51 protein-coding genes (2 of these 51 cut by a window edge) are annotated in these 56,886 nt (G+C 64.1%); 31 read left to right on the top strand and 20 right to left on the bottom strand.

All coding sequences use genetic code 11. The annotated features are described in order from the left end of the window. The 9 genes from ftsA to LB519_RS23150 form a co-directional block, all read left to right on the top strand. Positions 1-246, top strand: partial view of a cell division protein FtsA gene (gene ftsA, locus LB519_RS23190; RefSeq protein WP_013530962.1) — the end only. The gene continues 1,062 nt to the left of window position 1, outside the view; 246 of the gene's 1,308 nt are visible here — the last part of the coding sequence; its start codon lies off the left edge, out of view; the stop codon is at positions 244-246. Between the two features lie 68 nt (positions 247-314). Continuing rightward, the gene (gene ftsZ / locus LB519_RS23185) at positions 315-1,994 is read left to right on the top strand and encodes a cell division protein FtsZ (RefSeq protein ID WP_063168307.1); all 1,680 of its coding nucleotides are present in this window, start codon (positions 315-317) and stop codon (positions 1,992-1,994) included. A gap of 280 nt (positions 1,995-2,274) precedes the next feature. Then, positions 2,275-3,225 (top strand): UDP-3-O-acyl-N-acetylglucosamine deacetylase, encoded by a 951-nt coding sequence (gene lpxC / locus LB519_RS23180; protein WP_224621296.1) that lies wholly within the window; start codon positions 2,275-2,277, stop codon positions 3,223-3,225. A 263-nt stretch (positions 3,226-3,488) separates the two neighbouring features. Further along, complete coding sequence (locus LB519_RS23175) at positions 3,489-4,358, top strand: outer membrane protein assembly factor BamD (RefSeq protein WP_024501459.1); 870 nt, start codon at positions 3,489-3,491, stop codon at positions 4,356-4,358. 119 nt (positions 4,359-4,477) lie between these two features. Beyond that, positions 4,478-6,151: a DNA repair protein RecN gene (gene recN, locus LB519_RS23170; protein WP_024501458.1), complete on the top strand. Its 1,674-nt coding sequence runs from the start codon at positions 4,478-4,480 to the stop codon at positions 6,149-6,151. A 112-nt stretch (positions 6,152-6,263) separates the two neighbouring features. Beyond that, on the top strand, positions 6,264-8,468 hold the full coding sequence (ligA, locus tag LB519_RS23165) for an NAD-dependent DNA ligase LigA (protein ID WP_224621295.1): 2,205 nt from the start codon (positions 6,264-6,266) through the stop codon (positions 8,466-8,468). After that, positions 8,468-9,160, top strand: a complete 693-nt coding sequence (locus tag LB519_RS23160; RefSeq protein ID WP_013530968.1) for a DUF2461 domain-containing protein — start codon at positions 8,468-8,470, stop codon at positions 9,158-9,160. Before ligA ends, LB519_RS23160 begins: the two co-directional genes overlap by 1 nt. A 157-nt stretch (positions 9,161-9,317) precedes the next feature. After that, the gene (locus tag LB519_RS23155) at positions 9,318-10,046 is read left to right on the top strand and encodes an AzlC family ABC transporter permease (protein ID WP_024501455.1); all 729 of its coding nucleotides are present in this window, start codon (positions 9,318-9,320) and stop codon (positions 10,044-10,046) included. Then, positions 10,043-10,339, top strand: a complete 297-nt coding sequence (locus tag LB519_RS23150; RefSeq protein ID WP_013530970.1) for an AzlD family protein — start codon at positions 10,043-10,045, stop codon at positions 10,337-10,339. Before LB519_RS23155 ends, LB519_RS23150 begins: the two co-directional genes overlap by 4 nt. Before the next feature lie 183 nt (positions 10,340-10,522). Here the strand turns inward: LB519_RS23150 and LB519_RS23145 are convergent, their stop codons facing one another. From LB519_RS23145 to LB519_RS23135, 3 genes are all read right to left on the bottom strand, one after another. Continuing rightward, on the bottom strand, positions 10,523-12,367 hold the full coding sequence (locus LB519_RS23145) for an aminopeptidase P family protein (protein WP_024501454.1): 1,845 nt from the start codon (positions 12,365-12,367) through the stop codon (positions 10,523-10,525). A 138-nt stretch (positions 12,368-12,505) separates the two neighbouring features. Beyond that, on the bottom strand, positions 12,506-13,378 hold the full coding sequence (locus tag LB519_RS23140; protein ID WP_024501453.1) for a 50S ribosomal protein L11 methyltransferase: 873 nt from the start codon (positions 13,376-13,378) through the stop codon (positions 12,506-12,508). A gap of 10 nt (positions 13,379-13,388) precedes the next feature. Beyond that, a complete protein-coding gene (locus LB519_RS23135) occupies positions 13,389-13,967 on the bottom strand; it encodes an SCO family protein (protein ID WP_013530973.1) in 579 nt (192 codons plus the stop codon). A 188-nt stretch (positions 13,968-14,155) separates the two neighbouring features. Between LB519_RS23135 and LB519_RS23130 the strand changes: the two genes are divergently transcribed. The 3 genes from LB519_RS23130 to LB519_RS23120 all read left to right on the top strand — a co-directional run bounded on the left by LB519_RS23130 (position 14,156) and on the right by LB519_RS23120 (position 15,874). Next, positions 14,156-14,674 (top strand): CreA family protein, encoded by a 519-nt coding sequence (locus LB519_RS23130; protein ID WP_024501452.1) that lies wholly within the window; start codon positions 14,156-14,158, stop codon positions 14,672-14,674. A 74-nt stretch (positions 14,675-14,748) separates the two neighbouring features. Continuing rightward, complete coding sequence (locus tag LB519_RS23125; protein WP_224621294.1) at positions 14,749-15,390, top strand: DapH/DapD/GlmU-related protein; 642 nt, start codon at positions 14,749-14,751, stop codon at positions 15,388-15,390. A gap of 190 nt (positions 15,391-15,580) precedes the next feature. Further along, the gene (locus tag LB519_RS23120) at positions 15,581-15,874 is read left to right on the top strand and encodes a hypothetical protein (RefSeq protein WP_224621293.1); all 294 of its coding nucleotides are present in this window, start codon (positions 15,581-15,583) and stop codon (positions 15,872-15,874) included. Positions 15,875-15,979: 105 nt separating this feature from the next. Here LB519_RS23120 and LB519_RS23115 read toward each other — a convergent pair whose 3' ends face one another. Continuing rightward, complete coding sequence (locus LB519_RS23115) at positions 15,980-17,227, bottom strand: hypothetical protein (RefSeq protein ID WP_224621292.1); 1,248 nt, start codon at positions 17,225-17,227, stop codon at positions 15,980-15,982. Positions 17,228-17,489: 262 nt separating this feature from the next. Between LB519_RS23115 and LB519_RS23110 the strand changes: the two genes are divergently transcribed. Next, the gene (locus LB519_RS23110) at positions 17,490-17,915 is read left to right on the top strand and encodes a low affinity iron permease family protein (protein ID WP_013530978.1); all 426 of its coding nucleotides are present in this window, start codon (positions 17,490-17,492) and stop codon (positions 17,913-17,915) included. 3 nt (positions 17,916-17,918) lie between these two features. Here the strand turns inward: LB519_RS23110 and LB519_RS23105 are convergent, their stop codons facing one another. Then, positions 17,919-18,785, bottom strand: a complete 867-nt coding sequence (locus LB519_RS23105; RefSeq protein WP_224621291.1) for an SDR family NAD(P)-dependent oxidoreductase — start codon at positions 18,783-18,785, stop codon at positions 17,919-17,921. A gap of 163 nt (positions 18,786-18,948) precedes the next feature. On the opposite strand from LB519_RS23105, the gene LB519_RS23100 reads away from it, so the two are divergent. Beyond that, positions 18,949-19,230, top strand: coding sequence for a hypothetical protein (locus LB519_RS23100; protein WP_064993811.1), 282 nt, complete (start codon positions 18,949-18,951; stop codon positions 19,228-19,230). 52 nt (positions 19,231-19,282) lie between these two features. On the opposite strand, the gene LB519_RS23095 is transcribed toward LB519_RS23100, so the two are convergent. Further along, a complete protein-coding gene (locus tag LB519_RS23095) occupies positions 19,283-19,858 on the bottom strand; it encodes a TMEM175 family protein (RefSeq protein ID WP_224621290.1) in 576 nt (191 codons plus the stop codon). Positions 19,859-20,099: 241 nt separating this feature from the next. Between LB519_RS23095 and LB519_RS23090 the strand changes: the two genes are divergently transcribed. After that, complete coding sequence (locus LB519_RS23090) at positions 20,100-20,501, top strand: SH3 domain-containing protein (RefSeq protein WP_063168298.1); 402 nt, start codon at positions 20,100-20,102, stop codon at positions 20,499-20,501. A 184-nt stretch (positions 20,502-20,685) separates the two neighbouring features. Then, positions 20,686-21,897, top strand: coding sequence for an MFS transporter (locus tag LB519_RS23085; protein ID WP_224621289.1), 1,212 nt, complete (start codon positions 20,686-20,688; stop codon positions 21,895-21,897). Positions 21,898-21,931: 34 nt separating this feature from the next. Here the strand turns inward: LB519_RS23085 and LB519_RS23080 are convergent, their stop codons facing one another. Both LB519_RS23080 and LB519_RS23075 read right to left on the bottom strand, forming a co-directional pair. Continuing rightward, positions 21,932-23,404 (bottom strand): MATE family efflux transporter, encoded by a 1,473-nt coding sequence (locus LB519_RS23080; protein ID WP_024501445.1) that lies wholly within the window; start codon positions 23,402-23,404, stop codon positions 21,932-21,934. A 166-nt stretch (positions 23,405-23,570) separates the two neighbouring features. Continuing rightward, complete coding sequence (locus tag LB519_RS23075; RefSeq protein WP_024501444.1) at positions 23,571-25,049, bottom strand: esterase-like activity of phytase family protein; 1,479 nt, start codon at positions 25,047-25,049, stop codon at positions 23,571-23,573. A 243-nt stretch (positions 25,050-25,292) separates the two neighbouring features. Between LB519_RS23075 and LB519_RS23070 the strand changes: the two genes are divergently transcribed. From LB519_RS23070 to LB519_RS23060, 3 genes are all read left to right on the top strand, one after another. Further along, positions 25,293-27,701, top strand: a complete 2,409-nt coding sequence (locus tag LB519_RS23070) for an FAD-dependent oxidoreductase (RefSeq protein WP_224621287.1) — start codon at positions 25,293-25,295, stop codon at positions 27,699-27,701. 12 nt (positions 27,702-27,713) lie between these two features. After that, positions 27,714-29,267 carry a trimethylamine methyltransferase family protein gene (locus LB519_RS23065; protein WP_224621286.1) on the top strand — a complete coding sequence of 518 codons (1,554 nt, stop codon included), beginning with the start codon at positions 27,714-27,716 and terminating at the stop codon, positions 29,265-29,267. 119 nt (positions 29,268-29,386) lie between these two features. Continuing rightward, positions 29,387-29,701, top strand: a complete 315-nt coding sequence (locus tag LB519_RS23060; protein WP_013530988.1) for a hypothetical protein — start codon at positions 29,387-29,389, stop codon at positions 29,699-29,701. A 184-nt stretch (positions 29,702-29,885) separates the two neighbouring features. Here the strand turns inward: LB519_RS23060 and LB519_RS23055 are convergent, their stop codons facing one another. Next, positions 29,886-30,911: a LacI family DNA-binding transcriptional regulator gene (locus LB519_RS23055; protein WP_224621285.1), complete on the bottom strand. Its 1,026-nt coding sequence runs from the start codon at positions 30,909-30,911 to the stop codon at positions 29,886-29,888. A gap of 196 nt (positions 30,912-31,107) precedes the next feature. Here LB519_RS23055 and LB519_RS23050 point away from each other — a divergent pair, with 196 nt between their 5' ends. The 5 genes from LB519_RS23050 (at position 31,108) to LB519_RS23030 (ending at position 36,094) form a co-directional block, all read left to right on the top strand. Further along, complete coding sequence (locus LB519_RS23050) at positions 31,108-32,139, top strand: Gfo/Idh/MocA family protein (protein WP_127366918.1); 1,032 nt, start codon at positions 31,108-31,110, stop codon at positions 32,137-32,139. Further along, complete coding sequence (locus LB519_RS23045; protein ID WP_013530991.1) at positions 32,136-33,044, top strand: sugar phosphate isomerase/epimerase family protein; 909 nt, start codon at positions 32,136-32,138, stop codon at positions 33,042-33,044. Before LB519_RS23050 ends, LB519_RS23045 begins: the two co-directional genes overlap by 4 nt. Before the next feature lie 103 nt (positions 33,045-33,147). Then, a complete protein-coding gene (locus LB519_RS23040; RefSeq protein WP_013530992.1) occupies positions 33,148-34,161 on the top strand; it encodes a substrate-binding domain-containing protein in 1,014 nt (337 codons plus the stop codon). 89 nt (positions 34,162-34,250) lie between these two features. Beyond that, complete coding sequence (locus LB519_RS23035; RefSeq protein WP_013530993.1) at positions 34,251-35,048, top strand: ATP-binding cassette domain-containing protein; 798 nt, start codon at positions 34,251-34,253, stop codon at positions 35,046-35,048. Beyond that, entirely contained in the window at positions 35,045-36,094 is a 1,050-nt protein-coding gene (locus LB519_RS23030; RefSeq protein WP_027160618.1) for an ABC transporter permease, read from the top strand. The genes LB519_RS23035 and LB519_RS23030 overlap by 4 nt, the downstream gene beginning before the upstream one ends. A gap of 147 nt (positions 36,095-36,241) precedes the next feature. Here the strand turns inward: LB519_RS23030 and LB519_RS23025 are convergent, their stop codons facing one another. Both LB519_RS23025 and LB519_RS23020 read right to left on the bottom strand, forming a co-directional pair. Continuing rightward, the gene (locus LB519_RS23025) at positions 36,242-38,842 is read right to left on the bottom strand and encodes an ATP-dependent helicase (RefSeq protein ID WP_024501437.1); all 2,601 of its coding nucleotides are present in this window, start codon (positions 38,840-38,842) and stop codon (positions 36,242-36,244) included. 91 nt (positions 38,843-38,933) lie between these two features. Continuing rightward, positions 38,934-39,764 carry a DUF2059 domain-containing protein gene (locus tag LB519_RS23020; protein WP_063172472.1) on the bottom strand — a complete coding sequence of 277 codons (831 nt, stop codon included), beginning with the start codon at positions 39,762-39,764 and terminating at the stop codon, positions 38,934-38,936. 194 nt (positions 39,765-39,958) lie between these two features. Between LB519_RS23020 and LB519_RS23015 the strand changes: the two genes are divergently transcribed. After that, positions 39,959-42,274: a glucose/quinate/shikimate family membrane-bound PQQ-dependent dehydrogenase gene (locus LB519_RS23015; protein WP_224621284.1), complete on the top strand. Its 2,316-nt coding sequence runs from the start codon at positions 39,959-39,961 to the stop codon at positions 42,272-42,274. Positions 42,275-42,411: 137 nt separating this feature from the next. Here LB519_RS23015 and LB519_RS23010 read toward each other — a convergent pair whose 3' ends face one another. Together LB519_RS23010 and LB519_RS23005 are read right to left on the bottom strand one after the other, a co-directional pair. Continuing rightward, positions 42,412-42,846 (bottom strand): hypothetical protein, encoded by a 435-nt coding sequence (locus LB519_RS23010; RefSeq protein ID WP_127368749.1) that lies wholly within the window; start codon positions 42,844-42,846, stop codon positions 42,412-42,414. A gap of 9 nt (positions 42,847-42,855) precedes the next feature. After that, positions 42,856-43,005 (bottom strand): hypothetical protein, encoded by a 150-nt coding sequence (locus LB519_RS23005; RefSeq protein ID WP_084652542.1) that lies wholly within the window; start codon positions 43,003-43,005, stop codon positions 42,856-42,858. Positions 43,006-43,270: 265 nt separating this feature from the next. Here LB519_RS23005 and LB519_RS23000 point away from each other — a divergent pair, with 265 nt between their 5' ends. Next, on the top strand, positions 43,271-44,158 hold the full coding sequence (locus LB519_RS23000) for a dienelactone hydrolase family protein (protein WP_224621283.1): 888 nt from the start codon (positions 43,271-43,273) through the stop codon (positions 44,156-44,158). 9 nt (positions 44,159-44,167) lie between these two features. Here the strand turns inward: LB519_RS23000 and LB519_RS22995 are convergent, their stop codons facing one another. The 3 genes from LB519_RS22995 to LB519_RS22985 all read right to left on the bottom strand — a co-directional run bounded on the left by LB519_RS22995 (position 44,168) and on the right by LB519_RS22985 (position 46,774). Then, positions 44,168-44,614: a response regulator gene (locus tag LB519_RS22995; RefSeq protein ID WP_024501433.1), complete on the bottom strand. Its 447-nt coding sequence runs from the start codon at positions 44,612-44,614 to the stop codon at positions 44,168-44,170. Continuing rightward, a complete protein-coding gene (locus tag LB519_RS22990; RefSeq protein ID WP_024501432.1) occupies positions 44,611-45,759 on the bottom strand; it encodes a histidine kinase dimerization/phosphoacceptor domain -containing protein in 1,149 nt (382 codons plus the stop codon). Before LB519_RS22990 ends, LB519_RS22995 begins: the two co-directional genes overlap by 4 nt. A 106-nt stretch (positions 45,760-45,865) precedes the next feature. Further along, complete coding sequence (locus LB519_RS22985; RefSeq protein ID WP_024501431.1) at positions 45,866-46,774, bottom strand: EamA family transporter; 909 nt, start codon at positions 46,772-46,774, stop codon at positions 45,866-45,868. Positions 46,775-46,863: 89 nt separating this feature from the next. Between LB519_RS22985 and LB519_RS22980 the strand changes: the two genes are divergently transcribed. Continuing rightward, positions 46,864-47,343, top strand: coding sequence for an Lrp/AsnC family transcriptional regulator (locus LB519_RS22980; RefSeq protein ID WP_013531005.1), 480 nt, complete (start codon positions 46,864-46,866; stop codon positions 47,341-47,343). Between the two features lie 28 nt (positions 47,344-47,371). On the opposite strand, the gene LB519_RS22975 is transcribed toward LB519_RS22980, so the two are convergent. After that, on the bottom strand, positions 47,372-47,569 hold the full coding sequence (locus tag LB519_RS22975) for a hypothetical protein (RefSeq protein WP_013531006.1): 198 nt from the start codon (positions 47,567-47,569) through the stop codon (positions 47,372-47,374). Positions 47,570-47,804: 235 nt separating this feature from the next. Continuing rightward, the gene (locus LB519_RS22970) at positions 47,805-48,284 is read right to left on the bottom strand and encodes a thioesterase family protein (protein WP_013531007.1); all 480 of its coding nucleotides are present in this window, start codon (positions 48,282-48,284) and stop codon (positions 47,805-47,807) included. A gap of 189 nt (positions 48,285-48,473) precedes the next feature. On the opposite strand from LB519_RS22970, the gene LB519_RS22965 reads away from it, so the two are divergent. Together LB519_RS22965 and LB519_RS22960 are read left to right on the top strand one after the other, a co-directional pair. Further along, positions 48,474-49,886 (top strand): FAD-binding oxidoreductase, encoded by a 1,413-nt coding sequence (locus LB519_RS22965; RefSeq protein WP_013531008.1) that lies wholly within the window; start codon positions 48,474-48,476, stop codon positions 49,884-49,886. A gap of 117 nt (positions 49,887-50,003) precedes the next feature. After that, positions 50,004-50,525: a hypothetical protein gene (locus LB519_RS22960; RefSeq protein WP_224621282.1), complete on the top strand. Its 522-nt coding sequence runs from the start codon at positions 50,004-50,006 to the stop codon at positions 50,523-50,525. Between the two features lie 41 nt (positions 50,526-50,566). Here LB519_RS22960 and LB519_RS22955 read toward each other — a convergent pair whose 3' ends face one another. Then, a complete protein-coding gene (locus tag LB519_RS22955; protein WP_224621281.1) occupies positions 50,567-51,550 on the bottom strand; it encodes a Dyp-type peroxidase in 984 nt (327 codons plus the stop codon). Between the two features lie 129 nt (positions 51,551-51,679). On the opposite strand from LB519_RS22955, the gene LB519_RS22950 reads away from it, so the two are divergent. After that, the gene (locus LB519_RS22950; RefSeq protein WP_224621280.1) at positions 51,680-55,639 is read left to right on the top strand and encodes an AsmA family protein; all 3,960 of its coding nucleotides are present in this window, start codon (positions 51,680-51,682) and stop codon (positions 55,637-55,639) included. A gap of 7 nt (positions 55,640-55,646) precedes the next feature. On the opposite strand, the gene LB519_RS22945 is transcribed toward LB519_RS22950, so the two are convergent. After that, the gene (locus tag LB519_RS22945) at positions 55,647-56,084 is read right to left on the bottom strand and encodes a MarR family winged helix-turn-helix transcriptional regulator (RefSeq protein ID WP_013531012.1); all 438 of its coding nucleotides are present in this window, start codon (positions 56,082-56,084) and stop codon (positions 55,647-55,649) included. 154 nt (positions 56,085-56,238) lie between these two features. Here LB519_RS22945 and LB519_RS22940 point away from each other — a divergent pair, with 154 nt between their 5' ends. After that, on the top strand, positions 56,239-56,886 hold the 5' portion of the coding sequence (locus LB519_RS22940; RefSeq protein WP_013531013.1) for a chloride channel protein. Its footprint extends 1,155 nt past the window's final position; 648 of the gene's 1,803 nt are visible here — the first part of the coding sequence; the start codon lies at positions 56,239-56,241; its stop codon lies beyond the right edge, outside the window.

The following is a 56,886-nucleotide window of genomic DNA, read 5'->3' as shown; positions in this document are numbered from 1 at the left end:
GCCGGCCTGCCGGAGGCGGCGCGCCGCATCCTGGGACGAAATGTGCGCATCGGCCGCCCGCTCGGCGTGGCCGGCCTGCCGGAAGCGGCGAAGGGGCCGGCCTTCTCGGCCGCGGTGGGGCTTCTGATCTACCCGCAGATGGCGAGCTTCGAGAGCCATCCGGCGAAAGGAATTTCCGGTCTCAAAATGACCGGAACGGGCGGAAAACTGCATCGCATGAGTCAGTGGTTGAGAGACAGTTTCTAAAATTGACGGGGACAGCCCCATAGGCGGCCGCGGCGGCGAAGCGGCGTGAAAGGCAAAGGACGGAGACAATGACCATCAATCTGCAAAAGCCGGACATCACCGAGCTTAAGCCGCGCATCACCGTGTTCGGTGTCGGCGGCGGCGGCGGCAATGCCGTCAACAACATGATCACCGCCGGTTTGCGCGGCGTCGAGTTCGTGGTGGCCAACACCGACGCGCAGGCGCTGACCATGTCGAAGGCAGGCCGCCTGATCCAGCTCGGCGCTCACGTCACCGAGGGGCTCGGTGCGGGATCGCAGCCGGAAGTCGGCCGTGCGGCGGCGGAAGAGTGCATCGATGAAATCCTCGATCACCTGACCAACACCCATATGTGCTTCGTGACAGCCGGCATGGGCGGCGGCACCGGCACCGGTGCTGCTCCCGTCGTTGCCCGCGCAGCGCGCGAAAAGGGCATCCTCACCGTCGGCGTCGTCACCAAGCCGTTCCACTTCGAAGGCCAGCGCCGCATGAAGACCGCGGACTTCGGCATCGAGGAATTGCAGAAATGCGTCGATACGCTGATCGTCATCCCCAACCAGAACCTGTTCCGGCTGGCCAATGACAAGACCACCTTCGCCGATGCCTTCGCCATGGCCGACCAGGTGCTCTATTCCGGTGTCGCCTGCATCACCGACCTGATGGTCAAGGAAGGCCTGATCAATCTCGACTTCGCCGACGTGCGCTCGGTCATGCGTGAGATGGGCAAGGCGATGATGGGCACCGGCGAGGCTTCGGGCGAGGGCCGCGCGATGGCCGCCGCCGAAGCGGCGATCGCCAACCCGCTGCTCGACGAGACCTCGATGAAGGGCGCCAAGGGTCTGCTGATCTCGATCACGGGCGGTCGCGACCTGACGCTGTTCGAAGTCGACGAAGCGGCGACCCGTATCCGCGAGGAAGTCGACCAGGACGCCAACATCATCCTGGGCGCCACTTTCGACGAGGAACTCGAAGGCGTCATCCGCGTCTCGGTGGTTGCCACCGGCATCGACAAATCGGCGGCTGAAATCGCCGCTGCGCCGATCTCGATCCGCACAGCGCCTCCGAAGCCGGTCAGCCGCCCGGCGGCTCAGATCGCGGAGGCTCGCCCGGCGCCTGTCCAGCAGGCGGCCTACGAGCCACGCGCTGTCGACCCTGTCGCCGAAGCCATCCAGCTGGCCGAAGCCAATGCCGCGGCGATGGCGCAGGCGCGCCCGGCTCCTGTCGCTCACGCAGAAGATTTCCGCCCACAGAGCAAGATCTTCCAGGCGCCGCCAGCACAGCCGATGCCGCAGCCGGTGGTCCAGCAGATGCAGCCGGCCCCGCAGCCGCGCGAGATGCTGCGCGAAGCCCCGCAGCCTGTTGCCATGGCACCTCAGCGTATGCCGCGCGTCGAGGACTTTCCGCCGGTCGTCAAGGCCGAGGTGGATGCCAAGAGCCGCCCGGTGGACCATGAGAACAACAGCGGACCGATGGGCCTGCTGAAGCGCCTGACCAACGGACTGACCCGCCGCGAGGAAGAACCCGCAAGGCTGCAGCCGGCGCAGCCGCGCGAGCCCAAGCTGCGCCAGGCCGCGCCCGAAGTGCGCCGCCTCGCCAGCCAGGATGCGCAGCTCTATGCGCCGCGCCGTGGCCAACTCGACGATCAGGGCCGCCTGACGCCGCAGGTGAGGACGACTCAGGAAGACGATCAGCTGGAGATTCCGGCGTTCCTGCGCCGCCAGGCCAACTGATTGGTAAACGGACTGTAACATTGTTAACAGGCAAGCGAGGAATCGCTTGCCTGTTAACGTTTTAAATGATGTGATTTCAACGACTTACAAAGTCGCACCCATTCCAGTTCGCGGTTACACAGAGTAAGAAACCGTGATTTGGAGTCTCCCTGACGGGACATTATCTTCGCTGCCTACCATCATCGGTTTGCCGGGATTTCGGGGGAAGTCGCCCTGCCAGCCGATTCACACAAGAGCCGCGCCCTCGGGCTGGAGAAGCGGACCTAGGCATTACGGGCTTATGGGGATTGTCTTGCACGACTATCAGACGACATTGAAGACGCGCGCGTCGCTTACCGGCACCGGCGTCCACAGCGGCAAGGAAGTGTCCATCAGCTTCATGCCGGCGGATGCCGACACCGGCATCGTTTTCCAGCTTTTCAACGGTGCCGAGCAGGGCCGCGAGTTTCGTGCCCTGGTCTCGGAAGTCGGCGCCACCGACCTGTGCACCATGCTTGGTGATCCCGCCGGCGAGCATATCGCCACGGTCGAGCACATCATGGCGGCGCTGTTTGGGCTCGGCATCGACAATGTCGCGGTCGAGATCGACGGTTCCGAGGTTCCGATCTTCGACGGCAGCGCCATGGCGTTCGTCGAAGCCATCGACCAGGCGGGCGTCGAGACGCTTTCGGTCAAGCGCCGCTATATCAGGGTCATCAAGCCGGTCCGCATCGAGAACGGCGCCTCGTGGGCGGAGTTTCGGCCCTATGACGGAACCCGTTTCGAGATCGAGATCGACTTCGAAAGCCCGGCGATCGGCCGTCAGCTGTTTGCCTCCGACCTCAATGCCGATATTTTCCGTCGCGACATCGCGCGCGCCCGCACCTTCGGCTTCATGAAGGATGTCGAGCGGCTGTGGGCTGCAGGCTATGCGCTCGGCTCCTCGCTGGAGAATTCGCTGGTGATCGGCGACGACAACCGCGTCATCAATATGGGCGGCCTGCGCTATCCCAACGAATTCGTGCGCCATAAAACGCTGGACGCCATGGGCGACCTGGCGCTGGCCGGTGCCCGTTTCATCGGCTGCTTCCGCTCCTATCGCGGCGGCCACAGGATGAATGCCGCGGCCCTGCGCCGCCTGCTGTCGGATCGCACGGCGTTCGAGATCGTCGAGACGACGCGCCGGGAGCGTGGCCGCAGCGCCGAGATGAACGCCGTCAACGCGCCGCTCTACGCGCCCTGGATGATCTGATTTTCCCAGGTTTTTCGGGTTCGATGGGGGATAGCGCGTGTTGCAGGAATGCACCACCCGCCAGTGAAATTGCATTGATGTCCAAGCTGCGTCCGGCCGCCACAAAAATGTGCGATTGGCCGGAGATAGCGTTGCCGGGCAAGGCGGTTATGGTTTATGGCTGCTGCCGTCGATTAGTGCATGTCGTTCAAAAGTGGGGACCAGTTTTGAAACAATGGCATGCAACTGGCATTGAAATAGCGCCGAAAGGGCGAGATCCAATCATGTTCTTCAAGCGAGTTGGTCAATTGAAAGCACCGCAGAGGGCCGTTTTCCTGGCGCTTTCAGTAGTTGTTCCATCGCTCTTCCTGTCGGCCTGCATGTCGTCGGAGAAAGATATCGACCTGTCGACCTATGTCGACCAGACCGAGCCGGCCGATGTTCTCTACAACCAGGGCCTTGCCAATCTCAATGCCGGGCGCCTGCAGGAGGCGAGCCGCAAGTTCGACGCCGTCGACCGCCAGCATCCCTATTCGGAATGGGCCCGCAAATCGATGGTGATGGGCGCTTTCGCCGACTATCGCCAGGGCAATTACGACGAGGCGATCGGCTCGGCCAAGCGCTACCTCACGCTCTATCCATCGACCGATGACGCCGCCTATGCGCAGTACATCATCGGCTTGAGCTATTACCGCCAGATCAAGGACGTGACGCAGGACCAGAAGGAAGCGCGTCAGACCGTTCAGACGATGCAGGATCTGGTGACACGCTGGCCGACATCGGAATATGTCGACGACGCCAAGGAAAAGATCCGCTTCGCCAACGATCAGCTGGCCGGCAAGGAAATGCAGATCGGCCGCTACTATCTCGAGCGCCGGGAATACATCGCCGCCGTCAAGCGCTTCCGTACCGTGGTCGAGAATTATTCCAACACGCGCCATGTCGAGGAGGCGCTCGCGCGTCTGACCGAAAGCTATTACGCGATGGGTCTGACTTCGGAGGCGCAGACGGCCGCCGCCGTGCTCGGCACCAACTACCCTGACAGCCCGTGGTACAAGGATTCCTACAAGCTCTTGCAGAGCAATGGGCTTGCACCGCGCGAAAATGCAGGGTCGTGGATATCCAAGGCCGGAAAGATGATCACCGGCGCCTGACGTATGAGCATCGACTGAAGCGTTCACAGCGCTTTTCGGATTGATCCGGTGCTCAAACAAAAAGATAGTGCGGCGCTGCGACTGCAAATGGTCGCGTGCCGTTCTAGATTCGGGTTCTGATGCTTTCCAGACTGTCGATCCGCGATATCGTCCTGATCGAGAAGCTGGATATCGATTTCCAGCCGGGTCTTTCGGTGCTGACCGGCGAAACCGGTGCCGGCAAATCCATCCTGCTCGATGCCCTGTCGCTGGCGCTCGGTGCGCGCGGCGACGCGTCGCTGGTGCGCCATGGCGCGGCGCAAGGCCAGGTCATCGCCGTCTTCGACGTGCCGCGCAATCATCCGGCGCGTGCGCTGCTTGCCGACAATGCGATCGAGGATGACGGCGACATCATCCTGCGCCGCCTGCAGACGGCGGATGGCCGCACCCGTGTCTTCGTCAACGATCAGCCTTCGAGCGTCACGCTGATGCGCGATGTCGGGCGCGCGCTGGTCGAGATCCACGGCCAGCACGATGAACGCGCGCTGGTCGATCCCGGCGCGCATCGCGAGGTGCTTGATGCTTTCGGTGGCCATCTCGGCGCCGTCCGCTCGACCGGCGAGGCATGGCGGCACTGGCGCGCCTGCGAGCAGGAGCTGTCGCGCCACCGCGCCAAGGTGGCGGCGGCCGCGCGCGAGGCCGACTATTTGCGCGCCGCAGTGGCGGAGTTGACGAAGCTCGATCCGCAGCCGGGCGAGGAGACGGATCTCGCCGAACTGCGCGCATCGATGATGCGAGCCGAGAAGATCGCTTCCGAAATCCATGATGCGCAGGATGTGCTGTCCGGCCCGTCCTCGCCCTTGCCGCAACTGGCCAGCCTGCTGCGACGACTGCAGCGCAAGGTGACCGAGGCGCCCGGCCTGCTCGACGACGTCGTCAAATCGCTCGACGAGGCGATGCTGTCGCTCGACGCGGCGCAATCGGGCGTCGAGGCAGCACTGCGCGCCACCGAATATGATCCGCAGCGGTTGGAGAAGGCGGAGGAGCGGCTGTTTTCGCTGCGCGCGGCCTCGCGCAAGCACAGCGTCGCCGTCGACGATCTGGCGCAGCTTCGCGACACGATGTCGGCCGATCTTGCCGATCTCGATGCCGGCGAGGAGCGCCTGCACGGGCTGGAAAAGCAGGCCGCCGCGGCACGCGAGACCTACGACATTGCCGCCGCGCAGCTGTCTTCGCTTCGTCATGCGGCGGCGGTCGGCTTGACCAAGGCGGTCATGGCGGAATTGCCGGCGCTCAAGCTCGAACGCGCCGCCTTTATCGTGGAAATGAAGAGCGAGGCCGAGAGCCGCATGGAAGAGGGCATCGACCAGATCGAATTCTGGGTGCGCACCAATCCAGGCACGCGGCCCGGGCCGATGATGAAAGTGGCGTCCGGCGGCGAACTTTCACGCTTCCTTCTGGCGTTGAAGGTCGCGCTGGCCGACCGCGGCTCGGCGCCGACGCTGGTTTTCGATGAAATCGATACTGGGGTGGGCGGCGCCGTCGCCGACGCCATCGGCCAGCGGCTGGCGCGGCTGTCGAAGCGCGTCCAGGTGCTCTCGGTGACGCATGCGCCACAGGTCGCGGCACGCGCGGCGACGCATTTCCTGATCTCCAAATCCGGCACCACCGACCGTGTCGCCACCGGCATTGCCGAGATGGACCGGCCGGCGCGGCAGGAAGAGATCGCGCGCATGCTGGCCGGCGCCACCATCACCGACGAGGCGCGCGCCGCCGCCGAGCGATTGCTGCGTGAAAACACCACGGCGGCATAAGAACAACAGGTGTCAGGGATCGAGTCAGGATATGGCTCCATCCTGCTGTTCAGGAATGATTTTCCCAAAATCCTGATCTATTGTGGCGGGCCACCGTCCGGGGAAGGAAAGCATGGCTGAAAAACCTGTCGATTCGCTCAGTGAGAGCGAGGCCGAAGCCGAGCTGAAGCGGCTGGCGGAAGAGATCGCCGAGCACGACCGGCGCTACCATACCGAAGATGCGCCTGTTATCACCGATGCCGAGTATGATGCGCTGGCGCGGCGCAACCTTGCCATCGAGGAGCGCTTTCCGGCGCTGGTGCGCGAGGATTCGCCATCGCTCAGGGTCGGAGCAGCGCCCGCGGAAGGCTTTACCAAGGTGCGCCATGCCGTGCCGATGCTCAGCCTTGCCAAGGCCTATACAGACGATGATGTCACGGATTTCATCGAACGCGGGCGGCGGTTCTTCGATCGCGACAAGGAACTCGACATTGCGTTCACGGCCGAACCGAAGATCGACGGGCTATCGGCTTCGCTGCGTTACGAAAACGGTGTGTTCGTGCAGGGCGCAACGCGTGGCAACGGCGCCGTCGGCGAAGACATCACCGCCAATTTGAAGACCATCGCCGACATCCCTGCAAAGCTGAAAGGCTCGGGCTGGCCCGAAACCATTGAGATCCGCGGCGAGGTCTACATGACCTATGCGGAATTCGAGGCGCTGAAGCAGCGTTCGGCCGCCGTCGGCGGCCAGGACTACGTCAATCCGCGCAACACGGCGGCCGGGTCGCTGCGCCAGAAGGATCCGTCCGTCACCGCCAGCCGAAACCTCAAATTCTTCGCCTATGCCTGGGGTTACACGACAGCGGATCCGGCTCCGACCCAGTATGATTCGGTGCAGAAATTCGCCGAGTGGGGGTTCAAGATCAGTCCGCTGATGGTGCGGGCGAAATCGGCCGAGGAGTTGATCGCGCATTATCATCGGATCGAGGAGCAGCGCTCCGCGCTCGGCTACGATATCGACGGCGTCGTCTACAAGGTCGACCAGCTGGAGTTGCAACGCCGCTGGGGCTTCGTCACCGGCGAACCGCGCTGGGCGATCGCGCATAAATTTCCGGCCGAACAGGCGATGACGACCGTGCAGAAGATCGACATCCAGGTCGGCCGTACCGGTACGCTGGCGCCGGTCGCGCGGCTGGCGCCGGTCACGGTCGGCGGCGTCGTGGTCGAGAACGTCACGCTGCACAATGAGGATTACATCAAGGGCCTGGACTCGACCGGCCAGCCGATCCGCGACGGCATCGACGTGCGCATCGGCGATACGGTCGTGATCCAGCGGGCAGGCGATGTCATTCCGCAGATCGTCAGCGTCGTCATCGACAAGCGGCCGGCCGATGCCGTGCCGTACGAATTCCCGCACACCTGTCCGATCTGCGGCTCGCCGGCGACGCGCGAGATCAACGAGAAGACCGGCAAGGAAGATTCCCGCCGCCGCTGCACCGGCGAGCTGATCTGCCCGGCGCAGGCGGTGGAAGGATTGCGCCACTTCGTGTCGCGCGGTGCCCTGGACATCGAAGGCCTTGGTGCCGAGAACATAGATACCTTCTTCAATGCGGGATTGATCAGGACCGCCGCCGATATTTTCACGCTCAGAGATCGCCGTCCGGCCGTCACCAGGGCGCTGGCGGAACGGCGCGAGGAACAGGCGAAGCAGCGCGAGGCCGCATCGGGCAAGACGCGCAAGAACGTGCGCAGCGTCGAGGACCGCAATTATGAGGGCCTCGACAAGCTGTTCGCGGCCATCGATTCGCGCCGCGAGCCGGAGCTCGATCGCTTCATCTTCGCGCTCGGCATCCGCCATATCGGCGAAACGACGGCGGCCGTGCTTGCCCGCACCTTCTCGACCATCGAGGAACTGATCCGCGTGGGCAAGGAAACAGCGGCAGCGGAAGATCCGCACAGTGTCTTCCCCTCGGTCAACGGTATCGGCGATACCGTGATCGACGCGTTGCGCGACTTCTTCGGCAATGAGCGCAATGACGACGTGCTTGATGCGTTGCTCCGCCAAGTCAAGCCGAAGCCGTATATCGTCAACGTCTCGGCCGACAGCGAGGTCGCCGGCAAGACGGTCGTCTTCACCGGCTCGCTGGAAAAGATGACACGCTCCGAGGCCAAGGCGATGGCGGAGCGCCTCGGCGCCAAGGTCGCGGGCTCGGTTTCGGCGAAGACGGATCTGGTGGTCGCCGGGCCGGGTGCCGGCTCCAAGCTCAAGCTCGCCAGCGAACTCGGCATCGAGGTCATCGACGAGGATGCCTGGCTGGCGCGGATCGGCAAGGCCTGATGGACGGCGCATTCAAAGGGTTCGGCCCAAAAGCCATTCCGTTCCTCAAGGCGCTGGATTTCCACCAGAGCCGAGAGTGGTTTTTGGAGAACCGTGACTTGTTCGAACAGGAATTGCGCGATCCGCTCAGTGATCTCGTCGACACGCTGACCGAGCGCTTCGCAAAGGCGGGTCTCGGCCTGCGCGGCGACCGCAAGAAGTCGCTGTTCCGAATCAACCGCGACGTGCGCTTCGCCAAGGACAAGCGGCCTTACAACAGGCATTTGTCTGCCATCCTATCGCCCGACGGCACCAAGATGGAGCAGGGCGTGTTCTACGTCCATGTCGGGCTTGAGCGCTGCTTCGCCGACATTGCCTGGTGGCAGCCGGAGCCGGCGCTGCTGCTGGCGATGCGCAAAGCCATCGCGACGAAGCCGGACAGGTTTCGCGCCCTGGTGGCGGCGTTGAAGAAGAACCGGCTTGAACTCGAGACCGAAGGCCGTATGAAGCGTACGCCACGCGGCTTCGAGGAAATCAGCGATCCCGACCTTGTCGCCGCCATCCGCAACCGGCATTTTGTCGTCCAGCATGTTATCGATCCCGCGGGAATCCATACGGCTGATCTGGTCGACGAGCTCGTCGATTTCACCTTGCGCGCCAAGCCGCTGCTCGACTGGGGCAGGGCGATCGAGGGCAAGATCCTGAAGGAATAAGCGTCTAACTCAGCCGATCCAGCGATCATTTCCGCTGATCGTTTGGCTCAAGCGAATTCGTGTGACACGGCAAGCCGCGCCACCTACATACCGCGCTTCCCTTGTTGTTGTGCATGTCGTTATCCCCCTTTTGGGCGACATGCATCAGGAGTGGTTGATGGCGACGGACGTAATTTCCGAGAGCGGCGACAGAAGCGATTTCTGGCAAGGCGTGCGGCTGTCGATGCCTGTGGTGGTGGCCTCGGCGCCGTTTGCGGTGCTGTTCGGCGCGCTCGCCGTGGACAATGGCTTCTCGGTCCTGGAAGCCTTTCTGATGAGTGCGCTGGTCTATGGCGGCGCCAGCCAGATGGTCGGCATCCAGCTGTTCGGCCAGCATGTGGCGCCGTGGCTGATCGTGCTGTCGATCTTCGCCGTCAATTTCCGCCACGTGCTCTATTCCGCCGGCATCGGCCGGCGCATCGCGCACTGGCCCCTCATCCAGCAGGCGCTTGGTTATTTCATCCTGACCGATCCGCAATTCGCGGTGGCCGAGGCGAGGGCGCAATCCGGCCAGACGGTCGGCTTTGCCTGGTATCTGGGACTTGGCTTGCCTGTCTATCTGTTCTGGATCGTCGAAAGCGCGCTTGGTGCGCTGTTCGGCAAGCTGATCCCCGACACGCACGCGCTGGGCATCGATTTCCTGCTGCCGATCTATTTCCTCGGTCTCGTGCTGGGCTTCCGCAAGCGGCCTCTGTGGCTGCCGGTGGTCATTGCCAGCGCTGCCGCCTCCATCATCGCCTACAAGACCGTGGGCTCGCCCTGGCATGTCTCGATTGGCGCTGTTGCCGGTGTGCTGCTGGCGGTCATCCTGCCTCCCCACCATAGCGGCGTAAAGGCACGGCCATGAGCACGACCTTCTGGATCATTATCGCCGGCGCAATCGCGACCTATCTGACGCGCATCGGCGGGCACCTGGTGATATCGCGCTTCGATACCATCCATCCCCGCGTCGAGGCCGGCCTCAATGCCGTGCCGGCGGCGGTGCTGACGACGCTGGTAGCGCCCGAGCTGTTGAACGCCGGCCCGGCGGAATGGGCCGCACTGGTGGTCACCGCCGTGGTTTCGCTGCGCGGTGGGTTGATGGCGATGTTTTTGGCGGGCGCGGCGGTATTGATCGTGGCGCGGCAGTTCGTCGGGTAGGGCGTATCGATATTCAGGTGATGACGGCCTGCAAACGGCGGCTTCCTGCGCTTCCCCGTTCTACCGCGTCGCGGTAGAACTGAGCTCACGTACCCAAAAGTACGCTTCGCTCCGGTTCACGGAACCCATCGTTTTCGCTCGTCCTGACCTGAATCTCGACACGCCCTCGGCGCCTCAGAAAAATCAAATCTTCGCGTCGTGCGGCAGCGGCGCGGTGGCCTTCTCCAGCCAGGCCAGCGTTTCGCCGTCGAGCATCGGGCCGATCTCGGCCAGCACGCGCGCGTGGTACGAGTCCAGCCAATGCAACTCGTCACGCGTCAGAAGGTCCGACTGCACCAGCCTGGTATCGATCGGCGCCAGCGTCAGCGTCTCGAAGCCGTGCATGGCGATGTCGCCGCCCTCGATCTCTTGCGCCGGCGTCACCAGGATCAGGTTCTCGATGCGGATGCCGTAGGAGCCTTCCTTGTAGTAGCCGGGCTCGTTGGACAGCATCATGCCTTCGAGCAGCTTTTCGGTGCCGGTGCGGGCGATACGCTGCGGGCCTTCATGCACGGCCAGATACGAGCCGACGCCATGGCCGGTGCCGTGGGCGAAGTCGCAGCCGTGCTTCCACAGCGCCATGCGCGCGACGGCATCGATCTCGGAGCCGCGCGTGCCGGCGGGAAAGCGCAAGGTGGAAATGCCGATCATGCCTTTCAGCACCAGGGTGAAGCGTTCGCGCATCTCCTGCGTCGGCTGGCCGATCGGCACGGTGCGGGTGATGTCGGTGGTGCCGTCCTGATACTGCGCGCCGGAATCGAGAAGGAACAGCTCGCCGGCCTGGAGCTTGCGGCTGGTGGCGCGCGACACGCGGTAATGCATGATGGCGCCGTTCGGGCCGGCGCCCGAAATGGTGTCGAAGGAGACGTCGCGCAGCGGCATCTGCGTTTCCTCGCCAGTCCGCCGACGCGACTCCTCCAGCCTGGTGACGACCGATATCTCGTCGAGCGAGCCGGGTTTTTGCCGCTCCAGCCAGCACAAGAGCTTCGCCACCGCAGCGCCATCACGGCGATGCGCGGCGCGCGAGCCGTTGATCTCGGCCTGGTTCTTGGTGGCGCGCGGGATGCGGGCGGGGTCGGCTGCTGCAATCACCGTGCCACCATTCTTCTCGACCAGCATGCAAAGCCTGTCGGCCGCCAGCACCGGGTCGAGCGCGATCTTCGCGCCGCACTTGGCGAGGCCCACGATTGCCGCCTCGAATTCGCCGGGCTCGTGCGGCTCGGCCAGCTGGGTGAGGTAGGCGGCGACCTGGCGCGAGAATTTGCGCTTATCCATGAAAAGCTGGTGCGACCCATCGGCGGCGAGGATGGCGAAGCCGAGCGCCAGCGGCGTGTGCGGCACGTCGCCGCCACGGATGTTGAAGGCCCAGGCGATGGAGGAGGGGTCGGTCAGCACCGCATGGGTGGCGCCGTCCTTGGCGATCGCCGCCGCCAGCCGCGCCAGCTTGTCCTTGGCGAGCTCGCCGGCAAAGCCGATCGGGTGGAGCTCGACCGGGGCCACCGGCGCGTCGGGCTGATCCTTCCAGATGATGTCGATCGGGTTCTTGTCGAGCGGCACCAGTACGGCGCCGTTCTTGTCGACTGAGGCCTGCAGCGCCTTGACCTCGCTGATCGTGTGCAGCCATGGATCGAAGCCGAGCCGTGCGCCCTTGCCAAGATTGTCTTTCAGCCAGACAGCCGGCGGATTGTCGACCAGGCTTTCGATTGAAAAGACGTCGAGATCGACCTCGCTGCGCACCTGCAGCGTATAGCGCCCGTCGACAAAGACGAAGGCGCGGTCGCGCAGGATGATGGCGACGCCGGCCGAGCCGCTGAAGCCGGTCAGCCATTTCAGCCGCGCCGAACGATCGGCGACATATTCGCCCTGATGCTCGTCGGCACGCGGGACGATGAAGCCGTCCAGCCCGTTGGCTTCAAGCCATTGGCGCAGCAGCGCCACGCGCGGTTTGCCGACGGCCGGGTCGCCCGCGGAATCGAAGGTCTGGAACATGGTGGGCCTCCTGCATGTCCGCGCAACCGTAGCGTACGGTCGCGGAAATCGGAATCGATTTCCGGCTGCGCGCAACCTGCTACAGCATCGCCGGACTGACAACTGGGGGAATTTGGTCCAGGCTCGGTCGGTGCCGGTCTAATGCTTCAGGTGGATCGTCACCCAGCCCTCGCGGTGCAAGGTTCTGACATGGCGGAAATTCTGGCCGACATAGGCCGAGATGACCGCGTCGCGCTGGCGCTCGAGGATGCCCGACAGCACGATCGAGCCGCCAAGTGCGATATGATGGGCCATTTGCGGCGCCAGCCGCATCAGCGGCCGCGCCAATATGTTGGCGACGATCAGATCGAAGGGTGCGCGCTTGCCGAAGATCGGATGGTGAAAGCCGGGCGCGGTTGCTGTTTCCACCAGTGCCTTGACGTGGTTGAGCCGCGCATTGGCGGCAGCCACCCGCACCGCCACCGGATCGATGTCGGTGGCCAGCACCGGAATGTGCGCCAGCTTGGCGACGGCGATCGCCAGTACCGCGCTGCCGGTGCCGAGGTCGAGCGCATTGCGCGGGTGTTCGCGCCGGACCACTCTTTCCAGCATTTCCAGGCAGCCGGCGGTGGTGCCGTGATGGCCGGTGCCGAAGGCGAGGCCGGCTTCGATTTCGATGGCGAGTTCGCCGCTGTGGCGTTTCCTGCGGTCATGTGCGCCGTGGACGAAGAAACGTCCGGCACGCACCGGCTTCAGCTCTTCCAGCGAATGCGCCACCCAGTCGATGTCGGGCAGGGGCTCGCGCTCGATCGGCTTCGACAGGGAAAGGCCGGCAAGGATGTCCTTCAAGCGGGTCTCGACCGCATCGATGTCGCCATCGGCATAGAGCGATACTTCGTGGATGTCCTTGTCCTCGTCGACCTCCAGCACGGCGATCGGCAGCCCCTCTTCCTCGAAGGCCGCCTCAAGCGCCGCGAAAATGCTGACGGACTCGATCTTTCCGGTGGTGAAGTAAAGGCGCGTCTGGGTCATGAAATGGTAATCAGCCTTTCGCCGCCAGCCGCTTCAGCTTGGCGATGGCCGTATCGGCGCTTTCGCCGTAGGCGATTGTGCCGGCAAAATCGCCCTTGGCGTTGAGCAGCAGCACCGAGGCGGTATGATCCATCGTGTAGTCGCCGTCGCCGGTGTCGACCTTCTTCCAATAGATGCCGAACGACTTGGCCATGGCATGGACCTTGTCCGGAGCGCCCGTGATGCCGACGATGCGGTCGGAGAAATTGCTGACATAGGCGTTCATCACCTCAGGCGTGTCGCGCTCCGGATCGACCGATACGAAATAGGCGTGCAGGTTCTTGCCGTCGTCGCCGAGCGTCTTCAGCCAGCCGGCCAGTTCGAACAGCGTGGTCGGGCAGACCTCGGGGCAATGGGTGAAGCCGAAGAAGACGACGCTGGGCTGGCCCCGGAAGGCGGCTTCGGTGATCGGCGCGCCTTTCTGGTCGACCAGAGTAAAGGCGGCCCCGAATGGCTCGCCGCCATAGTGGCCGCGATACCAGTCGAAGGTCAGCCAGCCGATGCCGGCCGCCATCAGGACGAGAATACCGACCAGGATAGAACGCATCATCAGAAAAGTCCGTCTGCAGAAATCGTCGCGTCGGCTCAATGCCGCGCCTGTGCGACAGTCTTAGCGGTTCGGCCCCGTTCAGGCAAAGTGCCGCGTTGCCGCAACCGCAGCGGTGTCGACCTATCTGCTTGCAAAGCCGGGCTGCTCGCCCCACCTGTGACCGGCAACTCGAACCGCAGGAGGGTCCCTTGCAACGACTGATTGGGCACGGACTGATTGGGCGAAGACTGATCGGCGGTGCCTTGGCCGCGTGCGTTGTCCTAGGTGCCGGGGCCGCCGTGGCCGATGAAGTCGGCAAGGTCGGCGTCGACTGGCTCGGCAACGACATCATCGTCGAGGCGATCAAGGACCCCAAAGTGGAGGGCGTGACATGTCACGTCTCCTATTTCGATCGCGGCATCATCGATCGCCTGCACAAGGGCAACTGGTTCGAGGATCCGTCCGATTCCTCGATCTCCTGCCGCCAGACCGGCCCGATCACCATCGGCGACATCGACATGAGCGAGGGCGGCGAGGAAGTGTTCAAGCAAGGCATCAGCCTGATCTGGAAGAAGCAGGTGGTGAACCGCATCTACGACAAGGCCAACGAGACGCTGATCTATCTCTCGCATTCGCGCCAGGTGCAGAACGGCTCGGCCAAAATGTCGGTCACCACTGTGCCGCTCTACGGCCAGAACGTGGTGTGGAGCAAAGGCAAGCCGCAATAGGCGATTCAGTTCCTTCCCGGGCGCACGATTGGCCCCGCTTGCGGGACCAATCGCCTAGGGGTAAAGCCGCCGGCATGGACCGTTCCGAAGATCTCGTCCCGAAAGACCCCGAGCCACGCATCCATCCGACCGCGGAGTTGAAGGCGTGCAAGCTTGGGCGTTATGCCTCGATCGGCGAGCGGGTGGTGCTTCGCGAGGTCACCGTCGGCGACTTCTCCTATTTCGAACGCCATTCGGAAGCGATCTACACGACGATCGGTAAATTCTGCTCGATCGCCGCCAACAGCCGCATCAATGCGCTGGAGCATCCCATAGAGCGGCTGACCCAGCACAAGCTCAGCTACCGGCCGAACGAGTATTTTCGCTGGCTGGGCGTCGATGCCGCCTTCCGCGAACGGCGGCAGGCGAAAGCCGTGACCATCGGCCATGATGTCTGGATCGGCCACGGCGCGGTGATCATGCCCGGGGTCACCATCGGCAATGGCGCGGTGGTCGGCGCCAACGCAGTGGTGACGCGTGATGTGCCGCCCTACGCGATCGTCGCGGGCGTGCCGGCGAAGGCTCTCCGGCCACGCTTCGCTCCGGATATCGCGGCGCGGATCGAAGCTCTCGCCTGGTGGAACTGGCCGGTCGAAAAGCTCGCCAGAGCGGTTCCCGACATGCAGGCAATGCCGATCGAAGCATTCTTCGATCGTTGGGAAAACGACGCCGTCTGACCAGCTCAAGACGTCGACGGTAACCAATTTTCTTAACGTAAAATATTAAAGTTAAGAAATGGAAAACGGATTGTATCCGTGAAATTAAACACTCCAAGGTTGCAAGACTTTCGGCAAAATGCACTACTCGTTTCGGGGGTAAGTCGTAAGAAGTCGAAGAAAACACTACTAGCAACAATGGAGAGAAGTCATGAAGAGGTTCGCTTTTGTACTCACCGCTGCTATGGTTTCGTTCTCGACTGTCGGCGCCTATGCCGGCGGCTGGGGAGGTAGCTCGGGTAGCCTGATCAATGTGTCGCCGTCCATCGGTGTCGGCCAGGTGACCGCGCTCAATGGCATCCTGAGTGGCAACAACATCCTGAGCGGCAATGTCGTCCAGGGCATTCTGAACGGCAACAAGACCAACGTCCTTACCGGCGTTCTCAGCGGTATCGGCGTCAATGTCCTTGGCGGCAACAGCTACAAGCTGGGCGGCCGTCACTGAGCAGGAAAGTCACGGGCATCCTTATGTCACGTGTCGTGGGCAGGAGGGTCTTCAACACCCTCCTGCCTCCGCTTGTGGGCCTACCCAGTCAAGCGCGGGAATGAGCTAGATCTTCGCCCGCAGGCCCACAAATGCATCGACCGTGTGTTCGCGCTCGTCGATCACGGTCTTGAAGGTCTCGGAAACGTCGACGCGAACGACAATGGCCATCGATTTGGTCGCGTTGTAGGTCGCTTCGGCATAGACGCCCTTGCGGCGCTCCTGGTTCTCGTAGAGCAAATTGTCCTTGAGCTCATAGAAGATGCCGGAAGCGATGCCGAGGTTTTCGCGCACCTTCATGCCCAGTTCCAATTCCGCGCGCTGCAGCCACGAAGCCAGGGGGTCGTCGGTTTCGGACGTTTCGTAGCGACCGAAATAGGTGCCGCGCAGCTCGAAGCCGTGCGGCAGAGGCTTGCCGAACGTGACTTGCCAGGTCGGACGCCAGCGCTGGTAGATGTTATCGGCGCCACGCAGGAACTGCGCACCCAGGGCCACGCCGAGCGTCGAACCATCGGTGGCCTTGTAGGCCGCCTCGGCGCGCAGCGTATAGGTGTTGAACGATAGGAACAGCGGCGGGTAACCGATTTCCTCGACGCTGGCGAAGAGCGCAGACGCGGACGCGCCGAAGGCAAGCTGGCCAACTGTCCGGGTGACCCGAGCCGCCAACTGGAAGAGATTGCGGTCGGCATGCAGCTTCGCCGGCAAGATGAGATCTTCCTGGAAATGCGTCGCGCCGAGCTTTTCGTAGCTGTCGGCGGCCTCGAGGATCAGCGATGTGGCGTTGCCGAGGTCGATGCCGAGTTGTGTCTGGGCGCCGAAGACCTGCTTGAACTCCCGCGTACCCAGCGTCAGCGGGCCGATATCCAGATTGTCGCCGGTGCTGGAGACGCGATAGCTCAGCGATCCCCTCAGTTCGAGGCCCGGGCCGAGCCGGCGGAAGGCCTCGGCCGACAGCGACAATCCGCGGTCGTCCTCGATCGACGTCTTGTCGTAATGCGTTACCTGGAAGTCCGCGCTGAATTTCGCGTTGGCGTCGTTGTCGCCCCATTGCTGCTGCAGCGAACCGCGCAACAGTGTGTACCAGTCCTTGACCGCATGGTCGCTGTCCAGCGCGTTGTTGGTCCAATGCCTTTCGAGACTGCCGGTGATTGTCGGATCGGTCGCTATTTCGGCAGCCGGTGCTGTTGATGGTTCTGCCCTGGCGGTCACGGCCGCGCAGGCCATCAGCAGGCCTAGGCCGGCGCTGCCAAGCAATCTGCGGGAAAGTGGAGCGACCGTCTGTCCTTCTGCCGGTCGGCGCTTTCGGGAAACCATGCTCCGCGCTCTCCGGACTGAAACCCCTTCCGCCATGCGGGGGTGGCGCAGCGGAAGGGGCTGGAGGTAAACCGCTGTGAAGCGGAAGGAACAGGCACTCTTGCCTGCAGGAGTACTGTGGCATTGAACCCATAAGGTGTGTTTTCCAGACTATTCTCCCTATGCGTGTAGGCAATTGTACCTGAGGTATTTGTTCGCATGGGGAACCTGAAGCGGTCGCTGATTGTTTCTCATCGCGCCGCAGCGTCGAGGATTTCGATAGATGGAAAAGCATTTCACCAAGGTTGCCAACTGGGTCGCCCGCATAGCCGGCCTGCCGCCGACATTCGCCGTCTGTTGCCTCATCATCATCGCCTGGGGGGTGAGCGGTCCGTTCTTCGGCTTTTCGGACACTTGGCAACTTGTCATCAACACGGGCACGACCATCATCACCTTCCTGATGGTCTTCCTGATCCAGAACACTCAGAACCGCGACGGCGCGGCGATCCAGGCCAAGCTCGACGAACTGATCCGGGTCGGCAAGGGCCACAACCACTTCATCGGCATCGAGCATCTGACCGAATCCGAAGTCGAGGAAATCCGCGCCAAATGCGAGCGTGCGGCAAAGCGGCATGACGAACAGATCGCCGACATCGCGGCGAAGAAGGCCGTGGCACAGAAGCGCGGGTCGAAAAAGCAAGCGGCCTGAAAATCAGCCTTTCATGAAGGCTGCGAAACTGCCTTTGTGGTCCGGATGCCAGCGCGACAAAGCGGGGCGGTTCTCGATGATGTCGCCGATCGCCCAGGCCATGCGCTTTTCATCCAGCGGCCGGGCCGCCTCATTGTCCGGGCACAGGATGTAGAAATCTCCCCTGGTCAGGGATTCCAGCATGAAATCCACAACCTGTTCGCCGGTCCAGGCGCCGGCCGGTTTTTCCGTCGCACCCTCGGTCAGACCGGTAAAGGTGAAGCCGGGGATCAGCAGATGGGCAGCGACATGGGGGCCGGGTTCGTTGCGCAACGCGTGCGCCAGGCCTTCCGTGAAGGTTTTCACTCCTGCCTTGGAGACATTGTAGGCAAGATTGCCGGGCGGCGTGGTGATGCCTTGCTTGGAGCCGGTGTTGACGATCAGACCCGGCCTGGCCGAGGCCAGCATGCGCGGCGCGAAGGCCTCCACGCCATGCACAACGCCCCAGAAATTGATGTCCAGCAGCCGTTTCCAGGCATCGCGGTTTTCCCACGGCTTTCCGGGGTTGTCGCCGACGCCGGCATTGTTCATCAGCAGCGACACGCCGCCGAAGGCGCCGAACGCCCTCTCGGCGAGGCGGTCCACCTCATCCGCCTTCGAAACGTCGGCGGCGACGGCAAGCACGGCACCGTCGCCGGCAATCGCGGAAACGGCGCGCGAGGCGTCGTCAAGCCGCGCGCCGCCAATGTCGGCCAGCACGATCTTCATGCCTAGCAATGCAAGCCGCTTGGCGGCCGCCAGACCGATGCCGCTGGCAGCGCCGGTGATCACGGCGGCATTGCCTGGAGCAAGCGCGGGCAGGGCGGTCTGGATCTCGGCGTCGGTGATCATGGGCGATGGATTCCTTGTTCGAAGGCGCCGAACTTAGCGCCGGAACGGGCCGGTGCAAGCCTCTGCTCGTCTTGTCGGGTTGACCAGTCCGGCCGAGGCTGCGCATGTTGCCCTTTGTCCCCGCAAAAGAGATTTAGGCCTGGGGACAAACGGAGGTTCCTGATTGACGGACTGGGTTGCAATTCTGAAGGAGCAGACCGCCATTGGCGACCAGATGGGCCGCGAGGTGCCGCAGATGATGGCCAATCCCGACATCAGCGAAGCGCAGGTGAAGACACTCTTTTCTGCGCTGGAGAAACAAGCCGAGTTCGTCGAGAAACTGCGCATGGCGCTGGAAAAATTCGGCCATGATTTCTCGATCATCAAGGCCGCGGAACGGCTGGAGGAGCTCTATGCCGACCTCGCTGCATCGGTGGCGGAAAAACTGAAAGCGATGCGCAAGTAGGGCAATTTGGGAAAGCCGTGCAGCGCCCTACCTTGAAAATGTGTGAAGACAACTACTTTTCGATCACCCGCGCAAAGCGCCTATCCGGTACGAGCCATATCATCGCGACCAGCACATAGAGCACGACGCCGATCCACTGGCTGACGAAGGTCAGCACGACGGCCACGATATAGACAGCCAGCGAGAGCTTCCCCTTGCGGTCATTACCCAGCGCCTTGGCAAAGGCGGTATCATTGCCGTGCAGGCGATGCAGCGCGGCGGCGAGTATGGTGTAGGCGATGGCGCATAGCGCGAGGTCGGTGCCATAGACTGCTACCGGCACCGGCGCAAAGTGGTTCTCGCCCATGAAGGCTGTGGTCACCGGCATCAGCGACAGCCAGAACAGCAGATTGAGGTTCGCCCACAGCACGCGCCCGTCGACCCGCTGAACGGTGTGGAACATGTTGTGCAGATTGTTCCAGTAGATGCCGACATTGATGAAGGACAGCACGTAGCAGAAGAAGATCGGCCACAACGGCACCAAGGCGGAGAAATCCTCGCCATGCGGCACTTTCAACTCAAGCACCATGATGGTGATGATGATAGCCACGACGCCATCGGTGAATGCCTCGACCCTGCCTTTGCCCATGGATCCCCACCTTTGCCCGCGATGAATTGTCGAAAGAGAGTAACGCTAGCGGATGTTGAGGAACCAATAAATGGCAACCGCGAAATTCCTCAACCATGTCCAAAGAAAATCCGGCATCAGTCCCGCTGGCCAGGACTGTTACGGCCACCCACCTGTTGACTTTTCTTGGCTTGGCCGCTCCTCTTGCAGGGCAATCTTGGCCGAAGCAGGTGAACGGCCGGGATTCGAATGGAGGGGACCGATGAGATTTCGTTTTCTGCTTGTGGCCGCGACCATCCTGGCCGCGGTGTTCGGGACGTCCGCCGCGGCCTTCGCCTACAGCGCTCACACCTCGACCAACCTCAACGTCCGCAGCGGGCCGGGAGCGGGATACGCCAAAGTGGGAACGCTGCCCGCCGGCTTCAGGGTCAATGTCACCGGCTGCCAGCCGGGCTGGTGTAGAATCCATGGCGGCGGCGTGAGCGGCTGGGCCAGCGCCGGTTATCTTGAACGCTCCCAGATCGTTCGCCCGCCAATCATCATCGTGCGTCCGCCGCATCGGCCGCCACACTGGCACAAGCCGCACCGTCCTCCGCACCATCGGCCGCCGCACAGGCCGCGTCCTGGCAAGTGCAAGATCGCGCCCGGCTTTGCTTGCAGGTAACGCCGACCGGTTGAACGATAGATGACGGATCGGAGCCGCTGGCCCCGATCCGAGCCTGTTCAGCCGGCGGACATCCCGCTCAAGCAATGTCCACCGTGCTGTCAGGAGCCTGCCTGTCGGTTGGAACGTCGTGGATGAAACCGCGTTAGATCCTCGATCCCCGAAATTGGTGACGAGGTTGGCCATGGCCATTCGCGATTTTGCGCATACGCACGAAGGGGCAGGTGGCGATGCTCTCGCAATCCCCACCGTCGCCGCGATGATTGCGGTGCTGTTTGCCGGCAGCACGGTGCTGACGCCGCTCTACATCGTCTACAAGCAGCAATTCGGCTTTTCACAAATCACCCTGACGCTGATCTACGCCGTGTATGTCGTCGGCAATCTGGCGGCACTTCTGATGTTGGGCAGCGTCTCCGATATTGTCGGACGCCGGCCCGCGAGCCTGGCGGCCATGCTCGTCGCCATCGTCAGTGCGCTTGTCTTCCTGTTTGCCGTAAACGTCGTCTCGCTCGACGTCGCCCGCATCCTGAGCGGGCTTGGCATCGGCGTCGGCGCGGGGACCGGAACCGCGTGGATTGCCGAGCTTCTTCCCGGCGCGGACAAGTCGCGCGCCAGTGTGATTGCCACCAGCACCAATTTCCTCGGCCTCGGCCTCGGCGCACTGATTTCGGGATTTCTGGCTGAATACGAGCCATGGCCGTTGCGGCTGATCTTCATCGTCTATCTGGCAGCACTTGTGGTGGTGACGATCCTGGTCTGGCGCACTCGCGAAACGGTGGCGAAGCCGGGCGGCCTCGGGCGGATCTCCTTGCGGCCGCGACTTTCCGTCCCGGAGGAAATCCGTGCGCGCTTCGTCGCGCCGGCGGTGACCGGCTTCGGCGCGATGGCGCTGGTCGGGTTCTACGCCGCGTTGGCGCCGAGCATCCTGGCGCAGCAGCTGCATGAGACCAACCATGCCGTCGCCGGCGCGCTGTTCTTCGAGCTGGCGATCGTCACCGCGATCAGCATTGTCGTTCTGATGCACATGAAGAGCAACAAGGCGATGCTGGCTGCGCTGGCATTGATGATCCCAAGCGTCTCGTTGGTGATGGCGGCGCAGATATTGGCCTCGATGGCACTGATGGTTGCTGCGACGGCCTGTTGCGGCGTTGCGGCGGCGCTTGGTTACCGTGGCGGCCTGCAAGTGGTGAACGAGATCGCGCCCAAGGATCGTCGCGCCGAAGTGGTGTCCAGCTTCTTCATCTGCTGCTTTGTCGGCAACGCCTTGCCCGTCATCGGCATCGGCATCGTTTCGACCTATGCCAGTCCCGTCGCTGCCAGCCTGGCGTTCGCCGGCATGATCGTGGTGTTTGCGTTGGTGGCGCTGGCTTTTGGGCTGAAACAACAACGGCGTTGAGGGCCTGGAGCGGTCCAGCGGAACCGGGTTGGCTTCAGCCGTTCGGTGTTTCAGGCGAAAGATGCGCGCGTCCGCGCGGCACGCCAAGACCGGTGTCCGGCGGCTCGCCGGCGGCCGGCCTGTCCTCGATCATGTGCGTGGTGCGCCAGCGGCCGAAACGATAGTAGGCCGCCGCCAGTACAAGCGAGCTGATCGAACCCGCCGGGAAGCTCCACCACAACGCTTCCTCGCCGATCACGCCACGCATGAAATAGGCAAAGCCGGTGCGCACGACCAGCACCGAAATGACCAGGATGATCAGCGGCGGCATCACGGCACCCGTGGCTCGTACGGTGGCAAACAGCACGATGGTTATGCCGAACAGGATGAACGACCACGAGGCGACATTGTTGATGTGGACGGCGATGTCGATCGCCGCGCTGTCGCGGCTCAGGAACAGGCTCAGCACCGAACGGTCGAAAACCGACAGCACGGCAACCAGTGCGCCGGTCAGGACGAGGTTGAAGCCGACGCCTGAGGCGGCGATGCGGCCGATCCGGTCCCAGCGCCCGGCGCCGACATTCTGTGCCGCCATCGAGGACACCGCGGCGCCGATGGCGAGCGCCGGCATCTGGATATAGGTCCACAGCTGGGCGGCGATGCCGTAGGCGGCGGCGACCTGTGAGCCGTAGGAATTGACTATGCCCATCACCGTCAGTGCCGCCGCCGAAATGACGATCATCTGCAGGCCCATCGGCACGCCCTTGAAGACGACGATGCGCAGCAAGGTGGGATCGGGCCGCAGCAGAGCGAGGTTGGCGCCGGCCAGCCGCAGCGGATGCTTGCGCACATAGAGCACGATCAGGATGGCGATCACGCTTACCGTCTGGCCGATCAGCGTGGACGTGGCGGAGCCCGCGATGCCGAGTTCGGGAAACGGTCCGATGCCGGCGATGAGCAATGGGTTGAGCACGATGTCGAGGACGACGGCCAGCGCCATGAAGAAGAAGGGCGTGCGTGAATCGCCGGCACCGCGCAGCACGGTCATGACGAAGGACAGAAGGTTCATCATCGGCACGGCGACGAAGATGATGCGCAGATAGGAGCGCGCCAGCGGCAAGGCGTCGGCCGGTGTGCCGAGCGTGTTGAGAATGGCGTCGACCCAGATCCAGCCGCAGACCGCGAAGATAACCGAGACGAGGAAGAAGAACGTTGCGCTGGTGCCGACGATGCGGCGCGCCTCAGGCAGGTCGCGGGCGCCGACCGACTGGGCCACCAGGATGGTGGCCGCCATGCCGATGCCGAACACAGTGCCGAGGATCAGGAACAGGACGAGGTTGGCGTTAGAGGTGGCGGTCAGCGCCGATTCGCCGAGAAAACGGCCGACCCAGACGGCGTTGATCGAGCCGTTGAGCGACTGCAGCACGTTGGAGCCGAGCACCGGCAGGGCGAACAGCAGAAGCGTGCGCGGGATCGGGCCGCTGGTCAGGTCGCCGGTGCGCCGGCGCGCGGGCATTTTTTCGTCCATGGCGGGCAACTCGGCGGATGGTGATTTGGATCCAGTCCACGATGATATCGCAGGCGGGACCGAGATGCACCCTTGCGAACGCGCCGCACTGAAAGCCGCTGCTTCGTTCATGCCCAGCCGCGAGCCCCAGCGGACGCGCCAAGCGCGCCCGCCTGGGCAGTGGTGGTTACTTCCTGGCGAGACCCGGCAGCGTGACCTGATAGACCAGGAACATGGTGTCGACATCGGCGCCGTCTTCCGCCTTGTAGGGTGCGCCGACCTGAAAACCGTCCTGGGCGAGGAAGTCGTTGTCGTTGGCGACGAACAGGAAGTAGTCGTCGGGCAGCTTCGGATCGAGAACGCTGACCACCGACATCGCCTCCCACTTCTCCGACAGGTTGTTCTTGTCGTTCGGCGCGCCATTGTGCAGGCCGAAGCGGCCGAGTTCGCCCTTGTCGTTGATGTCGATGAACGGCGTCAGCTTGGCCGGCATCACCGACGGGTCGAGCACGCCCTTGGGCGCCAGCGGCTTGTCGGCGGCATCGAAGGCGCCGCCGGCGATGTCGGTCGCGGCCGAGACGTCGACGACGAAGATCTGGCGCACCAGCGAGGTGTCGCCCTTCAGCCCCTGGCCGTTGCCGCTGTCGCGCGCCAGCATCAGGAAGGTCTTGTCGGAGAGCGCCACGATCTCGCTCTGCGCGGCGATCTTGGTCTTGCCCTTGGCATCCTTGAACACCGGCAACGGCACGACATACTCATGCGCCAGTTTGAGGTGGGCGAGGTCGGACGCGTCATAGACCAGCGCACGCGTGTTCTGGCGCGTCGCGGGCGAATCGCCGCCATCCTGCCGGGGCGCCGATTGCAGCACCGCGATCAGGAACTTGCCGTCCGGCGTCATCGCCATTCCCTCCAGGCCCTGGTTGTTCTGGCGGCCGGTCTCGGGGTCCTTCGGATCGGGCTCGGCGGCACCGGGTCCCGGATTGTCCGAGGCGAAGTTCGGCGTGCCGTGGCGCATCGGCACGAAGGCGGCCGGTGGCTGGGTTGCCGACAGCAGATGCCCGTCGGCGGAAAACCGATAGATGTTCGGGCCGTATTCGTCGGAGATGAACATCGAACCATCGGGCAGCCGCACGATCGCCTCGTTGTCGAGCGCCAGCTTGCCATTGTCGGCTTGCGGCAGGATCGGCATGTCGCCGCTTGCCGCGCGCACGCCGTTGAGTGGGTCGAGGCCTGTGGCATCAGCCCCCTTGTCGTCGGTGAGAAGCATGGTGTCGGCGAGCGTTGCCTTGACGCCCGTCTGCTCCTGGCCGGCAGCAGGTGCCGCGCCCGGTGCGACCGGAGCAAATTCGATGGCGATCGTGTTGAGGCGCGGCCGGTAGTCGGTGGTGCCGACGACATTGTAGCCACGGTCCGGCAACAGCCAGAGCGAACCCCTGTAGCCGGCGGTGTCATGCGTCCAGCCTGATGCGTCGATCGCCATGCCGGAACCCGAGCCGAAGGTCTCGCCGAACTTGTCGCGCTGAGCGGCCGGGATGCGGCCGACGCCGACCAGCCCCTTGTTGACGAGGCCGCCGACGGTCGCGGTGCTGTCGGCGAGTGCCGGCGCCAAGGCGGTGAACAAGGCCAGCGCGACGCCAAGCGACGCGGGTCGATACAGGTGCTTCATGGATAATCCTCTTTGTGACGGATGTGCCGGAGCGGCCGCGGGACGAAAAACTGAAAGAGGTGCGACATCGATGATGCTGCGCAAGCCTCCCCGAAATGCGGTCTACGGCGCGAACATGATGCTTGCGTGACAGCGCGCAGTGCATGCCGGCGGTCGACGAAAAACGATGCGCGCGCCGGCACTGGACACTTATGTCCAGTGGATATATGCTCCAGTCTTCGGACCAACCGTGGAGGGGAAGCCTTGAAGTCGCACTACCGCGCAGTCGTCATCGGAGGTGGCGTGGTCGGAGCCTCGGTGCTCTATCACCTGACGCGGTTCGGCTGGAGTGATGTGGCGCTGATCGAGCGCGCAGAACTGACGGCCGGTTCGACCTGGCACGCGGCGGCAGGCTTCCATGCGCTCAACGCCGATCCCAACGTGGCGGCGCTGCAGGACTACACCATCAATCTCTACCGGGAGATCGAGGCCGAATCCGGCTGGGATATCGGCCTGCACATGACGGGCGGCGTCAACATCGCCAGCGATCCCGCGCGCTGGGAGTGGCTGAAATCAGCCTGGGCCGTGTTCCAGTCGGTCGGCATCGAGACCGCGCGCCTGGTCACGCCCGACGAGATCAAGGCGATCTGCCCGATCGTCGACGTCACCGGCGTGCTAGGCGGCCTGCATGATTCCAACGAGGGTCACCTCGACCCGTACGGTACCACGCATGCCTATGCGGGTGCTGCGAAGAAGCGCGGCGCCGACATCATCTTGCGCAACCGGGTCGTCGAGCTGAAAGCACGTGCCGACGGGCGCTGGGACGTCATCACCGAGCAGGGCACCATCATCGCCGAGCATGTCGTCAATGCCGGCGGGCTGTGGGCGAAGCAGCTCGGCCGCATGGCCGGCGTCGACCTGCCGGTGACGCCGATGGAGCACCACTATTTCATCACCGATGACATTCCGGAGATCGCAGCACTTGACAGGGAAATCGGCATCGCCGTCGATCTCGACGGCTTTTCATACCTGCGGCAGGAGCGCAAGGGTGTGCTGCTTGGCGTCTATGAGCAGAACCCAAAGCACTGGAACATGGACGGAGCGCCGTGGGATTACGGCATAGAGCTGATCCCGGAAGACATCGACCGCATCAGCCCGGAACTCGCCAAGGCGCATGAGCGCTTCCCTTGCCTGGCGACGGCCGGTATCCGCAAATGGGTCAACGGCGCCTTCACCTTCACGCCGGACGGCAATCCGATTGTCGGGCCGGTGCGCGGCCTGAAGAACTACTGGGTTGCCTGCGGCGTCATGGCCGGTTTCAGCCAGGGCGGCGGCGTCGGCAAGTCGCTGGCCGAATGGATGATTTTCGGCGAACCGCAGGCCGACATCTTCGGCATGGATATCGCTCGCTACGGTGCCTTCGCCGCCAACCGCGAATATCTCAGGCAGACGACGCGCCAGTTCTATTCGCGCCGCTTCGTCATGACTTTTCCCAATGAACGGCTGTCCGCCGGCCGGCCGCTGAAACGCCCCGGCGCCTATGACGGCATGAGCGCGGCGGGATGCGAATGGACGGCTTCCTGGGGGCTGGAAATCCCGGCCTATTTCGCGCCGATGGGATTTGCCGAGAGCACGACGCTGCGGCGCTCCAACGCCTTCGACATCGTCGGCGAGGAGGCGCTGCAGGTGCGGCGCGCCGCCGGCCTCGTCGATATCTCGGCCTATGCGCGCTATGCGGTGTCGGGGCTGGGTGCGGAGGCGTGGCTCGACCGGCTGCTCGCCTGCCGATTGCCGAAGCCGGGGCGGGCCGGCCTGGCGCCGATGCTCGGCCATGACGGACGGCTGAAGGGCGACCTCACCGTCTTCAACTGGGGCGGCTCTTATTGGCTGATGGGCTCCTACTATCTCCGGGAATTCCACATGCGCTGGTTCGAGAGCCATGCGGCGGAGGGCGTCACCATCGCCGACCTCTCCGACACGATGAGCGGCTTCCTGCTCACGGGGCCGAATGCGCGGGAGATTCTGGAGCGCACGACGCATCAGGATGTTTCCAGCGCAGCATTGCCGTTCATGGCCTGTGGCGCATTCGACATCGGTATGGTGCAGGCACGTGTGGCGCGGCTGTCGATCGCGGGCGAACGCGGCTTCGAAATCAGTTGCCCCGTGACCATGCACGCCACTCTGCGCGACACGCTGCTGGCTGCGGGCGAGGATCTGGGCCTTGCTGAAATCGGCTACTATGCGCTCAATGCGCTGCGGCTGGAGAAGAGCTTTGGCATCTGGTCGCGTGAATTCACGCAAGGCTATACGCCGGGCCAGACCGGTCTCGACCGCTTCATCGCTTTCGGCAAGAGCGACTTCATCGGCCGCGAAGCAGCGTTGAAACAGCGGGAGGCCGGCAGCGGCCAATGCCTGGTGACGCTGGAAATCGATGCGCTCGACGCCGATGCCAGCGGTTTTGAGCCTGTCTGGCATCAGGGCCGACGCGTCGGCTTCGTCACCTCGGGCGGCTATGGCTATACGGTCGGCAAGAGCCTGGCGCTGGCTCTGGTCGACCGCGATTTCGCGGGCGAGGGCACCGCGCTCTCCGTGCATGTGGTGGGTGAGGAACGGCCGGCGCGTGTCGTCGCGGCCTCGCCCTACGATCCCCTGGGCAAGGCAATGCGGCAATGAGGAGGATTTCCGATGGTCGATGACGCGGCACGGGACGGCAGGCGCGAGCGCCGGCGTGGACGCACGGGCGAGGCCGGCAGCGAAAGCAGCCGCCGTCCCAATTACCATTCGCTGAAGAACCCGTTCCTGCCGCAGCCGATCTTTTCGGACGACCAGGTGGCTTCGATCCACGACACGGCGCTGCGGGTGCTGGAAGAGCTCGGCATCAAGGTGCTGCTGCCGCAAGCGCGTGAGCATTTTGCCAATGCCGGCGCCCTGGTCGATCCAGACACCGACATGGTGCGCATCGGCCGTGACATGGTGACGGCGGCACTCGCCTCGGCGCCGAAGTCGATCCACGCTTACGCCGGTTCGCGCGCCCGCGATCTGACGCTGGAGCTCGGCTCGATGACCTTCCTGGCCGGGTGCGGGGCGCCGAACGTCACCGATCTCGAGCGCGGCCGGCGGCCGGGAACACTGGCGGATTTCGAGGATCTGATGCGGCTGGTGCAGCATTTCGATGTGCTGCATATGCTGGGGCCCTGCATCGAACCGCAGGATGTCGACAACCGCTTTCGGCACTATGCCGTCAACCGCGCGCAGTTGACGCTGTCGGACAAGCTCCCGTTCGTCTTCGCGCGCGGAACGCCGCAAGTCGAGGACGGGTTCGAGATGCTGCGGCTGGCGCGCGGCTTGTCGGAAGAGGAGTTTCTGGCAAGCGCGCATTGCTACACCGTCATCAACACCAACTCGCCGCGTCAGCTCGACATTCCGATGGCGCAAGGCATCATCGATTTCGCTCGCGCGGGCCAGGTCTCCGTCATCACGCCGTTCTGCCTGGCGGGCGCCATGGCGCCGATAACGGTCGCCGGCGCGCTGACGCTGCAGCATGCCGAAGCGCTGGCCGGGCTGACGCTGGCGCAGATCGTGAGGCCGGGTGCGCCGGTCGTCTACGGCTCGTTCTCCTCCAATGTCGACATGAAATCCGGCGCGCCCGCCTTCGGCACGCCCGAGCACGTCAAGGCGACGCTGGGCGCCGGCCAACTGGCGCGCTTCACCGGGCTGCCTTGGCGGTCCGGCGGCGGCAGTGCGGCCAACATCTCCGACGCGCAGGCCGCGCACGAGACGCAGTTCGCGTTGTGGGGTTCGGTGCTGGCCGGGGCGACGATGTGCATCCATGCTGCCGGCTGGCTGGAGGGCGGCCTCAGTGTCTCCTTCGAGAAACTGATCACCGACATCGAGGCGCTGCAGACGGTGGCTGAACTTTGTGCTGCGACGCCCGGCGACACCGACACGATTGGTTTCGAAGCTATCGCCGAGGTGCAGCCGGGCGGGCATTTCTTCTCGGCCGGCCACACCATGGCCCGCTACCGCACCGCCTTCTACGAGCCGCTGGTGGCCGACTGGTCGAATTTCGGCAACTGGACGCAAAGCGGCTCGAAGACGGCGAGCGAGCGCGCCACCGGTGTCTGGAGGCGGGTGCTTGCCGATTTCGCGCCGCCGACCTCGGCCGTCGCCACATCAGGCGTGCTGGACGAGTTCATCGCGCGGCGCACGGCAGAGGGCGGAGCGGCGCCGGTGTCTTGAGGCTGGCTCCCGCTGATCGCCCTGGTTGTGGCGTGATCCGGAACCTATAGCGCCTCCCGCGCATTCAAGGCTGCGGCCGGTGCACTGCGCACCGGTGTGCTGTTTGAGGGGAGGACGACATGGGTTTCGACCAGTATCACGAACCGCCTGAAGAACTGTCGCAGGAGGTGCGGACCTTTGCCCGCATGATCACCTCGCTGATCGAGGAGGCGGAAGCGATCAGCTGGTACGAACAGCGCATGTCGGTGGAGAAGGACCCGCAGGCGCGCGCCATCATGAAGAACGCGCAGGGCGAGGAGTTCAAGCATTTCGGCATGGATCTCGAATTCCTGCTGCGCCAGAAGAAGGACTGGCGCGCGGAACTGAAGGAAATCCTGTTCACCACGGGCGACATCGTCAAGGCCGGGGAGCGAGGCGAGAAGAAGGTGGACTAGGGTATGTCGATATTCAGGTGAGGCCGGCCTGCAAACGACGGCTTTCTGCGCTTCCGGTGCTCACGGACCCGAATGTCCGCTCCGCTCCGGTTCTCAAAAGCCATCATTTTCGGCTCGGCCTGATCTGAATCTCAACACACCCTGGCTCAGCGTTTGACAAATTCGCCAGGTCCTGCTGCTGCGATTAATCGCTGTCGCGCGCGACCAGTTCCAGCGGCCAGACCTCGCGGATGATCCGCGGACCTTCCGGGCCGGCGAAGGCGGGAAGCGACGCCAGCAGCATTTCCGCGAGCCGTTGTCCCATCGGCTCCAGCGCCGGGCGGAAGGCGGTCAGGGCTGGCGAGAAATAGCGGCAGAGCGGCGTGTCGACGATGACGGTCACCGCCATGTCGTGGCCCGGCCTGATGCCCATCTCTGCCAGCGCCTTGCAGCCGCCCAGCGCCATTGCGTCATTGTTGAAGATGATGGCGGTCGGCGGGGCCTTGGAGCGCATCACCTGCGGCGTCACCTCGTAGCCGCCGGCCTCGTTGATGAAGCCGGACGCGATCAGCTCGGGGTCGACCGCGATGCCGTGCCGCCGCAAGGCCTTGCGATAGCCGGCCAAAAACAGATAGCCGAAATTGAGGTCGAGCGACGGGCGGACGGCGGCGATGCGGCGGTGGCCGCGCGCCACGAGGCGGTCGACCGCGTCGGCGCCGGCCTTCTCGAAATCGAGGTCGAGGGAAGGGTAGGACTTGGTTCCGGAGCGGCTGCGGCCGAGCGTGGCGAAGGGGAAGCCGGCCTGGGTGAGATAGTCGATGCGTTCATCCTCGCGCCGCGTCCAGGCCAGCAGCACCGCATCGGCGCGGCGCGTCTCGACGACGCGGCGCAGGCGCTCCTGCTGGTAGTCGCCCGGCGCGCCCATGACCACGGTCAGGTCGAGCCCGCTTTCCGCAAGCCTGGCCTGCAGCCCGATCAGGAACGGAATGAAGAACGGCTCGCCATATTGCTGGTCGCCCGGATGCGGCTGCAGCATGAAGGCGATCGAATGGGTGGCGCCTTGCCGCAGACTGCGGCCGGACTGGTTCGGCGAATAGTTGAGCGTCCTGGCCGCCTCGAGCACGCGCTGGCGCGTGTCGGCATTGACGTCGGCGCGGCCGTTCAGCGCCCGCGACACCGTGCCGATCGAAATGTTCAGGTGACGGGCAAGGTCATGAATGCTGGATGCCAAGTGACTGTACTCCCCTTGCTTGGCTAACACCGGTAGCCGCTCAGGCCAAGGCGACAGGACGATTTTCACGAGCGGCCAATTGACATTCTACGCCTTCGGGTGTGTTCTCGTAAACGTTTACGGAAAAACGTTTACGGTCATGCCGTGGATGCCGTGACGATCGGTCTGGAGGGACCGAGCGGAGGAGGAGCGCCGGATGATCAATGCCGTCCTGGTCGGCTGCGGAGCGATGAGCAAGGCCTGGCTCGATGCCGCGCAGCAAGTCGACGGGCTCGCCATTGTCGGCCTTGTGGATCTCGATGCCGACAGGGCACGGGCGAGGGCGCAAGAATACGGCCTCACCAATGCCGTCATCGGCAGCAATCTCGACGCCGTCCTCGATCAGATCAAACCGCAAGCGGTGTTCGATGTCGTGGTTCCCGCCGCCCGGCGCGCGGTCGCGCTGTCCGCCTTTGCGCACAATTGCCATCTGCTGACGGAAAAGCCGCTCGCCGACAGTCCGGAAAATGCGCGCGCCATCGTCGAGGCCGCGCGCCGCGCCGGGCGCATCCATGCGGTCGTGCAGAACCGCCGCTATGTCGCCAATGTCAGGCGCATCCGGAGGTTCCTGGACTCCGGCGCCATCGGTGCGCCGACCAGCATCCACGCCGACTTCTTCGTCGCGCCGCATTTCGGCGGTTTTCGCGAGGAGATGACCCATGTGCTGCTGCTCGACATGGCGATCCACACCTTCGACGCCGCTCGCTACATGGTGAATGGCGAGCCGGCCGGCGTCTATTGCCAGGAATGGGAGCCGGCCAGTTCCTGGTACAGGCAGGGATCTTCGGCCAGCGCCGTCTTCGATCTCGGCGACGGCAAGGTCTTCACCTACGCCGGCAGCTGGTGCGCGGCCGGCTTCCGCACCAGTTGGGAAAGTGCATGGCGCATCGTTGCCGAGCGCGGCAGCCTCATCTGGGACGGTCATGACGATTTGAGGGCAGAAGCAGTGATGCCGGGCCGCGAGGGAATGTTCGACAAAACCCAGCCGATCGAGGTGCCGCCGCTCGATGCGTCCGATCGCGTCGGCGGCCATCTCGGCATTCTCCAGGATTTCATGCACGCCATCGAGACCGGCACCGAGCCGGAAACGCGCGGCGGCGACAACATCAAGAGCCTGGCCATGGTTTTTGGCGCCATCGAAAGCGCCGAGACCGGCCGCCGCGTGACAATCGCAGAGGAAGCACAATGACGCCGAACCCGCTTCTCGACATCCGGATCGGCACCATGGTGCGGGCCAATCTCGACGACCCGGCGGCTTACATCAAGCAGATCCTGCCGCTCGGCTTCGAGAGCATCCAGCCCTTCTTCTGGCAGACGCTTGGCGGCAAGGATTTGCCGCGGCTGGCCGGCCAGATCCGCGAGGCGATCGGCGATGCCGACGTCACCGTGTCCTCGCTCGGCGTGTTCGGCAATCCGCTGGAAGACGGCGAGGTCGATCGCGGCGTGCTCAAGGCCTGGGAGACGGTCATCGACAATGCGCATCTGTTCGGCACCTCGATGGTCAGCGGCTTCACCGGCCGCCTGCGCGGCAAGAAGCTGACCGACAGCCTGCCGCGCTTCAAGGAGGTCTGGGGACCGCTGGCCAGACGCGCCGCCGACAAGGGCGTGCGCATCGCCTTCGAGAACTGCGCGATGGACGGCAACTGGGCCGCCGGCGACTGGAACATCGCCCACAATCCGGACGCCTGGGAGCTGATGTTCAACGAAGTGCCGGACGACAATCTCGGGCTGGAATGGGAGCCCTGCCACCAGCTCGTCTATCTGATCGATCCGATGCCGCAGATCCGCAAATGGGCGCCGCGCATCTTCCACGTCCACGGCAAGGACGCGACGGTGCGCTGGGATGTCATCCGCGAGCATGGCGTGTTCGGCCGGCTGCCCTTCGTGCAAATGCGAACGCCGGGCTTCGGCGACAGCGACTGGACGCGGGTGATCAGCGAATTGCGGCTGGCCGGCTACAAGGGGGCCATCGATATCGAAGGTTGGCACGACCCGGTCTATCGCGGCGACCTCGAGATCACCGGCCAGGTGCGGGCGCTGGAATATCTCAAACAATGCCGGGGAGGGGCCAGCTACCTGCCGAACCCGATGTGAGGATCGGCCGGCGGGAGGAGCCGGCCGGGATGTCTGCAACGCACATTGCCGAAGCGAATGTCGAAACCCCTCGCTTGCGAGGACAAAAAGGGAGGATAAGTGCATGAGCATGACGATGAGAAGGACAGTTCTGCGCTCGACCGTCGTGGCCGCCGCCACGGTGCTTGCCGCTGCGATCTCCACCTTGCCCGCGCAGGCGCTCGACGCCAAATGGTGCAAGGACGTCCACATCCGTTTCTTCGTCGGCGGCGCCGAGGGCGACGCTTTCGGCACCATCGTCTACAATGGCGCCAAGCAGGCAGAGGCCGATCTGGGGCCGAAGGTCGACTACATCTTCTCCCAGTGGGACATCGAAAAGATGGTTCAGCAACTGCGCGAGGCCGTCGCGGTCAAGCCCAACGGCATCGCCATGATGGGCCATCCGGGCGACGCATCGATCATGCCGCTCGCCGAACAGGCGCACAAGGATGGCATCAAGATGATGTACCAGAACGTGCCTGTGCCGAAGGTGGTGGAAGCGTTCGGCGGCGGCTATGTCGGCGCCCAGCAGGAACAGCAGGGCCGCGCGCTCGGCGCCGAGGCGTTCAAACTGGGCAAGCTGAAGGCCGGCGACAAGGCGATCATGATCGGTCCGTTCGAAAACGAAAGTCGCGGCGCGCGCGAACGTGGCACGGTGGCGGCGCTCAAGGAAGCCGGCGTCGAGGTCATCCAGTTGTCCTCACCGCCGAGCGGCGAATGGGCGTCCGATCCCAATCTGGCCATTCCGGTGATCACCGCGGCGCTGCTCAACAATCCCGACGTCAAGGCGGTCGGCTATCCCGGCGGGCAGATGCTCGGCAATGTCTCGACCTATATGCAGGCGGCCGGACGCAAGGCGGGCGAGATCTTCAATTTCGGCTTCGACACCAGCCCGCAGATCGTCGAGGGCTTCAAGGGTGGCTGGGTGCAATTGACCGCCGACCAGCAGCCGTTCCTGCAGGGCTATCTGCCGATCCTCAGCCTCTGCCAGCAGGTTGTGCTGGGGCTGGCGCCGATGAATGTCGACACCGGCGCCGGCTTCGTCACGCCCGAAAATTACGAGATCGTCGCCGAGCTCGCCAAGCAGGCGCTGCGCTGACCTCCCAAGCCGCCGGCCGGGATCTCAGGCCCCGGCCGGCGGGACCGCTGGCGACGACGCCGGCACGAGACAATGAAAGCGAGCATCCGATGGCCGAACGCCTCATCGAACTGCGCGACATCAGCAAGTCCTATGGCCAGGTCTATGCACTGGGCGGGGTCAATCTCAGCGTCGACCGCGGCGAGGTCGTCGGCCTGCTCGGCGACAATGGCGCCGGCAAGTCGACGCTGATCAAGATCCTCTCGGGCGTGGTCAAGCCGACCAGCGGCGAAATCCTCGTGCGTGGCAAGCCGGTGACCGGGTGGAGCGCGGCGCGTTCGCGCGAGGCCGGCATCGAGACGGTGTTCCAGGACCGGGCGCTGGCCGTGCAGCAGACCATCGTTCGCAACATCTTCATGGGCCGCGAGCTGACCGGCTTCATGGGCTTTCTCAGGGTCAACAAGGAGATCGAGGAGGCAAGCCGGCTGATGCGCGAGATCGGCTTCACCTCGAAAGTGTTCACGCCGCAGTCGATCGTCGGCCAGCTTTCGGGCGGCGAACGCCAGGGCGTGGCGATCGCCCGCGCCATCTACAAGCAGGCCGAGCTGATCGTCCTCGACGAACCGACGACGGCGCTGTCGCTGACCGAGACCGCCAAGGTATTCCATTTCGTGCGCCAGGTGCGGGCGAGCGGCCGCTCGATCCTGTTCATCGGCCACAACATCCATCATGTCTTCGACATCGCCGACCGCTTCGTGGTGCTGGACCGCGGCAAGGTTGCACTGACGACCGACCGCAGCGAGGTCAAGTCGGCCGAAGATCTCATCAACTTCATGGAAGAGGTCGCGCATCCCGGCGGATTGGCCGGGCTGCACGATGCCGGCGACGCGGAGCAGAGAGCACGATGAGCAAGACCATGGAGCCCGACCTGCACGAGCCGTCCTCCGGCATTCCCCGTCCCAGTTCTCAGAAAGAATGGAGGCACCCATCCGATCACTGGATGCGCGGCTTCATCCTCGACAACCGTGCCGCGCTCGGCACGCTCGCCGTGTTCATCGTCATGATGACGGTGTTCCTGATCGCCAACCCGACCGTTTTCACCACCTGGTATCTCTACCGTTCGGTGCTGACGACGCTCCCCGTTGCGCTGTTCGTGGTGGTGCCGCTGGTCTTCGTCGTCACCTGCGGCGAGATCGACCTGTCGTTTCCGGCAACGATGGGCTTCGCCTCATGGGTCTTCGCGCTGGTCGTGCAGGCCGGCTACGATCCGTTTCTCGGCATCGCCGCGGCACTCGTCACCGGCATGCTGCTCGGCTTCCTCGTAGGCTCGCTGGTCGTCTATGGCGGGCTGTCGTCGTTGATCGCCACGCTGGGCATGAATTTCCTGCTGCGCGGCCTGATCCAGATCATCAACGAGGGCAAGTCGATGGCGCTGACCAGCCTCAGCGACAGCTGGGCCTACACGATCTTCTCCAGCCAGCTCCTGGGCATTCCGGTGCAGATCTTCTGGGCCATCGGCTTCGTCGTGCTGTCGGCGATGCTCTATAACCGCCATCGTTTTGGCGCGCAGGTGAGGGTGGTGGGTGACAATCCCGACAGCGCCCAGCAGATGGGCATCGACGTCAAGCGCGTGCGGGTGAAAGTGTTCGTCTTCGTCGGCATCGGTGCGGCGATCGCCGGCACCTTTTCGGTGATGATCAACTTCACCTGGTGGCCGACCGCCGGTGACGGCTATCTCCTGCCGGTGCTGGCCTCGGTGTTCGTCGGCGGCACGCCGACCTGGGGCGGCATCGGCACCGTCGTCGGCGGCGCCATCGGCGCGGTTACCGTGTCCTTCATCCAGACCGGCGTCGTGGCGGCGGGATTGAGCGGTTTCTATGTGCAGTTCTTCAACGGGCTGATCATCATCCTGTCGCTGCTGGGGCACAAATGGAATCAGGCGCGGTATCGGTGAGGGGCTGTTTCGTTGGCGGACCGCATGCCTTGACGATTGGCGTAGACATCAATCACTTCGTCATCCTCGGGTCTGCGCCGCGTCGCTACGCTCCTTGCTTCGCCCGTGGATGACGAAGGTGAGGCTTCCGCGGGGAAAACGCCATCTTCACACCGCAGCCACAAACCCATCCAGCACGCGTTTCTGGCCGGCTTTGTCGAAGTCGATGGTCAGCTTGTTGCCTTCGATGGCCGAGATGTTGCCGTTGCCGAATTTCTGGTGGAAGACACGGTCGCCGACGTTGAAGGCGGACGGCTTGTCGGAGACGGATTTGGCGACCAGCTCGCCGTCGATGGTGCGGCCCTTGACCGAGGTGCGGCCGGCGCCGTAGCCGCTGTCCGTCTCGCCGTAGCCGATGCGCTCGACCTGGTGGCCCGAGCGCGAGCCCCAGTTGCGGTCGGTCGCCTCGGTGCGGTTGGCCTGCGCGCGCTGCCAGCCCGGCGTCGCATAGGTGTTGGAGAAGGCGCCGGATTTTTCGCTGTCGGCGCCGACATTGTCGAAGCGCGAGGCGCCATAGGGGTTCTGCCGTCCTGCGCCCTGGCCGCCGCGGCCGGAGGCAAAGGAACCGCCGCCATAGGAATTGCCGTAGCCGCCGTAGGAGTTGCCGCTTTCAGCGACCTCGACATGGGCGTTCGGCAATTCCTCGAGGAAACGCGACGGGATCGTCGACTGCCATAGGCCATGGATCTGGCGGTTGGAGACAAACCAGATATGCAGGTTCTTCTTGGCCCGCGTCAGGCCGACATAGGCGAGGCGGCGCTCTTCCTCCAGCCCGGAGCGGCCGCCTTCGTCGAGCGCGCGCTGATGCGGGAACAGGCCTTCCTCCCAGCCGGGCAAGAAGACGGTCTCGAATTCGAGGCCCTTGGCCGAATGCAGCGTCATGATCGAGACGGCGTCGAGCCCGGCATTCTGTTCGGCGTCCATGACCAGCGCGACGTGCTCGAGGAAGGAGCGCAGCGATTCGTACTCCTCCATCGAGCGGATCAGCTCTTTCAGGTTCTCCAGCCGGCCGGGGGCTTCGACCGAGCGGTCGTTCTTCCACATGTCCGTGTAGCCGCTCTCTTCGAGAATGGTCTCGGCGAGTTCGGTGTGCGGCGTGGTTTCCAGCGCCTTCTGCCAGCGCTCGAAATTGGCCGCCACTTCGCGCAAGGCAGCGCGCGGCTTCGGCTTCAACTCGTCGCTTTCGGCGAGCTTGGCGGCGGCCTCCAGCATAGGGATGCGCAGCGCACGGGCGGTGTCGTGGATCTGGCGGATGGTGGCTTCGCCCAAGCCGCGCTTGGGCACATTGACGATGCGTTCGAAAGCGAGGTCGTCGGCGCCTTGCGCGACGACACGGAAGAAAGCCATGGCGTCGCGGATTTCCAGGCGCTCGTAGAAGCGCGGGCCACCGATGACGCGGTAGTTGAGGCCGAGTGTGATGAAGCGATCCTCGAAGGCCCGCATCTGGAAGGATGCACGGACAAGAATAGCCATGTCGTTGAGATTGTGCTTCTGGCGCTGATAGGCCTCGATGGTCTCACCGATGGCGCGGGCTTCTTCTTCGGAATCCCAGGCGGCGTGGACATTGACCTTGCCATCCTCGGGATCGTTGCGATCCGTGAACAGCGTCTTGCCGAAGCGGCCCTCATTGTGAGCGATGAGGTGGGAGGCGGCACCAAGGATGTGCGCGGTCGAGCGGTAGTTGCGCTCCAGCCGGATGATGGTGGCGCCGGGGAAATCCTTGTCGAAACGCAGGATGTTGTCGACCTCGGCGCCGCGCCAGCCATAGATGGATTGGTCGTCATCGCCGACGCAGCAGATGTTTACGGTGGCGCGGGTTTCGGCCGAAGAGCGCCCAATCTCCCCCTCAAGGGGGGAGATCGGCTTGCCTTGAGGCCTTTGCGCCAACAGCCGCAGCCACATGTACTGGGCGGTGTTGGTGTCCTGGTACTCGTCGACGAGGATGTACTTGAAGCGCTTATGGTATTCCTTCAGCACGTCCGGATTGGCGCGGAAGATGCGGATCGGGTGGCACAGAAGGTCGCCGAAATCGCAGGCGTTCAGCGTCTTCAGCCGCTCCTGATAGGCCTTGTAGAGTTCGCGGCCCTTGCCGTTGGCGAAGGCGCGCGCGTCGCCCTCGGCAATGTCGGCGGGGCCTTGCCCCTTGTTCTTCCAGCCGTCGATCATCTGGGCGAACTGCTTGGCCGGCCAGCGCTTGTCGTCCAGACCTTCGGCCTGGATCAGCTGCTTGATCAGCCGCACGACGTCGTCGGTGTCGAGGATGGTGAAGTCGGAGCGCAGGCCGGCGAGTTCGGCATGTCTGCGAAGCAGCTTCACTCCAATCGAGTGGAAGGTGCCGAGCCATGGCATGCCCTCGACATTGCCTTCGCCGATCAGGACGCCGATGCGGATCTTCATCTCGCGCGCGGCCTTGTTGGTGAAGGTCACCGCGAGGATCTGCGACGGGAACGCCTTGCCGGTGGCGAGGATGTGGGCGATGCGGGTGGTGAGCACGCGGGTCTTGCCGGTGCCGGCGCCGGCCAGCACCAGAACCGGACCCTCCGTTGTTTCAACAGCTAGCCGCTGCTCCGGGTTGAGGCCCTTCAGATAGTCGGGTGCGTTGTTGTGTCCGCTGCGGGCAGCCATGGCGCGCGCGGCGATACCCGACGGGGCCGAGGGCCGCGCATTGGGTTCGTCGAAAAAGGGCATGTCTTCGGAAAAGCCGGACATCGCCCCCGAATGTAGTGATTCGGTGGGGAAAGACCAGAACTGTCTACGTTTTGTTCCGCTAAAGTGCTGGCGGCAAGGATGTACGGGCTGTTCAGGCCTTGCGGTAGCCGAGAGCGACGAAAAATCGCTGCCCTAACGAACGCGCCTCATCGGTCATCACGGCGCCGAGTGCCGTCTGCATCCGGTCGTAGTAATGGCTGCCCGCAGGGGACGCGAGAAATGCCGCGTAAAGCCTGAGATCGTCGAGCGACAAGTCACGATAGGCGAAAGCATTTCCTTCCATGATCCCCTTTTCGGCTTTTTCACGAAGGTTGCCGGCCTGCTTATGCACCAGCACCATTATCTGCTGATCCGATAAAGGCTGCCCGGCTGCCGCGAGCATTCCCGAAACCATCGCATAGCCCATGTTCAATGCGATCGCTTCAGCCATGTCCACGGCGCTGGTATCGTCGACGATTTTCCGGTACAGCGCGAGCCGTGCCGGATCTCCCGCCTGAAGTCCTCCAAGGATTTTCGGACCTTCGATCTTCTTGCGCCCCACGGCTTGCGGATCGGACGCTTGGATCTCCAGGGCTGTGACCCGCCTGCCCAATGGTGAATCGAAGAAAGCAGCCAGATCGGTGAGATCGACGGGCTGCAACCGGCCCGTCATCCGCGCCTCTACGGCTTTCTCCATCCTGTCAGCGTCAAAAGCGCCTTCAGCGGCGGCGGACAAGGCTTCCTTGACTTTTTCCGGCCCCGGCACGGATTTGATGCCGGCGACTATGCTTGGGCCGAGGCCGGCCAGCATCTCGTGGAAGCCGCTTGCCTTGTTGATCTCCTCGAGCGTTTGTGCCGACGCCGGTTGACTGCCAGCCATAAGCACGACGAAGCCGAACAGCGCGCCGGCAATGCGCATCCATGGCGGAAAGACGAAGGGCATGACTCGGTCTACTCCACGGTGATGCTGCGACGGAGACTGCTCGATAACCCGACCGCAGGCAAGATGAATTGCCACCTTGGCGTGTGGGCCAGCTTGACAGGCGGGGCGGGCAGGAGAAAGCTGTGCGCAGGGCAGGAACGGGACATCGGGCTGTCCTTGGCGTGGCAAAGCGCAACAGTCGAAGGAGTATCATCTTGGCTGTCACCATCACCTCCCTCATTCTTTTCCTCATCGGCCTGGCACTCGGCGGCGGCGGCATCCGCCTGGCGATGCTGGGCGGCAGCTGGTACTATGTCGTTGCTGGCTTTGCCTTCCTGATCGCCGCCTGGCTGCTCTACCGGCGCCGGTCCACCGCACTGTGGCTCTACGCGGCGATCGTGCTCGGCACGCTGGCCTGGGCGGTCTGGGAAACCGGCTTCGACTGGTGGGAACTCGGGCCTCGCGGCGGCGTCATCGTGCTTCTCGCTTTGTGGCTGCTGACGCCGTGGGCGAGGCGGGGTCTTGTCGGCCCTGACGCACGCGCGCCGCTGATCCTTGCCGTGCTGGCATCACTGGCCGTCGCCGGTTATTCGATGACTTCGGATCCGAAGGACATTGCCGGCGAACTCGGCACCGACAAGGTGGTCGCCAACGCCAATCTCGGCAATGACGTGCCGGCCGGCGAGTGGCACTATTACGGCCGCACGCAGTTCGGCCAGCGCTATTCGCCGCTCGACCAGATCACACCGGACAATGTCGCCAAGCTGCAGCCTGCCTGGACCTACCAGACCGGCGACGTGAAAGGACCGGACGATGTCGGCGAGACCACCTATCAGGTGACGCCGCTGAAGATCGGCGACACGCTCTACATCTGCACGCCGCATAATTTCGCCATCGCCATCGATGCCGCGAGCGGCAAGGAGAAATGGCGCTTCGATCCCAAGGTCAAGCTTGACAAGGACCGCCAGCACCAGACCTGCCGCGGTGTGGCCTATTACGCCGATGCCGCCGGCGCCGCCGGCCAGCCCTGTGCGACCCGCGTCTACCTGCCGACCTCGGATGCGCGGCTGATCGCGCTCGACGCCGCCAACGGGCAGATCTGCCCGGCTTTCGCCGAGGGCGGCACGCTGAACCTTCTGACCAACATGCCCTATCCGAAGTCGGGCTATTATTACTCGACCTCGGCACCGCTGATCTCAGGCGGCAAGATCATTGTCGGCGGCGCGGTCAACGACAATTATTCGACACAGGAGCCGTCCGGCGTCATCCGCGCCTACGACGCTGCCACCGGCGCGCTGGTGTGGAACTGGGATTCCGGCAATCCGGACCAGACGACGCCGCTGCCGGCCGGCCAGACCTATACCGCCAACTCGCCCAACATGTGGTCGACGCCGAGCGCCGACGAGAAGCTCGGCCTGCTCTACGTGCCGCTCGGCAACCAGACGCCGGATCAGCTCGGCGCCGGGCGCAGTGCCAATGTCGAGAAGTTCTCGTCGTCGATCACCGCGCTCGACCTCAACACCGGACAGGTGCGATGGGTGCGGCAGACCGTGCACCACGATCTCTGGGACATGGACGTACCGGCGCAGCCGAGCCTGATCGACATCACCAAACCCGACGGCACGGTGGTGCCGGCGCTGGTCGGACCGACCAAGCAGGGCGATCTGTATGTGCTCGACCGCCGCAGCGGTGAGCCGGTCATCGCGGTCAACGAAGTGCCGGCGCCCGGCGGCGCGATCGAAGGCGACCACACATCGCCGACGCAGCCGGTCTCCGACCTCACCTTCATGCCGAAGCCGCTGACCGGCGCCGACATGTGGGGCCTCACCATGTTCGACCAGTTGGCCTGCCGGATCGAATTCCAGGGCCTGCGCTATGAGGGTCGCTATACGCCGCCTTCCGTCCAGGGCTCGCTGATCTACCCCGGCAATTTCGGCACCTTCAACTGGGGTGGCGTCGCCGTCGACCCGGTCCGGCAGGTGCTGTTCGGCATGCCGACCTATCTGGCGTTCAAGTCGCAGTTGATCCCGCGCGATCAGGTGCCGCCGCCGGACGAAGGGCGGGGCAGCGAACAGGGGCTGAACCGCAACGAGGGCGCGCCCTATGCGGTGGTGATGGGACCGTTCCTGTCGCCGCTCGGCATTCCTTGCCAGGCGCCGCCCTGGGGCTATGTCGCCGGTGCCGATCTCAGGACCGGCAAGATCGCCTACAAGCACCGCAACGGCACCGTCTACGACATGACGCCGCTGCCGCTGCCGCTGAAGGTCGGCGTGCCCGGCATCGGCGGGCCGATGATCACCGCCGGCGGCGTCGCCTTCCTGGGGGCCGCAGTCGACGACTACCTGCGCGCCTACGACCTGACATCGGGCAAGCAGCTGTGGCAGGCGCGGCTGCCGGCCGGCGGGCAATCGACGCCGATGACCTATACGGTCGCCGACGGCCGCCAGTTCGTGGTCATCGTCGCCGGCGGCCACGGTTCGGTCGGCACCAAGCCTGGTGACTATGTGATGGCCTACGCGCTGCCGAAGTAGGGGCGACAGGGTAACGCGATCTTTCAGAGGTCGCGCCGCCCCTCATCTGTGCCGGTATCTTTTCCCCGCATAGTGACGGGGAAAAGTGCCCGACTGGGCGATGAGGGGCGGGAATCTTCCGATCGGCCCGTTGTCGATCAGCCAATCCCCAAATGACCCTTCAGGCTGGGCACCGAGCCGAGCACCTTGTTGGTCAGGTCGGGGCCGGCGGCGGCTTCGGCCTGCTGGATCAGCGTCGCGCCGGCCTTCTGGATCTGCGCCATGTCGAGCCCGGATGCCTTGAGCGCGGCGATGCCGTTGATCAGCGCGCCGGCCTTCTCGCCGAGAACGCCGCCAAGCGCGCCCTGCAACGACGACAGAAAACCGCCACCGCCGGCCGGAGCGGCGGCCATGACGTCATATTGATGGGCGAGGTCGTCGGCGCCGGGGATCCTGGCGAAGAACGCCGAGGCGCTGGTGCCCTCCGCCTCGTGTTCGAGCACCGAGAAAATGGTGCCGACGACTTTCTCCGTCGTCGCCTGGTCGAGGCCCGCCTTCTGCGAAACGGTGTTGACGATGTCCTGGACGTTCATGGCGTCACCTCAACCCTGGGTTTTCGTGTTGCGGTTCCGCTCAGTGCGGACCCTGATCAACGATAGTCTGCCTGCATTCACAACCATCGAGCGCAGGGCCAAAGCGGCGGCCACCGCAAGGACGACCGCGCTGGCGAGGATCGGGGAAGGCATGGTCATGGTCTCGCTTCCTTCTGGGTCTGCACGCGGTCAAGATACCGTCGATAGCCACCTTCCTTCACGATTGTGGCAGCGCCAGCAGGATTTATCGCCAATGACTAAAAAGTGATGACACGGCCGCGCATGGGCACCGGCTTTGCTGCCCGGACGCGGCCGGCGGCATACGCCTGAGGCGATCGACGGCAGCGATGAGTGCTCGACTGGATGATGCCGGCTTGGTCCCTATGTAGCTGGGAATTGAAGCCCGAAGCAGAGGAGCCCATCCATGACGAGACCCGACGCCAAGCCCACCATCACCCAGGCGATGATCGACGCCTATGACGAGTACACGCATCTGACGCTCGATCGCCGCCGGTTCATGGAGCAGTTGACCCGGCTTGCCGGATCAGGTGCGGCGGCGGCGGCGATCGCGCCGCTTCTGGCGGCCAATTCGGCGCAAGCAGCAATCGTCGCCGACAACGATCCGCGCGTGAAGGGCGAGGACATCAGCTACCCCGGCGGCAGCGGCGAGATGAAGGGCTATCTGGTCAAGCCGGCGAACCAGGCGGGCAAGCTCGGTACCGTCATCGTCGTGCATGAGAACAGGGGGCTCAACCCGCATATCCGCGATGTGGCGCGGCGCGTGGCGCTGGAAGGCTTCGTGGCGCTGGCGCCGGATTTTCTGTCGCCGCTCGGCGGCACGCCGACCGACGAAGACAAGGCGCGCGACATGTTCGGCAAGCTCGATCCGGCGCAGACCATCGCTGACGGTGTTGCGACCGTCGCTTTCCTCAAGAGCGACAAGGACGGCAACGGCAAGGTCGGCGCTATCGGCTTCTGCTGGGGCGGTGGCACGGTCAACATGCTGGCCGTCAACGCGCCCGATCTCAGTGCCGGCGTTGCCTATTACGGCATGCAGCCGAAGGCCGCCGATGTATCCAAGATCAAGGCGGCCTTGCTGCTGCACTATGGCGGACTCGACGAGCGCATCAATGCCGGCATCGACGCCTTCAAGAAGGAACTCGACGCGGCGCATGTCGACTACACGGTCTATGTTTATGAAGGCGCCAACCACGCCTTCAACAACGACACGTCGGCGGCGCGCTACGACAAGAAGGCGGCTGACCTCGCCTGGGGCAGAACGATCGCCTTCCTTCGGGAAAAACTGAAATGACTTCAGCTGTCATGCCGCCGGCGCCCAGGCGGTTTCGAAGGCCGGCGACAGGGTGAAGCCGGCCGGCCGCGCCGAAACGGGGGGCGGGCGGCGCACGCCTTCCTGCAGGTACCGCAACGCCGACGTCAGCCCGTTCATCGTGTAAGGCTTGGCTATGACGCCGATCGCGCCGGCGAAATGATCGGGGATGCGCTTCGGATTGGCGGTCATGAACACCACCGTCGAACTCTTCCTTTCGCCTATGTACTTGGCCACGTCGATGCCGGACGGCCCGTCACTCAGATGGATGTCGACAAAGACGATGTCGGCTTCGGTCGCATCCGCCATGGCCATGGCTTCCGTCGAAGAGGTCGCCCAGCCGACGACGCTGTGGCCGGCGTCCTCGACAAGGCTCTCCAGCTCCATTGCCAGCAGCGCTTCGTCCTCGATGATCAGGACCTTGAGCGGCTCAATCATGACACATTCCCTTTTTCCTGAGGTTCGTTCGGGATCGAGATAACGACCTTCGTGCCGGGGCCGGTGTCGCGCCATTCGATCTCGGCATGCAACTGGCGGGCGAGCGATTTGATCAGCCGCATGCCGAACGAGGCATCGCCGTTGGCGTCGGCCATGCCGACGCCGTCGTCCGACACCTCGATATTCAAATGGCCGTCGGGCTGGCTCATTTTGATGCCCAGGCGGCCGGCCGACATTCCGTCGGGCTTGGACTTGAAGGCATGCTTGAGAGCATTGGTGACGAGTTCGTTGACCATCAGAGCGACGGGCGTTGCCTTTTCCGCGGAAATGACGATCGGTTCCAGGTCGAGAGCCGGACTGATCTCAGAGCGCCCCGACGCCGTCAGCAGGTCTGTCACCAGATCCTTGGCGAAATCCGCCACATCGAACTTGCTGACGTCCTTCGACTGATAAAGCCGCCGATGCACGGTGCTCAGGGCTTCGATGCGCTCCAGCATGGTGGTCAACGAACGCCTGATCGCTTCGTCCCGTATGGTCCGCCGCTGCATAATGATGAGGGAAGAGATCATCTGCAGGTTGTTTTTCACCCGGTGATCCACCTCATGCAGCAAGGTGGTCTGCGCCTCGAGGGCGGCTTCCAGTTCCGCGGTGCGTTCCTTCACCGCCTTTTCGAAGCGGTCCTTGTCCGCGTTAATGCGACTCTCCGATTGTTTGCGATCCGAGACGTCGAGCTGCGATGCGAAAAAGAACTGCAAATCGCCTTTGTCGTTCGAAACGGGGCTGATGTAGAGCGCGTTCCAGAAGGTCGAGCCGTCCTTGCGGTAGTTCAGGATATCGACGCTGACATCGGTTTCATCCTCGATCGCCGCGCGTATCTGTTCGACAGCGGCCTTGTCGGTCTTCGGTCCCTGCAGGAAGCGGCAGTTCCTGCCCAGAACCTCATGACGCTCATATCCGGTCAGTCGCAGGAAAGCGTCATTGGCGAACACGATAGGATTGTCCTGCTGTCGGGGATCGGTAATGATCATCGACATGCGGGTGGCGCGGATAGCCGCCGCGAACGGATCGCCCTTGCCGTGCTCGACATGCAGATCGTCCGTCATGTGCCATGCGTCGGCAGGCTCCCTGGTCCGTTTCCATTCCATTCTGTCACTCCAAGCCATTTTCGCGGGTGACAACGGATCAGACGCCGATTTGGTTCAATCTTGAGCCTTCCTGTCGCAGTTCGTACCTAGAATCAGGCCTCCGGAGTTAGCCGGCCGATGCCGGCTTGTGGAAGGCGACGCCGGCGACCACCAGCGCAATGCCGAGGCAATCGATAAAACTCGGAATCTGGCGCAGCACGACGACGCCGATCAGCGTCGCGGTGACCGGCAGCAGCGACAGCATCAGCGCGAAGCTCGCGCGTGGCAGCCGCGACATGGCGAGCTGGTCGCAGATGTAAGGAATGACCGACGAGCAGATGCCGACGCCGATGGCGGCGAGCAGCAGCGGCAGTGAGAAAAAGGCCGGCAGCGCATCGGTGAAGCCGATCGGCAGCACGACGATGAAGGCGATCGCCATGGCAGCACCCAGGCCGGCGATGCCGCTGCCGGCGCCTGAAGCGGCGACGCGATGGCCGAGTACGATGTAACCGACAAACAGCGCCCCGTTGAGGATGGCCCAGAACAGCCCGATGGGATCGTCGGACCATCTGACATCGATGAGCAGCAAGGTGCCGGCGACGGCGATGGCAAGGGCGGCGAGATTGCGCGTGCTCCTGAGGCCGATCGCCGCGACGCCGATGATGCCGACGAATTCGATCGCCGCCACCAGCGAGATCGGCAGTCGGTCGAGCGCCAGGTAGAACGAACAGTTCATCACCGCCAGACAGGCGCCGAAGGCCAGCAACAGCAGCCGCGTCGTGCGATCGGCGCGTGCGAAGCTTCGCCATGGACGGGTCAGGGGTGCGAAGATGAGTGCTGCCGTGGCGATGCGCAGCCACGCCATGCCGAGCACGCCGACATGCGGGAAAAGCAGCACGGCGAAGGCCGGCCCGAGATAGTGGAAGACGGCGCTGACGCCGAACCAGACATGCGGCGGCAGTTTTTCCGTCAGCTTGCCCAGCGTGAAGTTGCCCGGGGCAGGGGTCGCCGCGAGAGCTTGCGTTTGATCATCCATCGGATCAGTATCGCAGGCAGATTTGCCTATTTATATAGATGATGATTAGCTCTTTCGGCTATCTTTCTCCCGGAATAAAGGAGTTTTCCATGAAGCGCCTTCGAACTGAAAGCGCCGATCTCGATGCCGCCGACATGAAGATCCTGCGCCTGCTGGAAAAGGACGCGCGCACCAGCACGGCGGAGCTGGCACGCTCGGTGGGCCTGTCGGCACCGAGTGTGGCTGAGCGCATCAAGCGGCTGCAGGAAAGCGGCGTCATCGAGGCCTATTCGGTCAGGATCAACCCGACGGCACTCGGCCTGCCGCTGTCGGCATGGCTGCGCATCCGGCCAGTGCCGGGGCAGTTGGCCGTCGTGGCCGAGATCATCCGCGAACTGCCGGAGATCGTGCAATGCGACCGCGTAACCGGAGAGGATTGTTTCATCGCGCTGGCGCATGTCGGGTCGGTGGTCGACCTCGAGCGGGTGATCGACCGCATCATTCCCTACGCGATGACCAACACGGCTATCATCCAGTCCTCGCCGGTGGTGGCGCGTTCGGCCCTGGCGGCGTTGAGGCGCCAGGCTTGACTTGCGGGGATTGTTCTGTTCGAGGACCTTATGCGTGGCCGCGCTTCATGCGCGCCTGTTTCAGGATGGCGCGCCAGCGGATCATGTCGAACGGGATCGGCTCGTTGTTGTTGGCGATGTGGAAGATCTCATTGTTGACGTTCTTGAGCGAGCGCCAGAAATCGTAGTCGGTGATGCGCGGATCGGCAGCCAACCTGTCCACCTCGACCTTGATGTCGGTTTTCATGCACTTTCCTCGAACCGGCGCCGCGCCGCCCGTGTCGCTACCTCGATGCAGATCGTTTTCGACCGGCCCGCTGAGTCGCGCAACGGCTCAAATGGCTTGTTCCCGTTAAAACCTTGGTAAGGTTAACGAGGGCGCCGCGCCGCTTCAAGCGCCGCCGCCGGTCGACGGCAAGGTTCTGCGATTTTAGATCGCCGGTGTGGCTTTGAAGCCGGAAACGAGAGGTGTCGGCATCGCCCTATTTGCGTTTGATGCCGATCGAGCGGCCGGCCCGTTCCGGCATCGGCAGGGCCGAATGGGCGGCGCGCATGTCTTCGACCCTGGCCAGCACATCGGCGGGGAAGGGCGCCACCTTCGGCCCGGACATGTCGACATGCAGCGACAGCGATTCGGAAGTCGCGGCCAGCCAGCCGTCGACATGGCGGATTTCCTGATAGGCCCGCAGCCGCTTGTCGTCATGGTCGATGAGCTGGAAAGAGACCGTGACCTTGTGCTCGAGATGCAGCTCCTGCACGTAGCAGACATGGACTTCGGCGGTGTAGATGGTGAGGCGGCGATCCCTGGCATAGTTCGGTCCCATGCCCATTGCCTCGAAGGCGTCGTCCGAGCAGCGGTCGAACAGCACGTTGTAATAGGCCATGTTGAGATGGCCGTTGTAGTCGATCCAGTCCTTCTCGATGTCCATGGGTTTCGAGACGAAGGGAGTGGGGATGGGCATCGAAACTTCCTTGTTCTGGTGCTGGACAGAGCGTGGCTCCGGAGACTCTATTTGTTCTGACGCAATTTCGGACGGAATTGTTCTGACGCAATTTCGGACGGAAAACCGCTTCACACTTTTCCTGGAATTGCTTTACGCATCCATAGACGCATAACAAGCATGGACGCTGGTCCATTCGCGGAGGAATTCATGGCTCTGAGCGACCTCAACCCGGTCGAACGCAACGAGGAAGGCATCGCTGCGGTGCTCGGCATCCTCAAGCAGCAGCTCGGCGAGCGATTCCAGACCGGCCAGGCGATCCGCTCGCAGCATGCACATACCACCACCTACATTCCGACGCAGGCACCGGATGGCGTTGCGTTCCCCGAGACGACGGCCGAGGTGCAGGAGATCGTGCGCGCCTGTGCGGCGCACCGCGTGCCGGTGATCGCCTTCGGCGTCGGTTCCTCGCTGGAGGGTCACACCAACGCACCCGGCGGCGGCATATCGGTCGACACCTCGCGCATGAACCGTATCCTGGCCGTCAATCCACAGGATCTCGACTGCACGGTCGAACCCGGCGTCACCCGCGAGGATTTGAACCGGCACCTGCGCGACACCGGCCTGTTCTTTCCGATCGATCCCGGCGCCAATGCCTCGCTGGGCGGCATGGCCGCAACGCGGGCCTCCGGCACCAACGCGGTGCGCTACGGCACGATGCGCGAGAACGTGCTGTCGCTGACCGCCGTCATGGCCGACGGCGAAACGGTGACGACCGGCAAGCGGGCGAAAAAGAGCTCGGCCGGCTATGATCTGACGCGGCTGCTGGTCGGCTCGGAAGGCACGCTCGGCATCATCACGTCGCTGACCTTGAAGCTGCAAGGCATCCCGCAGGCGATCTCCGGCGGCGTCTGCCCGTTTCCGAGCGTCGAGGCGGCCTGCAACGCGGTCATCGCGACGATCCAGATGGGCATCCCGGTGGCGCGCATCGAACTGGTCAACGCCTTGCAGATGCGGGCGATGAAGAATTATTCCAAGCTCGACTATCCCGAGAGCCCGTGCCTGTTCGTCGAGTTTCATGGCAGCGATGCCGGCGTTGCCGAACAGGCCGAAACCTTCGGCATGATCGCGGAGGAAAATGGCGGCGGGCCGTTCCTGTGGACCAGCGTCGCCGAGGAGCGCACCAAATTGTGGAAGGCGAGGCACGACGCCTACTGGTCGTCGCTGACCCTGCGGCCGGGAGCCAAGGGGCTGTCGACCGATGTCTGCGTGCCGATCTCGCGCTTTGCCGAATGCGTCATGGAAACCGAGGCCGATATCGCCGAGATGGGCCTGATCGCGCCGATCGTCGGCCATGCCGGCGACGGCAATTTCCACGTGCTTGTGCTGATGGATGTGAACGATCCCAAGGAGATCGCGCTGTCGGAAAAATTCGTCGCGCGGCTCAACATGCGGGCCATCGCCATGGACGGCACCTGCACCGGCGAGCACGGCATCGGCCAGGGCAAGATCGGCTTCCTGCGCCACGAGCTCGGCCACGGCGTCGACATCATGCGCACCATCAAGCAGGCGCTCGATCCGCTTGATATCATGAACCCGGGCAAGATCTTGCCGGGAAACTAACCGATTTTCCGACGCAAGGTTCGTAGGCGGCCAGTCTTGACCGCGCCACCATTCGGGCCGAGGCTTGGCCGGTAGCAGGGCCTGAAGCCAACAGGCGTGCCAGCGGAGGAGGATGCCATGGCGATTTCACGCAAGGAAGAAGCGCGCGCGCTGAGTGCCGACGAACACGATCTGGTGGAGAAGTCTCACCATCCGGCGGTGCAGGAGCTCTCCGACGCCGATCTTGCCGGCCTGGTCAAGCTGTTGCGGGAGCGGCGCGACAAGGCGCAGACCCAAGCACACCGCCGCCGGCGTGAGATCCGGGGCAAGGGCGCGGCGAAGGGCGCTACGCCTTCGAAGGCTGATGGCGGGTCGCAGCTCAAGCTTGCGGTGCTGGCCATGGCCATGCGGCGCCTGAATGGCGAGGCCGAGCGGCGCCGGCAACTGGCCGCCAGCGTTTCGCTGATCGAGAATGCGCGCAAGGCATTGGTGATGAAGCAAGGGGCGGCATCGGACGGCCCCGCCTTCAACTCGCGCACCGCGCACAGGGGTATGCGGCCGGTGGCGAACCAGAGGGCGCCGGATCTGGTCCGGCCAATGGAACTCGGCCGGCAGCGCAGGGCGGCCAAGGTGGCACAGGCAAAGCGCGACGCACGCTGAATTCGCGGTGATCGCGGGCTGAAATCGTTGAGGACGCCTGCCTACCGTGCGGCAGGCTTCGCCTGTCCGCCCTCGACAAGCGTCTGCAGCATGGGGCGGGTTGGCGCGAAGAATGTCGTGCCGGTGTGCGGTGTGGAGAAATCGAGCAGGCGGTCGTAGGCGCCCGGCGGCTCGCCGATATACATGCGCTGCAGCATTTTTTCGGTGACCCAAAGATATCTGGAATAGCCGATGAAGTAGGTGCCGAACTCGTTCTGCCCCGGCCTGCCAAACGGCATGTTGTCGCGCAAAATATCGTACTCGTTGCCGGCGGCATCCTCGATGGTGGCCAGCGACTTGTGCGATTTGCGCGGCGCATCGTCATCGTCGATTTCGATGTTGTCGATCTTGGTGCGGCCGATGATCGCTTCCTGCTCGGGCGTCGGAATGCGCGCCCAGGCCTGCATGTCGTGGAGATATTTCTGGACGACGACATAGCTGCCGCCGGCGAAGTCGGCGTCTTCATCGCCGATGAGCGCAGAGGCGGGCAAGTCGAGGCCGGTCGGGTTGGCGGTCCCGTCGACGAAGCCGAGCAGGTCGCGCGCATCGAAATAGCGAAAGCCGGAAACCTCATCGATGACGCTTACGCCGTCACCGAGATTGTCGAGCAGGATGCGCTCGAACTCGAAGCACATGTCGGGTCGCTCGGAGCGGATGTGGAAGAGAAGATCGCCGGCGGTCGAAGGCGCCGAATGAACGGCACCCTTGATCGGCGCGAACGGTTTCAGTTCCAGCGGCCGCCGGTCTGGAGAGAGACGATCCCAGAGATCGCGGCCGATGCCGGCGATGCACGACAGCCGCCCGGAAAGGTCGCGGAATCCGACATTTTTGACCAGGTCGTCGAGTTTGCCGAGCACCGACGCAACCTTGGCGAGCGCGCTCTGCCCACTGGCGACGGCGACGACAAGAAAGACCGCCGAAAGGGACAGCGGAGCGTCGACACTTTGCGCATCGATCGGCACGCGATCCCAGTTCTTGCCCGACATCCGATTTCTCCGCTTCGCCGGGATTTGTTTCAGATCACCGGAGATCGCGCAACTGGATGAATTGCCTCTTTATCGACACGCGGATGCGGGTAGAGTGCGGCGGAAATTCAACCAACCCATTCGGAGCTGATGCTCGCACGCCTGTTCGTGATCTTCGGTGGCCTGTTCGTGCTGGTGCTGTGTGCGGCGCTGGTGGTGCCGTATTTTATCGACTGGACCGGCTACCGCGCCGACTTCGAGCGCGAGGCGAGCGCCATTCTCGGCCGCAAGGTGACCGTGCAGGGCGACGCCACCGCAAGGCTGTTGCCGTTTCCCTCGGTGACCTTCTCGAATGTCGCCGTCGCCGGCGGCCCCAACGGCCAGCCGGCCATGACGGTCGAGACGTTTTCAATGGACGCGGAACTGGCGCCCTTCCTGCGCGGTGAAGTGCTGATCTTCGACATGCGGCTGGTGCGGCCGAAAGCGACCATCGATATCGCCAATGACGGCACGGTCGACTGGGCGATGCGGCCGTCCTCGCCCTTCGACCCCAGCCAGATCTCGATCGAGAAGCTGACGGTGACGGAGGGTCAGATCGAAGTTCGCCATGCCGCTGGCGGGCGCAGCCATCTGTTTTCCGAGATCAATTCGACCGTCTCGGCCAAGTCGCTGGCCGGCCCATGGCGCATGGACGGCACGCTGCGGCTGGACGGGTTGCGCACCGCGGTCACCGCGTCCACCGGCAAGGCCGAAGGCTCAGGACAGATGCGGTTTCGGCTGAAGGCCGATCCGGACGCCTATCCGCTGGTCATCGAGACCGACGGCAATGCCGGCATCGTCAATGGGGCTGCCGTCTACTCCGGCCAGTTCAAGATCTCCGGTGCCGACAAGAACAGCGCCGAGCTGCGCGGCACCGATGGCGAGACGGTGAAAGTCTCGGCCGGCAAGCCCGATCCGGGCTTTCGGCTGAACGGCAAGTTTTCGCTAGACCACCAGAAGCTGGGTGTCGACGAATTCCGCTTCGAGACCGGGCCGCTCGACAACCCCTACACCGCCGATGGCAAGGCTTCTGTCGATCTCGGGCTGAAACCGAGTTTCGCCATCGAGGCCAATGGCGCGCAGGTGCAGTTCGACGAGGCGGTGGGCGCCGAAGCCGGCGCCGGCCTGACGCTGGACCAGCGCATCGCGGCGTTCGAGCAAGCGCTGCTCGATATGCCGAAGCCGACCATCCCCGGCACGGTCGAGGTCAAGCTGCCGGCGGTGGTGGTCGGCGACACCACGGTGCGCGACGTGCATCTTTCCGCCGAGCCGGTCGATGGCGGCTGGTCGGTGAAATCGCTTGCCGCGACCTTGCCCGGCCGCACCACGCTGGAAGCGGATGGCATGCTGGTGCTCAATTTGGAGGGTCATTTCGGCTTCAACGGCTCGCTGCTGCTGGCCGTGGCCCAACCTTCCGGCTTTGCCGCCTGGCTGTCGAAGGATGTCGACGAGGCGATCCGCCGCCTGCCGGCCGCCGGCTTCAAGGCCAAGGTCGACCTCTCGCAGAAGCGCCAGGCCTTCAGCGATCTCGAACTGATCCTGGGCAAGGCGAAGTTTTCCGGCCGCATCGATTCCAGCCAGCCCGACGATGCCAAGCCCTCGGTGCTGATGCGGCTCGAAGGCGGTGATCTCGATGTCGACGGGCTGGCGGCCTTCGCCTCGATCTTCGTCAGCGACAAGGGCGCCAATCGCTTTGCCGACCGCGACCTCGATTTCCAGATCAAGGCCGGGCCGGTCAACGCCGGCGGGTTGACCGCCGACACGGTCGACACGGCGCTCAGGCTGCGCGACGGGCTGCTCGAAATCGACCGGCTTTCGGTGGGCGGGCTGGCCGGCGCCTCGATCAGCGCCACCGGCCGGATCAAGGATTTCCCCGCGAGCCCGACCGGCAAGCTCGATGCGTCGGTGGTTGCCGTCGATCTGAAGCCGCTGATCGATGTCGCCGCCCAGCACTATCCCGACAGTGCCGTGCTCAAGGGACTGTCGAGCCGTGCTGCTGCCTATCCCGAGCTGTTCCAGGATGCGCGCATCGACCTGGTGGCCAGTGCGGCCGACAATGGCGACGGCACCACGGGCCTGGCGGTAAGCGGGCAAGGCAAGGCCGGCGGCTCGGCCTTTTCGGCGTCGCTGTCGGGGAAGGGGGCGGTGGACAAGCTTCTCGAAGCGCCGGTGGCGCTGACCTTCAACGCCAAGAATCCTGATGCCACCGCGCTGCTGGCGCTCTATGGCCTGCCGGCGCTGCCGCTCGGCATGCTGGGCGAGGCAAACACCGATATTCAGGCCAAGGGCACGTTTGGCGGCGGCCTGGCGACGAATTTCAGCCTTGCCGGCAATGACTTCAAGGCCGGTTTCGAGGGAACGATCGCCGACACGCCGCAAGGCCTCGCCGCCAAGGGCAAGCTCAGCCTCGATGCCGCCGACATCGAGCCATGGCTGATGACGTCGGGCATCGGCCTGCCAGGCATGGGGGCGGGCATGTCGACGTCGCTCGCCGCGCAGGGCGACTACGGCAACGGCCTGCTGGTGCTGGACGAACTCAGCGGCGCCATCAACGAAGCGGCGGTGTCCGGCGACGTCAATATCGATGTAAAGGACGGCGTGCCACATCTGGCCGGGGCGCTGGCGCTCGACGAACTTGACCTCGATCCCCTGGCGGTGGCGCTGTTCGGCGACTCCGCCTTTCTGGCCGACAAGGAGGGCGCAGCCAAAGACCGGGCAGGCAAGGGTGGCGTGTGGCCGGCGACACCGTTCAGCCAGAAATCCAGCCTGCCATTCACCGCCGACCTCGACCTGACGACGGCAGCACTGGCCGCCGGCCGGTTCGCCACCGCCTATGACGCCGCCTTTTCGCTCAAGCTCGACCAGGAAGGCATCCGCGTTTCGGATCTCAAGGCGAAGTTGCTGGGCGGGGCGCTGACCGGCCTATTCGAGTTGAAGAACAACAACGGCACCGGGCTGTTCTCTGGCCAGATGAAACTGGCGGGCGCCGATCTGGCGACCGTGCTGCCGGATGCCGGCATCAGCGGCATCGGCGATTTGTCGACGGCGCTGTCAAGCAGCGGCAAATCGGTCGAAGGGATGGTGGCTGCCTTGTCAGGCTCCGGAACTGCGGCGTTGAAGGGCGTGAAAGTTGCTGGCCTCAATCCAGATGCGTTCAGTGCGTTCCTCGCCAAGGCGGATGCGATCGGGCGCGACATCGATGCGGCCAAGACCGCCGGCTTCGCGCCCGAGATCGCAGCTGATGGCAGCTTTGCCGCTGGCGATACCGACATAGCCTTCACGGTTGCCGGCGGCACGCTGCGGGCGCCGCCGGTCAGCCTGGAAAATCCAGCGGCGACCTTGTCCGCCGACATCACGGCGGATCTCAACGCGGCCACGGTGTCGGCCAAGGGTGCGATCACTTATCAGCCTGGCGACGAGGCGCTGGTCGGCTCCGAGCCGGTTGTGAATTTCACCGCCGAGGGGCCGTTCGGCGCGGTCAAACGAGCATTCGACAGTGAGCCGCTGGCGCAGTTCCTGACCCAGCGCGCGCTGGAGAAGGAGCAGCAGCGCGTCGAGGCGATGCAGGCCGCGCTGCTCGAGAAGCAGCGGCTGCGGCGCGAAGTGCGCTATTACGCTGCGCTGCAGGATGCTCGCGACAAGGCGGCCGAGGAATTGCGCCGGCAGGAGGAAGCAGCGCGGCTCAAAGCCGAAGCTGACGCCAAGGCCAAGGCCGAAGCGGATGCACAGGCTCAGGCTGAGGCGGACGCAAAGGCTCAGGCCGACGCGAAGGCGAAAGCCAAGGCGGACGCAGATGCCAAAGCCAAGGCCGATGCCGATGCGAAGGCGGCTGCCGAAAAGCAGGCCGCCGACGAGGCCGCCAAGGCGCAGGCCGAGCAGGAGCGGCAGAAGGCGGAAGAGGCGATGCGTATTGCCTCGCAGGAAAAGGCAAGGCTCGAAGCCGAACGCAAGGCCGCGCAGCCTCCGAAGGTGGAACGGGCGCCGCTGCCGCAGGCCAACGACAATCCGCCGCCGGCCAAGCCGAAGGCCAATCCGTTCACGATCGACAATCTGCTGAAGTCGCTGCAGTAGTAGTCGACTACCCACGGTCTCGATCGAGCAGCCGCCGCAGCATCGGTTCGATGCGTGACAGTTCGTCGAGATGCGCCGCCGACAGCTCGGCCAGGCAATCGTCGGCGCGCTCGGTCAGTTGCAGCAGCACGCGGCGATGGTCGTCCTTGTCCTGATCCCTTGTGACCAGCCCTGCCTCGCCGAGACGGTTGACCAGTTCGACGGCGCTGTGGTGGCGAATGCGCAGGCGTTCCGCGAGATCGCCAACCGTCACCGGGCCGCCGCCGGGGAATCCCTTGATCGCCAGCAGCGCCTGATGCTGGCGCGGGGTCAGGCCGGCGTCTTCCGCCTGGACCTGGCTGAATTCGAGGAACCGGCGGATCAGGTAGCGAAACTCCGACAGCCGCTGGTAATCGGCCTGGCTGATGGCGGGACGTTGTTCTCGTGGCTGCGACATATCAGACATGTGTTCGTTTTCCGGCGAAAGCTCAAACGGATTTCGGGCGAAACCGGCTTGAATATTTATATCGTGTTACGATACATAGCCACCGACAAACCCGGCTGGCCGCTTCGACCGTGCCGCACCCCAGACATACGGCCGCCGCCAGGAAGCAACTGCCATGAAGACCCATCATTCGAACCCGGAGCACCTGCGCGATTTCACCACGGATCCCAGGGTTCTGCTCGTCGCCGCCATTGCCGTGGTGGTGGCGACAGCCGGGTTGTTTGCCGGCATCGCGCTTTTGAAGCTGATCCGGCTTGCCACCAACATTGCCTATTTCGGCCAGTTCTCGCTTGCCGACCTGAAGCTCGAGAACACGCCGCTTGGGCTTGCCGCCGTCCTCGTTCCGGTGATCGGTGCGCTGATCATCGGCCTGATGGCGCGCTATGGCAGCGAGAAGATCCGCGGCCACGGCATTCCCGAAGCCATCGAGGCGATCCTGCTCGGGCGCTCGAAACTCGACGCCAAGGTGGCGATCCTGAAGCCGCTGTCGTCGGCGATCTCGATCGGTTCCGGCGGACCGTTCGGCGCGGAAGGACCGATCATCATGACAGGCGGCGCGATCGGCTCGCTGATCGCGCAGATGCTGCCGGTCAGCGACAACGAGCGCAAGACCCTGCTGGTGGCTGGTGCGGCAGCGGGCATGACCACGGTGTTCGGAACACCGATCGCCGCCATCATGCTGGCGGTCGAACTGCTGCTATTCGAATGGACCCCGCGCAGCTTCATTCCGGTGGCGGTCGCGGCTGTTATCGCCGAGGTCGAG

The sequence above is a fragment of the Mesorhizobium sp. AD1-1 genome (genome assembly GCF_020164655.1).
GTDB lineage: Bacteria > Pseudomonadota > Alphaproteobacteria > Rhizobiales > Rhizobiaceae > Mesorhizobium > Mesorhizobium ciceri.
The sequence above is the reverse complement of the archived record's forward strand: the minus strand, read 5'-3'. Positions and strand labels throughout refer to the sequence as shown.

Excerpts from the sequence above, each read along its gene's own strand:
- ftsZ (WP_063168307.1), top strand. The coding sequence starts at position 315 with ATGACCATCAATCTGCAAAAGCCGGACATCACCGAGCTTAAGCCGCGC.
- lpxC (WP_224621296.1), top strand. The coding sequence starts at position 2,275 with ATGGGGATTGTCTTGCACGACTATCAGACGACATTGAAGACGCGCGCG.
- LB519_RS23175 (WP_024501459.1), top strand. The coding sequence starts at position 3,489 with ATGTTCTTCAAGCGAGTTGGTCAATTGAAAGCACCGCAGAGGGCCGTT.
- recN (WP_024501458.1), top strand. The coding sequence starts at position 4,478 with ATGCTTTCCAGACTGTCGATCCGCGATATCGTCCTGATCGAGAAGCTG.
- ligA (WP_224621295.1), top strand. The coding sequence starts at position 6,264 with ATGGCTGAAAAACCTGTCGATTCGCTCAGTGAGAGCGAGGCCGAAGCC.
- LB519_RS23160 (WP_013530968.1), top strand. The coding sequence starts at position 8,468 with ATGGACGGCGCATTCAAAGGGTTCGGCCCAAAAGCCATTCCGTTCCTC.
- LB519_RS23155 (WP_024501455.1), top strand. The coding sequence starts at position 9,318 with ATGGCGACGGACGTAATTTCCGAGAGCGGCGACAGAAGCGATTTCTGG.
- LB519_RS23150 (WP_013530970.1), top strand. The coding sequence starts at position 10,043 with ATGAGCACGACCTTCTGGATCATTATCGCCGGCGCAATCGCGACCTAT.
- LB519_RS23145 (WP_024501454.1), bottom strand. The coding sequence starts at position 12,367 with ATGTTCCAGACCTTCGATTCCGCGGGCGACCCGGCCGTCGGCAAACCG.
- LB519_RS23140 (WP_024501453.1), bottom strand. The coding sequence starts at position 13,378 with ATGACCCAGACGCGCCTTTACTTCACCACCGGAAAGATCGAGTCCGTC.
- LB519_RS23135 (WP_013530973.1), bottom strand. The coding sequence starts at position 13,967 with ATGATGCGTTCTATCCTGGTCGGTATTCTCGTCCTGATGGCGGCCGGC.
- LB519_RS23125 (WP_224621294.1), top strand. The coding sequence starts at position 14,749 with ATGGACCGTTCCGAAGATCTCGTCCCGAAAGACCCCGAGCCACGCATC.
- LB519_RS23120 (WP_224621293.1), top strand. The coding sequence starts at position 15,581 with ATGAAGAGGTTCGCTTTTGTACTCACCGCTGCTATGGTTTCGTTCTCG.
- LB519_RS23115 (WP_224621292.1), bottom strand. The coding sequence starts at position 17,227 with ATGGTTTCCCGAAAGCGCCGACCGGCAGAAGGACAGACGGTCGCTCCA.
- LB519_RS23110 (WP_013530978.1), top strand. The coding sequence starts at position 17,490 with ATGGAAAAGCATTTCACCAAGGTTGCCAACTGGGTCGCCCGCATAGCC.
- LB519_RS23105 (WP_224621291.1), bottom strand. The coding sequence starts at position 18,785 with ATGATCACCGACGCCGAGATCCAGACCGCCCTGCCCGCGCTTGCTCCA.
- LB519_RS23095 (WP_224621290.1), bottom strand. The coding sequence starts at position 19,858 with ATGGGCAAAGGCAGGGTCGAGGCATTCACCGATGGCGTCGTGGCTATC.
- LB519_RS23090 (WP_063168298.1), top strand. The coding sequence starts at position 20,100 with ATGAGATTTCGTTTTCTGCTTGTGGCCGCGACCATCCTGGCCGCGGTG.
- LB519_RS23085 (WP_224621289.1), top strand. The coding sequence starts at position 20,686 with ATGGCCATTCGCGATTTTGCGCATACGCACGAAGGGGCAGGTGGCGAT.
- LB519_RS23080 (WP_024501445.1), bottom strand. The coding sequence starts at position 23,404 with ATGGACGAAAAAATGCCCGCGCGCCGGCGCACCGGCGACCTGACCAGC.
- LB519_RS23075 (WP_024501444.1), bottom strand. The coding sequence starts at position 25,049 with ATGAAGCACCTGTATCGACCCGCGTCGCTTGGCGTCGCGCTGGCCTTG.
- LB519_RS23065 (WP_224621286.1), top strand. The coding sequence starts at position 27,714 with ATGGTCGATGACGCGGCACGGGACGGCAGGCGCGAGCGCCGGCGTGGA.
- LB519_RS23060 (WP_013530988.1), top strand. The coding sequence starts at position 29,387 with ATGGGTTTCGACCAGTATCACGAACCGCCTGAAGAACTGTCGCAGGAG.
- LB519_RS23050 (WP_127366918.1), top strand. The coding sequence starts at position 31,108 with ATGATCAATGCCGTCCTGGTCGGCTGCGGAGCGATGAGCAAGGCCTGG.
- LB519_RS23045 (WP_013530991.1), top strand. The coding sequence starts at position 32,136 with ATGACGCCGAACCCGCTTCTCGACATCCGGATCGGCACCATGGTGCGG.
- LB519_RS23040 (WP_013530992.1), top strand. The coding sequence starts at position 33,148 with ATGAGCATGACGATGAGAAGGACAGTTCTGCGCTCGACCGTCGTGGCC.
- LB519_RS23035 (WP_013530993.1), top strand. The coding sequence starts at position 34,251 with ATGGCCGAACGCCTCATCGAACTGCGCGACATCAGCAAGTCCTATGGC.
- LB519_RS23030 (WP_027160618.1), top strand. The coding sequence starts at position 35,045 with ATGAGCAAGACCATGGAGCCCGACCTGCACGAGCCGTCCTCCGGCATT.
- LB519_RS23025 (WP_024501437.1), bottom strand. The coding sequence starts at position 38,842 with ATGTCCGGCTTTTCCGAAGACATGCCCTTTTTCGACGAACCCAATGCG.
- LB519_RS23020 (WP_063172472.1), bottom strand. The coding sequence starts at position 39,764 with ATGCCCTTCGTCTTTCCGCCATGGATGCGCATTGCCGGCGCGCTGTTC.
- LB519_RS23010 (WP_127368749.1), bottom strand. The coding sequence starts at position 42,846 with ATGAACGTCCAGGACATCGTCAACACCGTTTCGCAGAAGGCGGGCCTC.
- LB519_RS23005 (WP_084652542.1), bottom strand. The coding sequence starts at position 43,005 with ATGACCATGCCTTCCCCGATCCTCGCCAGCGCGGTCGTCCTTGCGGTG.
- LB519_RS23000 (WP_224621283.1), top strand. The coding sequence starts at position 43,271 with ATGACGAGACCCGACGCCAAGCCCACCATCACCCAGGCGATGATCGAC.
- LB519_RS22995 (WP_024501433.1), bottom strand. The coding sequence starts at position 44,614 with ATGATTGAGCCGCTCAAGGTCCTGATCATCGAGGACGAAGCGCTGCTG.
- LB519_RS22990 (WP_024501432.1), bottom strand. The coding sequence starts at position 45,759 with ATGGAATGGAAACGGACCAGGGAGCCTGCCGACGCATGGCACATGACG.
- LB519_RS22985 (WP_024501431.1), bottom strand. The coding sequence starts at position 46,774 with ATGGATGATCAAACGCAAGCTCTCGCGGCGACCCCTGCCCCGGGCAAC.
- LB519_RS22980 (WP_013531005.1), top strand. The coding sequence starts at position 46,864 with ATGAAGCGCCTTCGAACTGAAAGCGCCGATCTCGATGCCGCCGACATG.
- LB519_RS22975 (WP_013531006.1), bottom strand. The coding sequence starts at position 47,569 with ATGAAAACCGACATCAAGGTCGAGGTGGACAGGTTGGCTGCCGATCCG.
- LB519_RS22970 (WP_013531007.1), bottom strand. The coding sequence starts at position 48,284 with ATGCCCATCCCCACTCCCTTCGTCTCGAAACCCATGGACATCGAGAAG.
- LB519_RS22965 (WP_013531008.1), top strand. The coding sequence starts at position 48,474 with ATGGCTCTGAGCGACCTCAACCCGGTCGAACGCAACGAGGAAGGCATC.
- LB519_RS22960 (WP_224621282.1), top strand. The coding sequence starts at position 50,004 with ATGGCGATTTCACGCAAGGAAGAAGCGCGCGCGCTGAGTGCCGACGAA.
- LB519_RS22955 (WP_224621281.1), bottom strand. The coding sequence starts at position 51,550 with ATGTCGGGCAAGAACTGGGATCGCGTGCCGATCGATGCGCAAAGTGTC.
- LB519_RS22950 (WP_224621280.1), top strand. The coding sequence starts at position 51,680 with ATGCTCGCACGCCTGTTCGTGATCTTCGGTGGCCTGTTCGTGCTGGTG.
- LB519_RS22945 (WP_013531012.1), bottom strand. The coding sequence starts at position 56,084 with ATGTCTGATATGTCGCAGCCACGAGAACAACGTCCCGCCATCAGCCAG.